This window comes from Cyclobacterium sp. 10D3-21 (genome assembly GCF_055809755.1).
In genome coordinates this window covers 1,268,774-1,326,444 of the sequence record NZ_CM147924.1, presented here as the reverse complement: position 1 = coordinate 1,326,444, position 57,671 = coordinate 1,268,774, and the positions used below count along the sequence as shown (strand labels likewise).

Genomic DNA, 57,671 nt, shown 5'->3' with positions numbered 1-57,671 from the left:
ACATGGACTTTCGTCCCAATTTTATGCACAGAATCGAGTATTACATGGCCTTTTAGTTGTTCAATTGACTCTTTCACCATGTAAAGTCCAAGACCAGACCCTACATTTCTTTGAGTGGCTCGGTGAAACAAATTAAAAACATCGTCTTTATGTTTGTCTTCAATACCTATCCCATTGTCAGAAACCTCAATCATTGCCCCTTTAGGATTAACTTCAATATTGATTTTAATCCATTTGCCAGGCTCATCCTTCTGAAATTTGAAGGCATTACTGAATAAATTATTAAGAATCACCCTGATCTTTGATTCATCAGAATGAAACATATCTTCCTGGTCAATTGACAAAAACACTTCTATCCCGTTCAGGTTCCATTTCAACTTGTATTCATCCAGCAATTGCTTAAGAATGTCTTTAAATTTTATGGTGACTACTTTATTTTCAATTTTTGTTGACCTATAAAAATCCAACATCTTATAAATAAAATCATCTAGCTTCAAAGTCGCAGAATCAATCATTTCAAAGTACTCAATTATACCTTGATCCTTCACTTCCATTTTTGCCAGTTTGGATATCCCTGATATACTCATCAGTGGACCGCGTAACTCATGTGACAAACTGTATACAAACTGGTTCATCTCAGTATGTAGCTTCTCCAGTCGATTGTTTTTTTCTTTTAGCTCTTTTCTTGCATCATAGATCTCTGATGCATTTAAAATGGCATTTTTGATTTGCTCAATGTTCCAGGGTTTATCAATAAATCGATAAACTTCCCCCCTATTGATTGCATCAATAACGCTTGTGATATCAGAGTATCCTGTTAAAAGAATCCGAATTGGATCAGGATTAATTTCAACCAGCTTCTCAAAAAATTCAACCCCAGTCATACCAGGCATCCTTTGATCCGCTATAACAACTTGAAATTCATAGTTCTTAGCAAGAATCAATCCATCTTCAGCATCTATTGCTGTTTGTACTTTAAACTCTTTCCTCAAGGCTGCCTTAAATGAATTTAGATTATTATCTTCATCATCAATGTACAGCACCTCAATCCGCTTCTTCATCTGTTATCCTTTTTGGTTAACCGGCAATTCGATATTAAATACCGTCCCTACATTCAGCTCAGAATCCACCGTTATGGAACCTTTATGATTCTCAATGATTGTATAAACTATAGAAAGGCCCAGACCAGTTCCTTGACCAACTGCTTTAGTTGTGAAAAATGGCTCAAATATCTTCTCCTTCACCTTATCAGGCATCCCGATTCCATTGTCCTTAATTTCAATTCTAACCATACCCTCTCTAAAGAAAGCATTGATCGTAAGTTCAGGCTCTCTTCCTTCAATAGGATGGTCAAGAAGAGCATGAATAGCATTGCTAATAATATTCATGAAAACTTGGTTGATCTTCCCCGCCAGACATTCTACCATTGGGATATCTTCATAATTCTTGGTTAACTTAATCACCCCAGTCATAGTACTATTAAGTAGAATCAATGTACTATCCAGCCCTTCACGAAGATCAACTTCCTTTACATCTTGTTCGTCCACTCTAGAGAATAGTTTCAGTCCACGCACTATCTCAACAGTCCTTTTAGCCCCATCTTCCATTCCATTAAGCAATTGCTCAACTTCCTCTAATAAGTAATCGAACTCAATATCTTCTTCCATCTCATCAATCTCCTCTTTACTTTCCGCAGTAAATTCCAATTTTCCTTTTTCCCTATAAACATCCATCAATTCTAAAATGTCTTTAAGGTCACGTTTTAAAGGCGAAATATTTGAGCTTACAAAATTTATTGGATTATTGATTTCATGTGCGATTCCTGCAGTCAATTGTCCCAAAGAAGCCATTTTTTCTTGATTGACAAGTTGTGTTTGGGTGTTTTGAAGATTCTTCAAGGTCAACTCCAATTCCTCGGTCCTGGACTTTACCATGTCCTCCAAGTAAATGTTTTGCTCCTTTATTAGCCTTTCATTTTCTTTGACAGCTTCAAGTTTATCTAATTGCTCTTCCTCTTTTTCCTTTTTCAAGATATTGATTTTATCAGCCAGTGCAAAAGAAAGCAATAATGCTTCAATGGCCGTACCCGCAAGTAATGGTGCATTGGCATAAGAACCTAAATTTATAATCATTAGGTTATGGAGTATTAGCACAACCAGCCCAATCAAAAGAAAGCTCCAAGCCAATAAAAAGAAATAAGCAGACCTGAAACCACCCCGTGCGGCTATTATTCCAATAGTGAAAAAACAGACAACAAAAATAAGCCCGTTTAAATCCATCATGGAATAACTTATTTCGATAAAGCCCATTAGCCAAAGGACCAATGAAATCACATAGGACAATGGGATTAGGTAAAGATATTTTTCAAATCTTGGGACATATTCATCTGTTTTTAAGAACAGCTGAATAAAAGGAATCACAAAAATACTGGACAATGTAGTAAACCCTATGATACTTACCTCATACAGGAATACGTTCTTTTGAAGCAAAAAGTAAGAATGTCCAGATATGGAGAGCTGTGCCAGCGCTATAAATAATATATAGAAACAATAAAACAAATAGACCCTATCCTTAACTGCGAAATAAAGTATTAGGTTATAAAGAAAAAGTGCAATCATTATCCCAAAGTAGAAACTTATGATAATGAGGCGTAAACTATAATTCTCATAAAAAGAGGAGTAGGGATAAATAAATGCCTCAAACTTTAAGGGCACTTTAGATTTCACCCTTACAATAACTAATGAACTTAAATCATTCCCTAGCTCAATATTGAAATATGGATTTGGGTTCTTCAAGGAGTTTTGGCTTTTCACAACAGTGCCTGCCATTTCTTTATAAGCCAATTTTCCGTTTGCCTTAAAGCGGTACATTTCAACCACTCTAAAAGATGGATTACTGATTTCAAGAAAGTAAATGCTGTCTTGATTTAACCAGCCAAAATCTTTTAGATCAAGTTTTACGAATAAATTCTTTTTAACTACCCCAAGGTCCACTCCTCCCTGGACTATGGAGTCGAAATCATCAATATCTAAATCCTCAACAATTGAATCTCGATCTCCTAGAAAATAGGCGTAATTGTTAAAACGTAAATCATCATCCTGTTTTACCATTCCTAAAAAATAAATGGTTGGCAAAATCACCACCAATAAAAGTAGCACTGTTAAAGCTGCATACTTAAAATAAGGACTAATGTTATTCATTTTCCGGCTTTGGGATTTGAAGTTCAAACTGTAATTCCATTTCCCCTTTAGGACCACTCTCTACAGTATTAAAATTTATTTTATTCCTTAACTCAAAAATATAGTTCCTTTCCGTTTCCTGGGCATGAGACAACTCCGCAATATCATTAATCTCTAATGCTGTAGCAATCAATCCTTCTTTTGGATAATAGAATGACCCTTTATCTCCAAGAACGGAAATAATTTCATATCCAACACTCTTGGAGATACTCAATGTCACAGGAGAACTTAAACCAAAAAGTTTTTTTAAATTCAACTGGGGTAGAATAGCTATTCCAACCCTCACTAAATAGATACTTCCAATCCCATATCCTGCAACCTCTCGGCTATTCCACAAACCACAATATTCGGCTACTTCCAGGTCTTTGAAATCTGCAAGATACGCCATTATATTTGGATCAATTTCTCTGATTGCCATTTCAAAGGGCAATGGAAAATTTTCAGTTCTAAGCTGAATCCTACCTCCACCTAATATCCTTTGATCATCCATAGATTCAAAAAGAATTAGGTACACATGAGGATTTAAAGCCCATGACCTATCGGCAGATGTTACTTTAGTAATTCCATAAGATTCTAGAACCTTATGGTGACCAAAAATATATTTTTCGGTAGCATCGACATCATCAATGGCCCTAACTATCCTAACTCTAACTTTCATTAAAATCGATTATCTTGTCCAGATCAACATAAAACCTTCCTGAATCTACTTTTTGATTCAGAAGCAACAGCCTTGCATAATGACAACAAGCTGCCCCACCTAAAAACACAGAGGATGCGAGCTGCGGCCATGATGTTATGGTTTTCCCTAGTTCAGAAAAACTAAATTGCACCCTTGGGGAAAGGTTATCAAATTGTAACAGAGACATCATAATCTCCTTGGCATGCTCTTGCAACTTATTCATTAACTCACTTTCGGAGCCATATTCGGTCAATAATCCATGAAAAATCAATCTTTCCGGTTCTAAATCAAACCTTTCGATATCTATCATTCCACGGTCACTTGTATCCATCATTACGGGTATATTAAGTGCCTTTGCTTTGATTCTACTCAAAATTTTAATTGGCAAACTATCACATTCTTCAATCAATAAATCCATTTTTCCGTTTAAGTTAAAAAAATCATTGATATTATCCTCAATAATCCCCTCATTATATAATGTAACTTTTAAATAAGGGTCTATTTCAGCAATTTCTCTTGCTACTATCCATGATTTTTTCAAACCGATATTATAAACACCAGTTCTTATTCGATTCATATTACTCAAATCCAAGGTGTCAAAATCAGCTATTCTTATCTCACCGAAACACCTTTCCATCGCCAGACTTATCGCTACACTCTGACCAACTGACAAGCCAATAATTCCAATAATTTTTTTCTGAAGTAACTCCTGTTCCTCATCTGTGATTTTATAGCGGTTACGTATGGTACGTAATTTTACAAAATCTTTTTCCTCCAAAATTCGAACAGCAGTATGGCGCCAAGGAAAATAAACCCAAACCCCATTTTCAGACTCAGGTACTCCAGAATTAGAATAAAACTCGACCTTTTTTTCTACCGCCTCCTCGTGAGACAACTTTCTCTTAGGGTTTTGCGTTTTTATAAGTTCCGAAAGCTGTAATTCAAAAGAATCGAAAAACATTACTTTACCTGTTTCTTTAAGCTTTTTGAGGTCATTTTTATCCTTCTTATTTCTAGGTGAGAACATAACAGGCTTATAGGCCTGATTAAACTCATTTGTCTTAATTGAGTTTTCCATAAATATTAATAACTAAAAAAGGAGATACTGTAAGTGAGATACTGTAAGTAAAGTTATATTTTTGTAATTACAAATAGTCAAGTGAGAAGAATTAATTTGATATTTTTTGATTTTCGAGTTTAAATTTATTAATTTAAAGAATAAACTTTTGAATAAAAATATATTAAGTTTAAACTAGTGAATTATATTTGAAAAAGAGCGGTATTTTGCTTAAAATTAAAAATTCAATTTTTTATTCTTTGCAAATTATTGTGGTATTTCGAAACTTAAGGTATGGAAAATAATAAGGTCAGAATCCTCTATGTGGATGATGAGGTCAATAACTTGAAAGCGTTTAAGGCCACTTTTAGAAGAGAGTATAAGATTTTTTTAGCAGATTCTGCTGATGAGGGTAGAGATATATTGCTTCAGGAGGACATTGATATCATCATTACTGATCAAAGGATGCCCAAGGAAAATGGGGTTGATTTTTTGGAGTCAATTATCCCTATGCATCCAGATCCTATGCGTATTCTTTTAACAGGATATACTGACATTCAGGCAGTTATAGACGCTATTAACAAGGGAAAAGTATACCATTACCTTACAAAACCTTGGGAAGAAGACTACCTTAGAACGGTAGTAAAAAATGCTTATGAGGTTTTTTCACTAAGAAAAGAAAATAAACAGTTAACGGATAGTTTGCTAAAGGCAAATGATCAATTGGAGTTTCTCCTAAGACAGAACCTCCTTTCCTAGGTTAACTGATCTGACAGCATTTTTTAATATCTTGCGGCCAATAGTAGTTGTAATTCTTTGTGGGACATTTGAAATTTTCGGCCTAAATGTGCACTTGTGAGACTGCCTCGGTAGGTATAGACTCCTTTCATAAACCATTTATAATTAAACACCATTTCCTCAGGGCCTCCTATATCCGCCATTTGCAGCAGTATAGGCGTAAAGATATTGCTTAGCGAATAGGAGGCTGTTCTAGACACCCTTGAGGCAATATTGGGTACACAGTAATGGATAACACCATGTTTTTTAAACACTGGCTCGTTATGGCTAGTCATTTCTGCTGTTTCAATACATCCACCTTGATCAATACTTACATCTATGATAACGCTTCCTTCCATCATTTGGGAGACCATCTCTTCAAACACTACTATTTTTGACCTCCCTTTCTCAGCCCTAAGTGCGCCAATGACTACATCGGATTCTTTTAATGCCTGACCCAAAACATAATTGTCAATGGTCGATGTAAATACTTGTTGCCCAAGAACCTGCTTGATCCTTCTTAATTTATAAATTTGATTGTCAAATATTTTAATATTAGCCCCAAGACCTAAGGCAGTTCTGGCGGCATATTCTGCTACAGTTCCAGCACCAATGATAACTACCTGGGTAGGGGGAACACCAGTAATGCCTCCTAGGATCAACCCTTTTCCATCATTAACACTATTGAGGTATTCAGCAGCTACCAGCATCGCCGTGCTACCAGCTATTTCACTCATAGCCCTTACCACAGGCATACCTCCTACCTTGTCTTCGAGGTTTTCAAAAGCTACAGCGGTAATCTTCTTTTTATTCAATTGCTGGATAAATGCGGCTTTTTGTTTGCCCAACTGCAATGCAGAAATCAAACATGAACCTTGTCGCATGTATCCAATTTCAACTTCGGAGGGCGGTTCAACTTTTAAAACCACTTCCGCATCAAAGGCCTCCTCACTGGTATATACAACCCTTGCTCCTGCATCCGAATAATCCTTGTCAGAAAATTTTGATAATTTACCAGCGTTGGCTTCCACAACTACCCGCTGCCCATTGTTTACTAGCAAAGTCACCGCTTCGGGCGTAAGTACCACGCGTTTCTCTTGATCTGCGGTTTCTTTAGGTATCCCAATCAAAATTGGAGGACCTTTTCTTTTTAACCGTTCCATAGACTCCTGCGTGTATACCAAAGGCTCTTCGGCAATTTCGGTAAAACCTGTTTTACCTATCATTGATTGATGGTTTTAATAGCAATATTTCTTTTTCCAACGTCATCACTGTCAATCGTAATTAATGCAAAATTATCTGGTAAAAACATGGGTATTTTTTCTGCCCATTCCACAAAACAATAGTTGCCACTAGAAAAATATTCTTCTATCCCGAGCTCCAGGGCTTCTTCTGGATTTTCAATTCTATAAAAGTCAAAATGATACACAGGAGCTCCATGTTCACCTGTGTATTCATTGACTATAGAAAATGTGGGGCTGCTTACAGGGTCTGTGATATTGAGCTTTTCACAGACAGCTTTTATCAAAGTGGTTTTACCCGCTCCCATTGCTCCTTGAAAAACCCAAATCTTCAAATCCCTGCATAAATCTACGATTACCTCAGCAGCAATAGAAATTTCACTAATATGATCGCAATGTATTCTTTTCAATTAAAATTATTTTGGCTGCAAATGTACGATAGGAATAATCATTTCTTCCAAAGAGACACCTCCATGTTGAAAAGTATCTTTATAATAATTTACGTAATAATTGTAGTTATTGGGATAGGCAAAGAAATAATCCTCTACTGCAAATACGTAACTGGAAGAAATATTCAAACGAGGAAGCCTTGCTTCATCCGGATTGCCCACCTCAAATACTTTTCCAGATTCAAAATTAAGGTTTTTTCCTTGTTTATACCTTAAATTAGTAGTAACGTTTCGATCTCCTATGATTTTATAAGGTTTATTTACACGTTTGGTACCATGATCGGTTGTTACAATCACTTCCGCTCCTGCTGCACTTATTTTCTTAAAAAGCTCAAATAAGGAGCTATGTAGAAACCAGCTTATTGTCAAAGAGCGATACGCAGATTCGTCCGGGGCCAACTCTCTGATCATTTTCATATCAGTCCTGGCATGCGACATCATGTCCACAAAATTATACACCAAGACATTCAACTCATTTTTCATGAGGTTAGGAAACTGATCCAATACTGCTTTACCTTGATTGGTTTGCAATATTTTATTGTAGCTAGAGCGAATGGAAAGACGGTTCTTTTTTAGATTTACCTTCAAAAACTCCGCCTCATTGTTATTCTTACCCTCATCGGTATCTTCACCCTCCCATAAATCGGGATGAGATTTCGACATTTCAAGAGGCATCATACCACTAAACAAAGCATTTCTTGAAAAGGCTGTAGTGGTAGGCAATATACTATAATAAGTGCCATTTTCCTTAACCAAAAAGTAATCCCTCAATTGGGTTTCTATCATCGCCCATTGATCCAATCTTAAATTGTCAATCACGATAAAAAACAAAGGCTTGTCCGCTTTAATTTTCGGAAAAACATGCTTTTTCATCACCTGATGGGACAATACAGGTTTACTAGCATTAGGTACATTTAACCAATCCAGATAATTTTCTTTGATAAAACGTGCAAAGTTTGCATTGGCTTCCACTTTTTGAGTTTCCAGCACTTCCTGCATACTTTTGTTTTCCGTTTCATCTATTTCAAGCTCCCAGTAGGTAAGTTTTTTGTAAATGTCCGCCCATTCTTCATGGTCAATGGCATCATTGTAAGCCATACTTATATTCCTAAAATCCTGCTGATAGGAAAGGTTGGTCTTTTCACTGATCAATTGCTTGTTTTGAAGAATTTTCTTTACTGAAAGTAAAATTTGATTCGGGTTGATTGGTTTAATGAGGTAATCTGCAATTTTACCGCCAATAGCGTCATCCATTATATGCTCTTCCTCACTCTTGGTGATCATCACCACAGGAATTTGTGGTTTTATGGTTTTTATTTGCTGTAGGGTTTCAAGACCTGTCATTCCAGGCATCATCTCATCCAAAAATATCACATCAAAATTATCTTCCTCTACTTTTTCAACAGCATCTAAGCCGCTATTGACCGTAACAATGTCATAGCCTTTTTGTTGTAAAAATAATATATGTGGTTTTAGGAGATCGATCTCATCATCTGCCCATAATATTTTGAAATTTTGCATATCAATTGGTTTAATTCTTTTTTAGTTTAATTACTTTTGGCAAGATACCTCTATGAACAGGACATTGAAAAGTTATAAAATCATAAATGACCCAGTATACGGGTTTATCAACATTCCAAGTGAGCTGATTTTTGCCGTCATTGACCATCCTTACTTTCAAAGGTTACGTAGAATCAAGCAGCTTGGTTTGACAGATATGGTTTACCCGGGTGCTTTGCATACGCGGTTCCACCATGCCATCGGAGCGATGCACCTTATGAGCATCACTTTAGACCAACTTCGCAATAAAGAAATAGAAATTTCTGACATTGAATATGAAGCAGCTTTACTTGCCATCTTGCTTCATGACATCGGTCACGGCCCCTTTTCCCATGCATTGGAATCGATATTACTAGAAGGCCAGCATCATGAAACTTTGTCACTGCTCTTTTTCGACGAATTAAATAAGCAATTTCATGGCCAGCTTTCACTGGCTAGAAAAATTTTTGATGGAAGTTACGAAAGAAAATTCTTTCACCAACTTGTCTCCAGTCAATTGGATATTGATCGGCTGGATTATTTGCAAAGAGATTGTTTTTTTACTGGGGTATCTGAAGGCACAATAGGAGCTGACAGAATTATCAAAATGATGACCATCGTAAATGATGAGGTGGTGATTGAAGAGAAGGGAATATATAGCATTGAAAATTTCTTGAACGCAAGGAGGCTCATGTACTGGCAAGTCTACTTACATAAAACGACTGTTTGTGCTGAAAAAATGCTGATCAACTTGATTTTAAGAGCAAAGCAGCTGGGGCGCTCAGGCTATCCACTTCCAGGTTCTATTGAATTTATCGGTTTTTTGAAAAAAGACTTGCCCAATATAGAAAATACAAGTGCTCCAGGTTGGCTGGATGATTTTGCACAGCTCGATGATTTGGATATTTGGGGAGCGATTAAGCTTTGGAAGGATCTTGATGACCTGGTTCTAAGCCAAATTTCAAAAATGTTTTTGACTAGAAATTTATATAAAATTCATCTCAGCAATCAGCCATTTAATGGCTACGACATCTCTGATATGAGATCAAAAGTTCAAAAAAAACTAATGGTTTCTGATGAGGAATTAAACTATTTTTTCTCAGAAGGAGAAATAAGCAATTACGGTTATCTGAAGGAAAATAAAATTTTAATTTTAACAAAAAAAGGCGAAGTATTGGACGTAGCGACGGCTGCAGATTTGCCAAATATTAAAGCTATGAGTAAAATTGTTAAAAAATACTATGCTTGTCATGCTAAAAACATAACTTTACGTTAAAAATTAATTCATACCTAATGGAATTTACCATCGATCAAATTGCTCAACTTTTGGATGGAACTGTAGAAGGTGATGGTTCGCAGGTGATCAATAACCTGGAAAAAATCCAGGAAGGAAAACCAGGTAGTATAGGTTTCCTTTCTAATTTAAAATACGAAAAACACCTTTATAGCACCAATTGCTCTGCAATTATCGTTTCAAAGGACTTCGTGCCTCAAAAATCTTTTACGACGACATTGGTCAGAGTAATGGACCCTTATACTGCTTTTTCAAAATTGCTGGAAAGCTATTCGGAGCTCACCAAACCGAATCCACTAGGCATAGAAGAGCCAAGTTTTTTTGATAATAGCAGCTCCATAGGAGATGGTTTTTACCGTGGAGCATTTTCCTACGTAGGTAAAAATTGCATAATTGGGGAAAATGTTAAAATTTATCCTCAAGTATATATTGGAGACAATGTCACCATAGGCAACAACTGTGTTTTTCATCCCGGGGTGAAAATTTACGCACAAACAAAAATTGGCAACTACTGCGAAATCCATGGTGGAACAATTATTGGCTCAGATGGCTTTGGATTTACTCCACAGCCTGACGGCACCTATAATAATGTGCCTCAGCTAGGAAATGTCATCTTAGAAGATCATATTAGCATTGGGGCAAATTCCACCATAGATTGTGCTACTTTGGGAGCAACCTTAATTAAAAAGGGAGCCAAAATAGACAACCATGTTCAGATTGCCCACAATGTTACCATAGGAGAAAATACAGTTATAGCCGCCCAAGCAGGTGTTGCTGGCTCCACAATTATTGGGAAAAACTGCATTTTAGCAGGGAAATCATCAATTGTTGGACATATTGAGCTGGCCGACAACACTACAATAGGTGGCAATACAGGTGTGATGAAATCTATTATTGAACCAGGAACAACTTTATTTGGTTTTATTGGTTTTGATGTAAAAGCTTTCTTAAAATCCTATTCCGTTTTCAAAAAACTACCTTTACTTCAGGACAAATTAAGAGAGCTGGAAAAAAAACAATAAATTCGCAAACTGATTTGGTCCACCTCTAGTAAATAGTTATTTATTTTAATGAAAGTAAAACAGCATACCATAAAAAAACAAGTTACCCTGAACGGTGTAGGTTTACACACGGGAATTGTAGCTAATATGACCTTTTTACCCGCCAGCCCTAATCATGGCTATAAATTCCAAAGAATGGATTTGGAAGGTCAGCCTATCATTGATGCAGATGTGGACAATGTGGTAGACGTTTCTCGGGGCACTACCTTAGAACAAGGTGGCGCAAGAGTATTCACTGTCGAGCATGTTCTTGCAGCACTTGTAGGGATGGAAATAGACAATGTTCTTATTCAGCTTAATGGTCCTGAGCCTCCAATTTTAGATGGCAGTAGCATACAATTTATAAACATTCTTGAAGATGCTGGTCTTGAAGAACAAAATGCGTTAAGGAGATTTTTTGAAGTCCCGGAGAGCATTCATTACAAAGACAGTGCGAGAGAAGTAGAGATGGCAGCATTGCCACTCGACGATTTTAGGGTTACTGTAATGGTAGATTATAATTCTCCAGTATTGGGGAGTCAGCATGCTTCTATAACTGACATCAGCCAGTTTCGTAGTGAAATCGCTTCATGTAGGACATTTTGTTTCTTACATGAATTAGAGATGTTATACAAAAACAACCTGATAAAAGGGGGAGACCTTAACAATGCTATAGTAGTAGTGGACAGGGTTGTGGAAGAAGCTGAACTTGCCAGTCTTGCCAAGATGTTTAACAAGCAAAAGGTGGAAGTGAAGAAGGAAGGCATCTTAAACAATGTAGAGTTAAGGTATAAAAACGAACCCGCCAGACATAAACTTTTGGATGTGATCGGTGATCTTGCTTTAGTTGGACGTCCATTAAAAGCACAAATCTTAGCGGCAAGGCCCGGACATGCTGCCAATGTAGCTTTTGCGAAAAAAATAAAACGGGCAATGGAAAAGGCAGGCCCTATGCATATCCCGTATTATGATCCAAAATCGCCACCGGTGTTGGATATTAATCAAATAAGTAATATTCTACCTCATAGGTATCCTTTCCAATTATTAGACAAGGTCATATATCTGGATGATAAGGTGGTGGCAGGAGTAAAAAACGTCACCATCAATGAACCTTTTTTTATGGGGCACTTCCCTAATAATCCTGTCATGCCTGGCGTTTTACAAGTTGAGGCCATGGCTCAAACAGGGGGTATTCTCGTTTTGAGTACTGTTGAGGATCCTGAGAATTATTGGACCTATTTCCTTAGCATTGAAAACTGCAAGTTTAGAAAAATGGTTATACCTGGTGACACATTGATTTTCAAGTGCGAATTATTGAATCCAATCCGAAGGGGTATAGCAAAAATGAAGGGGGAGGCATTTGTAGGTAATGCCTTGGTATGTGAAGCCATAATGACTGCCAGCATTGTAAGAAAAGACGCATGATCAGTAAACTATCCGAAGTAAGTGAAAAGGCCCGTTTGGGAGAAAATGTTTCAATAGAAGCTTTCTCGTCTATACATCCTGATGTTGAAATTGGAGATGGTACATGGGTAGGCTCTAATGTAACGATCTATCCTGGAGCCAGAATAGGTAAAAATTGTAGGATCTTCCCTGGTGCTGTGATCTCTGCTATTCCTCAAGATTTGAAATTCAGTGGTGAATCATCTCTTGTTGAAATTGGCGACAATACTACCATCCGTGAATTTGTAACAATTAACAGAGGAACGGCTGATAAACAAACCACCAAAATAGGGCATGATTGCCTATTGATGGCTTATGTCCATATCGCTCATGACTGCCTGATTCAAAATCGTGTGATTATTGCCAACTCAGTGCAGGTGGCAGGACATGTGACAATCGATGACTGGGCTTTCGTAGGAGGAAGTAGTGCCATCCATCAATTTGTAAAAATAGGGATGCATAGCATGATTTCTGGCGGATCTTTGGTAAGAAAAGATGTGCCTCCATTTACCAAAGCGGCAAGAGAGCCGTTGAGTTATGCGGGGGTGAATTCTTTGGGATTGAGAAGAAGAGGCTTTGAAAGCAAAACCATAAGTGAGATTCAAGAAGTTTATCGGTTCCTATTTTTAAACAATTGGAACAATAGCCGGGCATTGGAAGAAATCGAGATAAATCTTCCTGCGACAAAGGAACGTGATGAAATAGTTAACTTCATTCGGTCATCAGAAAGAGGTGTAATGAAAGGATATATTCAGTAGTATGTTATCTGTAAAGCTGGAAGGGGGAGGAAAGAAATTTCAGCGTGAGTGGATATTCAGAAACCTGGACCTTGAATTTACCGAAGGCACAAAATCTGCTATTATAGGGAGTAATGGTTCTGGTAAATCTACATTAATCAAATGCTTATCCTCACAAATGCCTCTTACTGAAGGCAAGTTGAGCTTTACACTGAATAAAAAGGAAATTTTAGAAGAGAATATTTACAAACACCTGTGCATTAGTGCACCCTATCTGGATTTTCCAGAAGAATTTTCTTTAAAGGAATTTTTAAACTTCCATTTCAAATTCAAAAAACTTATAAATGGGTTGGATATTCCTCAATTAATAGAATTAATGTACCTTGAGAATTCCATTAATAAGCCATTGAATTATTTTTCATCTGGTATGAAGCAACGGCTGAAATTGGGGATTTGTTTTTTTTCTGACGCACCATTTTTGCTTTTGGATGAGCCTACCTCTAACCTCGATGAGCGAGGAATTAGCTGGTACCGGGATTTGGTTGATAAATACGGAAGCGAAAAGTGCTTGCTTATCGCCTCAAATGATAAAAGGGAATTTGATTTTTGTGAAAAAATTGTTTCAATTGAGGATTATAAACTAAAGCGAATACTTTGATAAAATTCGGAAATGATTAATTTTACTTTTTAAGGAGATGAATATGAGAACGCTAGTAAACAATTATTTAATTTTTATTTTGTTTGTGTTTGCAGCTTGTACGAGTAGTGAGCCAGAAGATCCAAAAAAAACGCCAGAAGAAATCGCTACCGAGCTGTTGGCAGGTGCGAATGGTAGCCAAACATGGTCCTTAGAAAATGGCGGATCGGTATCTAAGGATGGAGCTACGGTTACCAATGATTTTATTGGCCTTGAAATTCGCTTTATTGCCAACAATGCAGGTAAAACATATACTTCTATAAACAGTAACTTGCTTTTCGACACAAGTGGTAACTGGGCATTTTCAGGTGCCAACTTTGATAAAATTATACTTTCAGGAATACAGCCTGCTTCGAACAAAGAGATCTCCTTTACAAAAAATCAAGATAAATTACGTTTGGAATTTGTGGTTCCTGCACCTCAAAATGCCCGAGTAAATGCATTGGCAGGTTTTTATGTTTTCGATTTGACAATTATTAATTAAACAAACCCGATTTAATATGTTTAAATACCTCTTTACCCTTTGTTTCCTTTGTTCTTCAGCACTAATGGCTCAGGAAAAACAAGTAGTGGCAGTAGAAAAGGCTGTCTCAGAATTGGTAGATGCCATGGTTGCAGGTGATGCTTCCCGTCTAGAAAAAATTACCGATTCTGATTTAACCTATGGACACTCCAATGGATTATTAGAAAACCAAAGTGAATTTATTGAGGCCCTAAGTTCAGGCAACTCCAATTTCACTGAAATAAATATTGAAAATCAAACTGTAAATATCACCGGTAAAATTGCCCTGGTAAGGCATTTCTTAATTGGAAAAACACTCAATAAAGGAAGTGGTCCAGAACCAGTAAACCTTGGTGTTTTAACTGTTTGGCATAAAAAAGGAAAGTCCTGGGTTTTACTTGCTCGTCAGGCCTACAAAAGATAATTAGATGGGGAGGGGTGACAATTACTAGTGCTATTTAATCTTTAAACTGCACCAATGTTACCCCTGAGCCTCCTCTATCTGCATGTTCATCAGAAAACCCTGCTACCGAAGGGGTACTTCTAAGAAGATTCCTTGTAAGCTCCCTCAGAATACCGTCCCCTTTTCCGTGGATTACTTTTACATCATTGATACCCAGCATAAAGGCATCATCAACGAAATTTTGAACCAAGGTAAAAACTTCCTCGCCTCTTTTCCCTCTAATATCAAGGTTCGGTGAGAAATTCGCCATTTTAGAAGAGGTGTCATAGCTAATTCTTTTTTCTATAGCTCTCTTCTCCTTTTTCAGTGAAGTGTTTGATATCTTCTCCAATCGATTTAGGTTTACCGTAGATTTAAGGTCTCCAATGGTTACAGAAACCTGCTTTCCTTTAATCCCCAGCACTTCTGCTAATGCTCCATTGTCTTTAATTCTTACTTGATCACCTATACCAATGGCACCACTTTCCACCTTGATGGTTTCCTTCTGTTCAACAGGCTTTTTCTCTGGCTTTATCGCCGCTTTATGTGCATCCAGTTCTTTCCTAATTTGCTTGGTTGTTTCCTTATTGGCTTGAGACTCTTTAATTGAGCGGATGGTGTTCTCTATTTTTCGATTGGTATCATCTAGTAATACTTTGGCTTGCGTTTTGGCTTCATTTAAAATTACTTTTTGTTGACCATCTAATGTTGCTTTTAAGGAATTGTATTCTCTTAGCTTAATGGCTAGTAATCTGTCTTTCCGCTCTACCTCAGCCATCAGGTTTTCATACTTACGTTTTTCGCTTTCAACCTTGAGCAGTAGCTTATCATACCGCACCCTGGTTTCTCCAATTTGCGCTTTCGCATGAAGAACAATTTCTTCAGGTATTCCTATTTTACCGGCAATTTCAAAGGCAAATGAGCTTCCTGGCTTACCAATCTCTAGCTCGTAGAGGGGCTCAAGCCTATCTACATCGAACCTCATCGCTCCATTTACCATTCCCTGACTTTTGGATGCCAGTTGTTTTAGGTTGCCGTAGTGGGTCGTCACCAGGCCAAAAGCGCCCGATTTATTCAAAGCCACCAATAAGGCTTCAGCAATCGCACCACCAAACTGAGGCTCTGTCCCTGTACCAAATTCGTCAATAAAAAATATGGTTTTCTTATTGGCATAAAAGGTGAAGTGCTTCATGTTCATCAAGTGTGAACTGTAAGTACTCAAATCGTTCTCTATATTTTGTTCATCTCCTATGTCAATAAAAAATTGATCGAAAATGGCGCATTTAGATTTCGGCTCCATTGGAACGAGTATCCCGCATTGGAACATGTACTGTACAAGGGCAACCGTTTTAAGTGTAACGGACTTACCGCCAGCATTAGGGCCTGAGATTACCAATAACCTATTGTTAGGATCCAGGTTGATGGTTACGGGTACAATTTCTTTCTTCTGTTGCTTGAGCGACATTTCCAGGAGTGGATGCCTGGCTTTAAGCCAAGACATTTCTCTTTCTTTAACCATCTCTGGGTTTATGCCATTAATCTTAACAGCAAATTTTGCCTTCGCTCTAATGAAGTCAATCATCCCAAGAAAATAAAAAGCCCTTCTTAAGGTTGGAATATATTCTCTGAGTTCGTCAGTAAGCCTCATAAGGATTTTCTGAACTTCCCTCCGCTCCATGTACAGGAGATCTTTGATATCATTGTTGATGTCCAAAACCTCTGCTGGCTCAAGGTACACCGTTTGTCCTGTGGCCGATTCATCATGAATAAACCCTTTGATACGTCTTTTGTATTCAGCTAATACAGGAATGACCATTCTACCTCCTCTGATAGTTATAGATGCATCTTCAGGAGTAAACCCTTGGGCTTTTGCTGTCCTATAAATACTATCCAATACTTTCCGTATTCTATTTTCCTCGTAAGAAAGCTGGGTTCGGACAAGGTTCAATTCCTTGGAAGCATTGTCCTTCATTCTACCCTTGTCATCAAGTACTTTGTCTATACTAAACTCCAAAGGTATATTGTCTTCTACCATACCCAGGAGTTGGTGCAACTGGGGATATTCTTCTGCATTTTTCTTAAAAAAAAGAACACATCCGGCAAGGGTTTTTAAACCAAGCCGAATTTCATGAAAGTCCTCTTCAAAAAGAAAAGTACCCTCAATCTTCGCCTTGTTCAAATAAGGATAGATATTAATATAGTTATTGCTAGGGAAAGGATCTCCGGATACCAATATCTGTCTAAACTCCTCCGTTTGCGACAAAAGCCTGGTAAGTAAGCGTCGGTCCTTAGAAAAAGCAATTTTTTTAACAAAATCAGCACCCAGAATACCTGTGCATTCTTGTCTAATTAAATCTTTGATCTTATCAAAGTCTATTTTCTCCTCTATATTATCAGGATATAATTTCATTTATGGCTGTTGGTTTTGCTGTGCTTCTTTCTCTTTGACTGACAATGAATCAATTGCCCGTTCATATAAATATTCCATTTTGGCGGCATCCCTCAGATAAAATTCTAAACTTTTAACATAAACTGAATCAGGGATGCCATACTTTTCAAAAATACGCCTTTCTAAAATCGGATAAAGGATCTTAGAGGAATCATAGGGAATGGAGAGAGACTGCACAAAGCCCTCTGTCATATGTATTTCCACAAGAATATTGACCATGGTATCTTCTGATAAAATATCATCTGAACCATTATTCTCACGACAAGAAATCGTCATGAATAGAAAAGCAAAAGCTATATATAGGTGTTTCACATTTCAAAATTACCTAATTCCTTTTAAAATTGACAATAAGTAAAGGCTAAGTCGTTTTATTATTCAAATGAGACTGCTAAATTAGGCCTCTGATTCAAAAATGAAAATGAACCAACTGATAAAAAAACTTAGAAAATATGAAATCCTTCTCAGAAAAGTGGCGAATAGCCATCTTCAAGGGGATCATCTATCTATTTTCAAGGGTGCCGGGCTGGAGTTTGACGATCTTCGTCCCTATCAGTATGGAGATGATGTGAGAACTATCGAATGGAAGGTATCCGCAAAAGGGCATGGCACCTTTGTCAAAACTTTTAAAGAGGACAAAGATCAAAGTGTCTATTTTCTTTTGGATGTTAGCGGATCTCAGGATATTGGTAGCAAAGTCCGTAAAAAAATTGATCTGGGGAAGGAAATCGCAGGCGTCTTGACCTTGGCTTCCATACACGATGGTTCACAGGTGGGACTTATAAGTTACTCTGATCAAAAAGAAAAAATCATACTCCCAGGAAAAGGAACGCGTCAAGCAGTTAAAATTATTAAAGGAATATTTAGTCAGGAAACCAAGTCGAAAAAAACAGACCTTAATGGGTTGTTTACATTTTGTCTCAACCTCATTAAGAAAAGATCTATTCTTTTCGTCATTTCAGACTTTATAGATCAAGAATATGAAAGACCTTTAAAAGCATTGGCCTTCAAACATGATTTAGTGGTATTACAAATGACTGACCCTATAGAATCGGCTTTGCCATCTTTAGGGATAATTCCTGTTTTTGACAAAGAAGAAGACAAAACCACCTGGGTAAATACTGCCTTCGGAGGGTTTTCGAAGAAAATCGCTACTTCATTTACTTCAGACAGGGCCCAGCTCAAAGATTTTTGTAAAAAAAATCAGATCAATTACCTCCAGATAGCCACAGATCAGGACATCGTCCTACCTTTGATGGAATTATTTAAGTTGAGAAATAAAACCATGAAACGTGGATAGAATAGTAAAGCTAAGTTGTTTTGTTATCTTTCTTATCTCATCTATTCCCTTTGCTCAAGGTCAAGATGTTGCTGTAGAGGGATATTTTTTGCAGGATTCTGCAAAATTAGGTGAAAGAGTTGGCTATGTTTTAAAATCTAGCTATCCAAGTGATGTGCCTATAATATTCCCAGACTCAACCTTTAATTTTGGGAACTTTGAATATTTAGACAAGCAGGTATTTTCTTCACTGTCTAAAGACAGTATTACTTTAGACAGTGCCGTTTACTGGATTTCAAACTTCTCATTGGATTCTGTGCAAGCTTTCCGCATGCCAGTGTTTGAAGTTTTGAAGTATGACAGTATCAGTCATTTTCCTCTACCTGCTTCTCTTGCACTTACACTTACCATTGATGAAATACCTGAGGAGTTGGCATTTGAAGAAAACAACAGCTACCTCAAAATTCCAATGGCTTTTAATTACCCTTATTTAATTATTGGTGTTTCCGTTGTGGTAATCTTATTAGTGCTCGGTTTCGTGATATTCGGAAAAGGGCTCTATAATCGTTGGAAGGCTTACAGGGAAAGAAAAAAATGGCGCGCTTTCATCTCCAATTGGGAGGGTTCGATGAGTACGCTGGTTCAACATCCAGGTATCCAGGAAGCTGATGAGTTATTGGGACTATGGAAAAACTATTTGGAGAATTTAACAGGACTACCCTATAAGGAATGGACAGCCACTGAAATTTCCATGCACTTAAATAAACCTGATATAATTAAAGATTTTAGAAAAATCGAACTCATTATATATGCCAATCGGGTAGATGATAATATTCGGGAAGCCTGTGATAATCTGTTAAAAATATCAGAAGGTCTATTGGAAGAAAAAATAGAAAAAATTTACAAACATGACTGATGTCTCTTCCTTTTTCTCTTGGAGCTGGTTTTCACCGGAAACCCTCCGCAGCTTTGAGTGGGAAAACTTTTCCTTTCTTCATCTAATTTGGATCATTCCGATAGTGCTTCTGATCAGGAAGTTTATCAAACTACTGCAAAAACCAGTATTAGAACTCTCTCTGCCAAAAATTGTTCCCTCCAAAAACCCTTGGACTTACCTCCGCCTTATTCCTTCGTTTTTCTTTTTACTCGCATTATGGATGATCGTAATTGCCCTCGCAAGACCGCAACGAACCAACGAAAAGGTAGAGCAATACACTGAAGGGATTGATATAATGCTGGTATTGGATATTTCTGAATCCATGGATTTGCAAGATTTCACCCCCAACAGGTTGGAGGCAGCAAAAGAGACTGCTATTGATTTTATCAATGGCCGGGTTGCCGACAGAATAGGCATGGTTATCTTCTCAGGTGAGGCTTTTTCCTTAGCTCCGCTAACTACAGATTACGAACTTTTAACAGATTTGGTCAATAGCATTACCTTCAATATGATGGATGCTAAAGGTACCGCCATTGGCAGTGCGGTATCTACAGGTATCAACCGCATGAGGGAATCTGAAGCCAAATCCAAGGTAATGGTCTTACTTAGTGACGGGGACAATAACGCGGGGAATGTAGATCCCGTTTTTGCCGCTCAGTTAGCTGAAGCAATGGATGTTAAAATTTATACCATTGCAGTAGGGAAAGATGGGATGGTTCCGTATGGCACTGATTTTTTTGGCAGGCCACAGATGATAGAGAGTTACCTCAATGAAGAAACATTAAGAAATATTGCAAGAATCACAAAAGCTGAATTCTTTAGGGCTTCAGATGACCAGGCATTGGAAAATATATTCACGAAAATTGATGAGTTAGAGAAGGCTGAAATTATAGAATCCAGGTATAAAGAAACAATGGACTATTACAGGCCTTACCTCATGTGGGGAATACTTTTTTTCTTTGTTTGGATGGCTTTAAAAAGCACATTCTTCAACAACTTTCTATTGGATTAGAAGTATTGGGTAGCCTATGGGTAAATATTTGCTTGGCATCCCCATAGATAAGTTTCATTTTCATATTTCGTCCTGTTTGTAATCAATAGGCTATAAAAAAACCGACTTAATGAATAAGTCGGTTTTTTTTTATTGGCAAGAAAAAGACAATTAGCTCATTTCCCAACCACTTCTTACAGGTTCTTTTATATATTGATCCGCTTCTTCCAAACCAGTGGCTTTAAGATTCTTAGCATCCCAATTGATTTTTTGCCCTTTCATTCTTAAGGAAAGCACTCCCAATAAAGTAATTTCTGTCAAGTGTGCACCATATTCGAAGTTTGCACTTGCAGCTGGGCCACCTTTTATCGCATTCACCCAATCTCTAAAATGACCTTTGGAACGTGGAATTACTTCTTTAGGCTTTTTCATATTTGCGGCCAGGCTCTCTGGGAAAACGTGAGGCACACGATCGCCTCCATTTACAATCACTCCTTTATCACCCACAAACAAGGTGCCTCTGGATGGCCATTGGTATCCTTGTGGTAAGGATGGGTGTAATGCTGGCTTAAGGCCCCCTGAATACCAAGTCAATTGAATAGGTTTTCCAGTATTGTTGTCCGGGAAATTATAGTATCCAATTTCTCCATAAGGTGCGATTTTATCATTGCTGTAGCCCGCAGGAAAAACCTCTATTGTATCTGGATGCCCCAATTCGAAGGCCCAGGTCGCCGCATCCATGTCATGACAGCCAAAATCCCCCAAAGCACCACATCCAAAATCCCAAAAGTCTCTCCAGGTAACAGGAGTGTACCATTTATGGAAAGGCCTATTGGCCGAAGGACCCAACCAAAGATCCCAGTCAAAGTCATGCGGTTTTTGTGTGTTTGTGGTAGGCACAGCCTGCATTTCATCTATCCATCTGGAAGCTGGCACCCAAGAGTGGGTTTCCTTTACATTCCCAATTACACCAGCCCGAAGGTATTCTACCGTCTGGCGAATACCATCCGTACTATGACCTACATTACCCATCTGAGTAGCCAAACCAGTTTCCTCAGTCAAGTCCTTAATCATTCTTGCTTCCCATAAATTATGGGTAAGCGGTTTTTCGCAATAGACATGCTTCCCAGACTTCATTGAAGCATAAGTGACAACGGCATGCGTATTGTCAGGAGTTGAACAACAAATCGCATCCAAGCCCTTCTCTTTCTCAAGCATCTCTCGAAAATCCAGGTATTCATTAACTTTGAAGTTTTCCGATTTATCCTCATAATGGTCTTCTACCATTCTTTTTCACAGGATTCCTTCCTGCAATAGACTTATAATAAAAATTGGCGAGGTCCCAGTATTCAGCTGGGTCAGCTATGGCTGTGATTTGCACATCATCAAGTTTCATCAAATCCTGGGCATTTTGTCGGCCTTTGCCTCCTACTCCTACCATTCCAACATTTACCTTGTCACTTGGCGCTACATGCCCTTTTCCTCCGAGGACAAATCTTGGTACAATAAAAAAACCTGCGGCACTTAATGAAGAGGTTTTAAGGAAATCCCTCCTGGAATCAGGTTTCTTATTTTTATTTGGTTTATCAAGCATTGTTAAATTTTTTGTTTAATTAAATATAAAAAAACTATCTATAATCTGCTTTAAAATTTGGCATTTCTATTCCAAACAAAGCTAAACTTTGCATTTTCATAACCTATAGATCAAAGTTGCATTGTGGTGATACAATTTTTGCTTTTCATCCAATGTTAAACCCTGAGTCATTGTATAGAAATCTTTTATCCAATCCTGGTAACTAGCGGCCTTTAACAATACCGGCCAATCCCCACCGAAAAGCACTCTATCAACCCCAAATACTTCTAAAACAGTCTTAAAATAGGGACTCATCTGGTCAATACTCCCAACGGTCAGATCTGTCTTGGTCAGCATTCCTGAAATTTTGCAGGATACATTTTGCAAGGAAGAAAAGGGGGAAAGGGCTTTTTTCCAAGACGCCCAATCATTACTTCCAATATCCGGATTGGCTATATGATCCAAAACGATCACCAAATCAGGATTTGCTTTGGCAAATTCAAAAGCAGCAGGAAGATCATTAGGTCGAATATTAAGATCATAAGACCATTTAAATTGAGCGAGTAATTTGATCCCAGCTAAAAAGCCTTGGTGACCAGGCATAAAAGCTTTACGAATACCTTTTACAATTTCCCTTTCTGCCATTGTCTCCATTTCCTTGGTTCCAGAAATACCTTTCTCTAATGGAAAATAGGCCACCATTCCGGAAATCCGCCTATCCTTTTCTTGAATTCCTCTCACCCAATCTACCTCCTGAAGGTACTGAGCAGGGTCCCGGGCACATTCTACGAAAACCATTTTCTCAATCGGCAACCCTGCAGTCGCTTTTTGATAGTCTGCCAATAAGAAATTTCGGGAAAGTGGGTTTTCAGGGTTTTTTAGCCATGGGTAATCCAAGTGATTTAAATCCCATAAATGAAGATGGGTATCAATCAAGGGGATTTCCTTGTCCCCATCTTCGTGCTCATTGAGAGAAAAAGGGGATCCATCCGGAAGTGCCAAGGCACCACAGGCTAACCCTCCTTTTTTTATAAAATTTCTTCTATCCATATATTAAATCAGCCCATCCCCTATGCAGGGATCGTAGGCGTATTTAATTTTGCAATAGATTTATCGATCTCTTCCTGGCTAAGTTCATGGCTTTTTATTTTTCCAGAAAAATAATCATCATAAGCCTTCATATCAAAATTACCATGTCCACACAGGTTAAATAAGATGGTCTTGGAAACGCCTTCCTCCTTGCATATTTTGGCTTCTTTGATTGCTGTGGCGATACCATGATTGGCTTCTGGAGCAGGTATAATACCCTCTGTTCTGGCAAAAAGCACCCCTGCCTCAAATATTTCAAGGTTATCGTGTGATTGAGCCTCAATCAGGTTATCCTTTAGCAATTGGCTGACGATCACGCCTGCACCATGATAACGAAGGCCTCCAGCATGGATGGGAGCAGGAATAAAATCATGTCCAAGGGTATACATCGGTAATAATGGTGTCATTCCTGCAGTGTCCCCAAAGTCGTACCTAAAAACGCCACGGGTAAGTTTTGGGCAAGAAGAAGGCTCACTGGCTATGCATCGAATTTTTTTACCACCTTCAAGGTTCAATCTCAAAAATGGAAAAGAAAGCCCGGCAAAATTTGATCCTCCACCAAATGGTGCAATTACAATATCCGGCATATCACTGCCCGCTTTTTCCATTTGCTTGATGGCCTCCAAACCGATAATAGTCTGGTGTAATTTAACGTGGTTGAGTACGCTTCCCAAGGCATACTTGGTATCCTCTCGGGTGGCTGCCATTTCTACTGCCTCAGAGATAGCGATACCAAGGCTTCCTGGAGAATCAGGATGTTCAGCAAGAATCTTTCTCCCTGCGGCCGTTCTGTCTGAAGGAGATGGGTACACATTGGCACCCCAGGTGTTCATCATCATTTTCCTGTACGGCTTGTCGTTATAGGAAAGCCTGACCATGTAAACATCACATTCAATACCAAAATGCTGACAGGCAAAGCTCAGCGCGCTTCCCCACTGACCAGCGCCAGTTTCTGTGGTTATCCTTTTTATGCCTTCCTGTTTGTTGTAATAAGCTTGTGGAATAGCCGTATTAGGCTTATGGGATCCGGAAGGACTTACTCCTTCATATTTATAATAAATTTTTGCTGGAGTGTCCAAAGCTTTTTCCAAGCCATAAGCCCTGTACATTGGGGTAGGTCTCCATATGGAGTACAAATTCCGAACTTCATCGGGAATGCTCACCCACTTATCGGTTGTCATCTCTTGTTTAATCAAAGCCTCAGGAAACAAAGGGGACAAAGCTTCAGGACCAATGGGCTCTAAAGTTCCTGGGTTAAGTGGTGGCAATGGCTTATTAGGCATATCTGCAACGATATTGTACCAGTTTTCTGGTATTTCCCTTTCTTCTAAGATTATTTTTCTCTTTTTCATTTATCGAATTAATAAAAGGTTTACTGATTTTTATTAGACAGGTTATTCAAAGGTTTTTTCGTCAAACTACTGTTAAGCACATAGGCCTCCACACCTTGGTTGTTTATTCCAACTAACAATACTTTAAGATACGATAAATCAATAATTTGCATGTTTTTTATATCCCCAATAAAGGTTAATCCAGCATCTGATGGAGGCACCATCGAGAACTGCCCCTTTCCATCTCCGAGAAAGATCTGACCGAAATTGGCATCTATCATTCCCAACCTGAGCCTGGCAGTATTCTGGTTTCCACCAAGGATAAAATCCAGGTTCCCATCCTCATCTATATCCATAATACTAATGGCAAAAACAGGGGCATATTGGGCTTCGACTGGCAGCTCATGTCTTTCGAATTTATTGCCTTTATTTTCCAAATAAATCGTTTTCAGTTCATTAATTTCCAACTTTTGAGCTTTACTCAAGGCTTCTTTACCAAATAAATCCTCAAGTTTGGCCTTTGAAAAGGAGGCATAATCTGTAAATTTACTTCGCATGCCATACATTTGATCCAACAACTCGTCCCTGCTCATAAATGGGACAAGTTCACCCTCAAAATAATAATTTAAAATTGGATCCACTGAACCGTTGCCATCAAAATCAGCATATACCAGCGTCAATGGTTCCTTCTCATTAACCTTCAACTGACTATTGGTGCCAAAATTACCCACTACAAAATCCAAATCTCCATCCCCATCAAAGTCGGCTGCTGCCAATTTTGACCAGTTTCCAACCAATGGGGTATCAAAATACTGGGAGGTTTGATTAATGAAAGACTTTCCTTCTTTGTTTAAAAACACAGCTATTGGCATCCAATCTCCTATAACTATCAAATCTTGCCATCCATCTTGGTCAATATCCAACCATAAAGCATCTGTAACCATGCCGAGGTCTGATAAATCAGAAAAAAAGACATTGGTATGGTCTTCAAACTTACCTTTCCCATCGTTGATAAAAATAAAAGACGCGGAAGGTTTTGGGTATTGACCGGGAATAGCTCTTCCTCCTATAAAAAGATCCAAATCTCCATCATTGTCAAGGTCTATTGGCTTCACCACACTGCCACTGCTCAAAACTTCTGGTAACGCATCTTCTTGGTTCTTAAAGTTTCCAGCACCTTGGTTGATGTATAATCGGTCCTTTAATTCTGGAGAATCTCTTTCGAAATCATGGTATCCCCCTTTTACAATGTACAAGTCCTGCAAACCATCACCGTTCGCATCAAAAAAAACAGCATCGGTAGTAGCACTTCCAATATCATCGGATAAATCCAAGCCTTGAGACGCCAGAAATTGTCCAGTAGAAACCTGGAAATATAATTTCCCTGGCATTTCGGTAGTCCCTCCTACAAATACATCTGAAAAACCATTTCTATTTACATCTCCCACGGCTATTACCGGCCCACTTGGAGACAACATATGTGATAAAAGAGGTTGCCGCTTAAAATCATTGAACCCCGCTTCGGTATGTGCAAAAGGAATGGGAGAAACAATTTTGGTAAAAATGGGTGATTTAATTTTAACAGCATCAGGCTGTTTGGTATTAGCATTGCGCTCTTCGATAACAAGTAATTGGTTACTTGAAACATTCCTTATCCATTGTTCTTTGCCTCTAGGCCATGAAATTTTCAAAGAGTCAACATTGACAGCTGTACCTAAACCTAAATGTAAAACATGGCTTACGGAGGATTGGAAGCCTCTGGTAGGTTGCAGTTCAAAATACTGCTGTTCACCACCTGCGTACACATTTACTTTGGCCCCTATACCACTTGTATTGAGACCTTCACCCTGCAACTTTATTTTAAGGAAGTTTCCTGCACTTTTTTCAGGCTTGAGCACATTGGCATAAATACCAGCAAAATCATTCAAATGGTTGACAACCAAATCCAGCGCCCCATCATTATTAAGGTCTGAATAAGCCGCCCCATTAGAGAAATTCGGTTCTGAAAAGCCCCAATTTTCGGAGACATCCTCAAAAATCACCCCATTCTTATTCCTATACATATAATCATGAATAGGGGTGGAACTCATACTTGTCACTAGATGAAGTGTATCGGCTTTTTCCTTTGCCCGCGCTTTGCTAAAATAATAGTCACCTTTGTACTTCAAAAAATCCCTATTGGTATAATCTCGAAAATAACCATTGCTCACAAATAGATCTTTCCAACCATCATTGTCAAAATCCGTAAAAAAGGCTGCCCAGCTCCAATCTGTATTTGATATTCCCGCAAGCTGTCCTAGTTCACTAAACAAACCTGTCCCTTGATTGATATGCAGCATGTTTCGCATATTTTGATGGTAAAATCCTTTCATTACCATCAAGGCATATTGCTCATAATTCTCCGGTCCATAAAGCAATTTTTGGCGCTTATTGTCCTCAGGAAGCATGTCTAATGTAAAAATATCTGCTAGACCGTCATTGTTCACATCACTAATATCCGATCCCATGGAGTAATAGGATATGTGTTGTAAATACTCCGTCAACTTTTCAGAAAAAGTACCATCACCGTTGTTTATATACAAATAATCAGGCTCTATATAATCATTTGAAATGTGCATGTCTGGAAAGCCATCCCCTGTGATATCTGCAATCGCTATTCCCAAGCCAAAGCCCATGGAATTCCCTATAATACCAGCCTCTTCACTAATATCAATATAGATACCATTGTCATTTCTAAAAAGTTTGTCTCCAGAAAGTGGGTTTCTGTCTTTCCTTTTAGCATCAAAATCTATTTCATTGATTACTTGCGTATTGTGATTGAGCAAATACATGTCAAGATCACCATCCAAATCAAAATCGAAAAAAGCAGCCTGTATGCTATTGGAAGGATCCGCCAATCCATACTTCTCGGCCTCATCTATAAAAGTATTGTCGTGTTGATTGATCAGCAATTCGTTTTTTCTGGAAGCAGCATCCCCTTTCCCTGAATAACAAACGTAAATATCAAGGTAACCATCCCCGTTAACATCAGCCACAGTAGCACCGGTTGTCCAAGCATTTTTCCCTTGCACTCCTGAAGCCTTACTGATATCCTTGAATTTAAATTCCCCTTGGTTTAGATAAAGGCCATTGGAAGTCATGTTTCCAGTAAAGAAAAGATCATCCAGACCGTCGTTGTTAATGTCTCCTATGGCTACACCTCCACCATTATAAAAATATTCATAAGTTAAAATATTGGTCTGTTGGCTCTCTACCAATTTGTTTTGAAACTTTACTCCGGTTTTCCGACTGGCGATTTTTTCAAACCCTTGTGCCATCACCCAGAAAGGAATGAAGTATAGGAACATTAGCAGAACGAAATATTTATTATAATTTTTCATAATTTAATCTTCTCCCCTGTTACCCACCCAGATTTGGCAAAGGGGTATCAGTAGTAAATCTACATTTTTTCAAGTGATCGCACAATAGCCAAACTTGTACTTTAGAATGTTACAAATAGACTTTTCGCAGTTTTATCCCCCTTCATTCAAATAATTTAAAAATACATTTGCCAGACAAGGCAAAGTAAAGAATGGGATAATGCTATTCTGCTGCAAAACCTTATTTTTACTTTGGCTATTTAAATTCCTGGTTTATAAAAAAATATCCATAGAAGGCTGATTTTATTCTTCTTAGAAAAGGATGCTTCCCCGAAAAACCCAAGGAAATGATCACATTAAACTAATTTTTCATTTGACAAGAGTCTTTATCTATTTGTTCAACATTTAAAATTTCATTATTATTAATCAACCTTAAGTAAACCTAATAAATGTCTCTCTATAAGTTACCTACTTGTGTTTTCCTGCTTGTCTTTGTTTTGTCTTGTAATAAAAAGGAGAAGAGTCTCTTAATATGGGAAGCAAGCTACCCCGTCCTTGGCTCTCAGTCTTCACCAAGGTCTGTCGACCTGAACAGTGATGGCATATTGGATTTTGTAATTGGGGCAGGAAAGAATGAATTTGAGTACACAGAAGCAGGTATTTTAGCCATTAACGGCTTGGATGGTGAGCTTTTGTGGACACAGGAAACGGAAGACCAGGTATTTGGATCAGCTACATTTATTGAAGTAAACAAAGATGGAATACCCGATGTATTTATCGGAGGTCGGGGACCTTACTTTAAGGCCATCGATGGTCAATCTGGAAACTTGATATGGGAATTTGACACACTGGCTCATTTAAAACATCCCGTACTGAAACATGCCAGGTTTAACTTCAACAACAGCGTCACCATACCTGATCAGAATGGAGATGGAATTGACGAGTTGCTTACGAGTAATGGTGGCAATGCTAGGATAGCGCCCAACGAAACCAAAGGTAGGTTTCCAGGGGTGTTGATGGTGATCAACCCTGTCAATGGTGAAGTTTTGGCTGCGGATACTATGCCAGATACTGGGGAAACCTATGTAGCTCCTTTGTATATCCACCAGGAAGAAACTGGTACTCATCATGTACTGTTTGGGACTGGAGGAGAAACCTTACCTGGAAACCTATATTTAGCAGAACTGAGTGACCTCATGGAGAATAACTTGTCCACAGCTAAGCCTTTGGTGAGTGAAAAGGGACATGGATTCATCGCTTCTCCAGTTATTGTAGACCTAAACGGAGATGGTCTTTTGGATTTTGTAGGCATTTCTCATGCAAGTACCATCACTGCAATCAATGGTCAAAGTCTCGAGAAAATGTGGCAACTTAATATACCAGAAACAGAATGTAGCAATAGCTTTGCTGTAGGACAATTTACTGAAGACGATATTCCAGATTTATTCACTTTCGTAAGTAAGGGAGTATGGCCGGAAAACACAGGTTTGGTTCAGGTAATGATTGATGGCAAAACTGGTCAACTTTTAAAACAAGAGGAATTGGGTTGTACTGGCTTTTCTTCCCCTGTTGCGTATGACCTTAACAATGATGGAATAGATGAGGTCATTTTTAGTATCAACGAATACGATTGCAGTAGGTCCATTGATGATAACTCTGCTTTTCTCATAGAGAACAAATTGATGTTAATGGATTTTAAAGCAGACACAACCTTCATTTTGGACCAAACAAAAGGTTTTAAAAATGTTTTCTCTACCCCATGGATTGGAGATCTGGACAGTGATGGTTATCTTGATTTGGTACACTGTCAGTACTTTAGTCACAGAGATATATTGTCTTTCCTCGGAATGAAGATTAAAAGAATCGATCTACCTATAAAGGTTAGAGAAAAACCACTATGGGGCGCTTTTATGGGATCAGATGGAGATGGGGTGTATAGATAATAAAAGGCTGCCCACAGGCAGCCTTTTACAAAACACTAAATTAACCAAGTAAAAACATTCTCTTCTTTATAAAAAAGTAGTCCTTCTAAAGCAAAATCTCATTTTAGTTTGCTACATCCCACCATACTCGGGTAGTGTTTATGTCTGGCAAAGTGGCACCAGCTTGAAAGTTCGCATTTGCTGCTACTTCAGATGCTGGATATTTTAGCTTTCTCATAATCTGTCCTTGTGTAATATTTCCAGGGTAGTTGGTAGGAGTTAACTGAGGATATCCGGTTCTTCTCCAATCAGACCAGGCTTCCCACCAGTTGAAAAACTTGCTTACCCACATTTGCTCTCCTATCATTTCCAATTCTGGTTTTTCTACACCATAAGGATGTCTTTGAAGGTAAGCAGCTACTTCATCATCAGAAACTGTCAATGAGGCATCGAAGGGAGTATACATTTGCATGGCACTTTTAACTCCGGCATCATAGTGTTCCTTAGCAGCATTTGGAATTCCAGAACCAATTCCTCTTTCCAAAGCTTCAGCCTGCAAAAAAGCAGATTCCGCATAGTTCATAATCATATAAGGAGCATCTCTTTGAAGCATTAGGTAATTGATTCTTGAATAAGTTGTTACCAAATCCACTGATTCTCCTTCCAAATCATCCAATCCTGCCCCATCATATCCATTAGGCATCCCTTTTTGTTCCAGGGGATTGGTGTTGGTTGGGGTCCATGCCACTGCAGACCAATCCGCAATTCCCCCACTTATGATCATTAACCTTGGGTCTACCTCATCAGCCGAAGTTGCATCAGCTTTTAGCCAGTCTACAAGAGTATTACTCAGGTACCCTGGCTGTCCACCATCTCCTGGGTAAAAAGCCCTGGAAATACCATTCTGATTGATCCACAAACTAGGCCCCTCAGACATTGGCACCCAGGCATTGTCATCATTACTTTCCATGACTCCGCCTGCAATGGCTTTGGTGACGTATTCATCCGCCAGTTGAGGAGCTACATTAGATACCCTCATTGCCAAGCGCAACATCAAGGAATAGCCAAATTTTTTCCATTTGGTAATGTCTCCCTCGTAAATTATGTCTGCTCCTGCAAAACCATCATCCGGATTAGAAGTGCTCATTGCGGCTGTCGCTTCATCCAGTTCCTTCAATAAATCAGGATAGATGGCAGATTGCTCATCATATTCTGGAAAGAAAACCCCTTCCATGCCTTGAAGGGCATCGAAATAAGGTACATTCCCGTAAAAATCTGTAAGGCGATGAAAATTCAAAACCCGCATAATTCGTGCAGCGTTTCTGGTGTTCACTTTGTTTCCCTCATCATATCCTCCAGCACCAGTTTGCTTGATTACTTCGGAAATATTTTTCAATGCATCACCATAGAAAAATTCAAAGGGAGCATTGTTAGACTCGAAGTTTTCAGTGTACTTATCCCCAGGAGCAATTCCTCCACCGGCATTGGCCAGATGCTGTATAAGGTAAGCGGTCATACCAATATTGGTTCGCCAATCAATGTACCTGTTGTCTCCTGCAGACCCTCCTGAAGCTGAGCCAAGTTGTGCGGCCGTAAAAATAAAATTCAAATCAATTTCATTTACTGCTTGCGGATTAATATTGAGATCTTGTAACTCTTCTGTATTGCAGGAGGCTAGGCATATACTAATTGCCAAACCAAATAGAAGAAATTTATTTATAATTTTCATAATTCTTTCTTTTTACGATTAAAACGAAGCCCTTAAGTTAAATCCGTAAGATCTTGATTGAGGCATCCCAAAATAATCAAGTCCTTGCCCATTGCCTGAAGAATACCCAGATTCCGGATCTATATTCTCCACGTTTTTCCAAAGTATGGATAGGTTTCTACCTACAAAGGATAAGCTCACATTGGTAAAAGGGGTTTTCTCCATTAACCTTCTCGGGAAATTATACCCAAAGGTTATTTGTCTCAACTTGGCAAAAGAGCCATCGTAAATAAAGTGATCCTGCACCCTGTTGCCCATTTGGTTCCAATAGTTATTGGCTTCACCAGGTGATAAGGTTTTAGAGAAAGCTTCATAAATTGGTGTACCATCCGTTGAAGTACCCGATTGGGTCACTCCTGTTACAGTAAGTGGTTCTTCACCTTCTCTTCCCTGAAGGGTTTGTTTGTGCAATCCCCATTGGGTTAAACGTACATTGGTTCCTGAATAGATCTCTCCTCCAACTCTGAAATCAATCAACGCAGAAAGGTTAAAACCCTTATAGGTAATGCTATTGTTAAGCCCTCCCGTAAAATCAGGGATACCGTTACCTATCACCTCCATTTGACTAGATTGCACAGGGGCTCCATTCTCTTCAAAAACTGGTTGCCCATCAGGTGAGGTTTTCTGTACCCATCCAGCCAGCACACCAAAAGGCTGCCCGGTCCTGTGTTGTACAAATACAGTCCTGGTTCTAGGCTCTTCTACGTTCAAGATGTCAGTTCCTTCAATTAAAGAAATCACTTTGTTTCTATTTCTGGCAATATTAAATGAAACATCCCAATTGAAATCCTTGTTTCTGACTGGCGTTCCAGTTAGCAAAATCTCCACCCCTTTGTTCTCCATTTCTCCCAAATTGACCAATGTTGACCCAAAACCCGAAGACCTTGAAATTTGCGCATTCAACTGGTCATTGGTACTTTTCTGATGATAATAGGTAAAATCCAAGCCCAGTCTGTTTTGCAATAGGCGAACATCTAGGCCGAATTCAAGTTCAGTAGACAATAAGGGTACTAAAAATGGATTTGGAATGGTGCCATTATTATTCCCTGCTGTTGCAAAAGAAGCCATTGGCACCGTATTGCCTTCAAAACCAACGGCTGGGGCGGCCAATAGTGTATAGGTATTCTGAATTTGATAGGGGCTTACTGTAGAACTACCAACCCTAGCCCATGAAGCCCTGATTTTCCCAAAACTAAGCCAAAATGGAAGATCCTCCAAGGCATCAGAAAACACAAAGCTACCGCCAATAGAGGGATAAGTTATATCATTTAATGAAGGATCCAATGTAGAAAACCAATCTGTCCTACCTGTACCAGTAAGGAATAGTACATTTTTATAATTAACTTCAGCAGATCCGTAAACGGAGTTAATTCCCCATCCTGAGTAACTATAGCCGAAATTTCTGGTCACAGTATTATTGATCGCATGGAAGAAGGGCACATTAAAGTCATTGCCATTGGCTGATATGGTTTCATCTTCACGGCGCATTCTATTGGCGCCTAAAAAGGCTACCACTCCAAAATCACCAAATTGTCTGTTGTATCCCAGCATGGCTTCAAGGTTAATTTCATTTACTCTTCGCTCTGCCTCCGACATGGATCCTCCTCTTGAGTACCCCGTTCCTTGTGGCGTCAAGGTAGTACCTCTTCTGGTGTACCAATCCATTCCTGCCCTTCCTGATAAATACAAATGATCAGTAATTTGATATTTTAAAGATCCTGAGGTAATTATCCGGTCCCGTGTATCACTGATTGACAATTGATGGGTAGAGAAATAGGGGTTTTGTCCCCAAGGATTATTGGTCATCAGGTATTCCTCCTGTTCAGCAAAACCCCAAGCACTTAATAGTGCGGGGTCAGTCCCAATTGGAATGGTTCCCAACCTGTCTGGATCACCTTGTCCCCAAAGTACATTGACATTTGGGGGTAAGGCAAAAATAGACTGAAAGGCATTTCCCGGTGAATCTGATAACCTTGGTCGATTTTGGGTACGTTCATTGGAATAGAGCACTTTGGCATCAAAGGTTAACTTTTTACCAAATTTACCACTAGTGGCCAGCGACATATTGATTCGGTCAAATCCTGCATTTGGAATAACTGAAGAACTCCTTAAATCAGTCACATTGAATCGAAAAGTTTGCGTATCGCTTCCTCCAGACAATGACAGACTATTGGTAAAAGCTTTCCCAGTTTCATAAAAGCGATTCCAATTGTCTCCGGCATATACGTAAGGTCTTTCCACTCCATCAAAGTGCATGGAAGTGCCGGAACCTAAACGTTCCCCCCAGGCTTGGGTTCCCCAATCGTAACCATCCCTTATAGTGGTTGGTCTTACAGCGCTTCCTGTTATCTGGTCTCCCTGAAATCTTCCAGATCCAAATTCGCTTTGCAGTTCGGTTTGATTGTTAATTCTTTCGAAAACCGCATTGGAATTGAATTCTACGCCAATGCCTTTTCTCGAAGTTCCTCTTTTAGTTGTAATAAGAATAACGCCGTTTGCTGCTCGTGAGCCATATAAGGCTGCTGCACTCGCTCCTTTTAATACCGACATGGATTCGATATCATCAGGATTGACACTGGTCATGCCATCTCCCTGATCTGCCCCTCCCCAAACTCCAGCTTGCCCAAAGTTGGTATTGTCCATTGGCACCCCATCGATTACATAAAGAGGTTGGTTTCCTCCTTGCAGAGAAGTGTTTCCTCGAATGATAACACGAGAAGAGCCCGCAGGACCTGAGGCAACATTGCTCACATTTACACCAGCTACCCTACCGGCTAGCTGATTGGCAATGTTGTTTTCCCTGGCTTGGGTAAATTCCTCCCCCCCCACTTCAGTCATCGAATATTGCAGGGCTTTGACATTTCTTTCAATGCCCAAGGCAGTTACCACTACTTCATTTAATTCTGAAGCATCTTCGGTTAGACTAACATTAATGGTACTTCGATTTCCAACCGTTTCTTCAACTGGCTCGAAACCCAAAAAGGAGAAGACCAAAACGGTCTGCGTACCTTGTACATTGAGACTGTATTTACCTTCCACATCTGTGGCAGTACCTGTGGAAGTACCCTTTATAAGAATCGACACCCCGGGTAAAGGTGTTCCGTCTGAACTGTCTGTGACTGTTCCCGTAATAGTCTGTCCTATAACACTACCTCCCATAGAAGTCAGCAGTGCCATAAAGACAATAAGTAATAGGTTTTTCATAAATGGTTATTTTGGTGTAAAACAAAACTTAAACATTCCCTCCCCTTTTAGCCTCTTTTTACACCAATGGAAAATATCTCTGAATACCATGTTTCAAATTAATGGACAGAAGCCACTTTTTCGGAAACAGAAATATTTACAACTGGTTTCAAATGATGATAAAAGGTTAAATAATCTTAAATTCCATAGAAATGTAGAATATTAAAAACACAATAAAAAATAGTATGTGCCATTTTTCAAATTTTAAACGGATTTTTTTTTACACAATCGGAAAACACAAATAAGACTTTTCAAAAACTTACTCGGATACCCAATGATTAAATGAATTAGGGATACATTGGTGCTTACTTTTTTAATTCTTCACACCTTAAAAGGAAACAATAAAAAACTACCAAGTGGAGATTTAAAAAAGCTAGAAACCATTCATTCAAATCGATTCTTCAAGTGTCATCTTTCGTTAATATTTAACGAAAAAGCCGATAATTAATAATAATTAAGTAAAAATAAATTTTAAGCTTGTTTAAGGGCTTCATATTTTAGTAATGTCTCTAATATACCAATATCTTTGTTCCCTTACTCAATCCTGATGTAATAACATTAGAAAATGCAAAACACAGAAATAAGCCAAAACCTAAAAGAAATAAAAGCCACGTTTCTAAATCCAGATTGCCTTCTTGTGGCTGTAAGCAAGACCAAACCGAATGCTGCTATTCAGCAAGCCTACGATGCAGGTATAAGGGATTTTGGAGAAAACAAAGTTCAGGAAATTACTCATAAAGCCGCCCAGTTACCCAAGGATATTAAGTGGCATATGATAGGGCATTTACAGCGCAATAAAGTGAAATTTATTGTCCCATTTGTTTACTTGATCCACAGTGTGGACTCCTTGCGATTGTTAAAACAAATTAATAAAGAAGCAGAGAAAGTAGACAAAACAATAAGCTGTCTATTGCAAGTCCATATAGCCAAAGAAGAAACTAAATTCGGTTGGAACAAGGAGGAAATAAATACCTTTCTTTTAGGAGAAGAAATAAACTCCATGAACAATATTAAAATCGTAGGGCTAATGGGTATGGCCACAAATACGCCTAATGAGGAGGTAATCAGGGAGGAATTTAAAACTTTAAAAAACCTATTTGAAACCATAAAAAAGCTAAACCTCCCCAAGAATGTTGAAATGAAAGAAATTTCAATGGGCATGAGTGGGGATTACCTCCTGGCACAACAGGAAGGAAGCACTATGGTAAGGATAGGAAGTGCCATTTTTGGTTCAAGAAATTACAATTAATCATTATGAAAGCTAGTCATATAATTCAAACTGCTGCTGTTTTTGGCACTCTTGCTGTTATTTTTGGTGCATTTGGGGCCCATGCATTAGAGGACCTTTTGGTGAGTACTGGAAGATTGGATACCTACGAAACGGCTGTCAACTACCATTTCTATCATACTTTGGCGCTTCTACTTGTCGGTATTTTATACCACTTATTCCCAGATAAAAAACGGCTTAATTACAGTGCCATTTTTTTCATAGTAGGAATATTAATTTTTTCAGGCAGCTTGTATATCCTTTGCTTGAGCCAAGTCACATGGTTAGGTGCCATCACACCCTTAGGAGGTCTTTCTTATATTTTAGGGTGGGTAATGTTACTATTTAGTTTCGGGAAATAAAATACAATACAATTCTATGAAGTTAAAGTTTTTACCAGCGATTTTAATATGGCTGTTTATTTTTCAAAACGCTCAGGCGCAAGACGTAAAGGATACATTTTTAGGTTTAGATAAGTTAATGGGGGAGAATTCCTTTTTTGACAACCACCTTACCGGCTTCATGCTCTATGATCTTGATAGCCAAATGGTCCGCTACGAGAAAAACAGCCACCTGTACTTCATTCCCGCATCCACCACTAAACTTTTCACCTTCTTTGGGGCCATGATGGTCCTTACGGATAGCACTACGTTTTTAAGGTTTGTACCCAATGGAAAAAACGTAACCATATGGGGAACAGGTGACCCATCATGGAAATACCCAGCATTGCCCAATCCAAATATAAAAGCATTCCTAGCTACTTATGATACAATAAGCTATTCAGAAAGCAATTGGAAAAACGACCCTTTTGGTTTCGGCTGGCAATGGGACGACTATTACTATTCTTATGCTGCAGAAAAATCACCTTTGCCATTGTTCGGTAATCTAGTAAGTTCAAAAAACGTAAATAATAAACCCATTTTAAGCCCTGGTATCTTCAGTGTTGAATATTCAGATAAGTCTGTAAAAAATGTAGAGAGAAATTGGCGGAACAATCAATTTTACTACAATCCAAGAACCTATAACGGAAGGGACAGTAAAGTGCCTTTTATGACCTCGCCAGAAATTTTTGCAAAATTAGCGACTATGGAATGGGGCGTTCCTGTGGTAGTTTCTGATTCAAAACTTCCTCCTGAACATTTCCTATTAAAAGGCATCCCTTCCAAAGCATTGTATAAAGAGATGCTATTGGAAAGTGATAATTTTATTGCAGAGCAGTTACTGCTACAAATATCCGATCAGGTCTTTTTTGAACTGGACAGTGAAAAAGCCATTGAATACATTAAAAAAACTTATCTTTATGACTTACCAGATGACCCTCAATGGGTAGATGGTTCTGGACTGTCAAGACACAATTTGATCACCCCTCGTACCATGGTGGCCCTAATAGAAAAAATATACAGATTATTCCCAGACAGAGAGCTATTCAGCTTATTACCAATGGGAGGAAGAACTGGCACGTTAAAATTTAACTATTCAGCTTCTACTCCATACGTGATGGCCAAAACGGGAACCGTTAGTAATAACCATAGCCTGGTTGGTTATTTAAAAACGAAAAAGAATAAAATCTACGCCTTTGCATTTATGAACAACAACTACCCCTATAAAGCAACAGTGGTAAGAACTGAAATGGAAAAGGTTTTGCTATATATCCGTGATAATTTCTAAATATCGTCATGAAAAAAAGAGCCTTTTTACAAACAGTGGGTATGGGACTTGGAGTTTTACCAATTTTGGGATTTACGCAACCACTTCAAAAGTCATATTTCCATAAAAAATTATTGCCCAATGCCTTACAGCCGGGGGATTTGGTGGGGCTTATAAGTCCCTCATCTGCTACGGCGGACATCATGCAATTCACCTTTGCCAAAGAGGCTATGGAAGGATTAGGGCTAAGGGTAATTGAAGGAAAGCACCTCCAAAACCGAAGGGGACATTTGGCGGGTTCAGATCAAGAAAGGGCAACGGATCTAAATGAAATGTTTGCCAATCAAGCTGTCAAGGCTATTATTTGCATAAGGGGTGGTTCTGGCGCCTCCAGAATACTTCCCCTGATCGATTACGAAAACATTAAAAACAATCCCAAGCCTATACTTGGCTATAGCGATATCACAGCACTACACAATGCCATTCATTCAAAAACCGGCCTCATAACTTTTCATGGACCAAATGGCTCGGGAAATTGGGGGGAGTTCAATGTGGATCAGTTCAAGAAAGTGTTTTTTGAACAAAACGACACGATTCTATACGAAAATGAGATAGAAGAAACTGAAGATTTGGTTGTGAAGGAGAACAGGGTAAGGACAATTTTCCCTGGAAAGGCTGTAGGAGACCTTGTAGGAGGAAACCTAACGGTGCTTACTTCCATTGCGGGATCCCCCTATTTACCTTCGTTTAAAGACAAAATTCTTTTCCTTGAGGACATCGGCGAAGAACCTTACAGGATAGACCGCATGATGAGCACCCTTATGTTAATGGGCGTTTTCGAAGAAATAAAAGGTTTTGTTTTTGGTCAATGTACAGACTGTGATCCAAGTGGAGGATATGGAAACCTTACCATAGATCAGATTTTTGACGATTATCTACTTCCTCATAAAATCCCTGCATATCGCGGAGCAATGATTGGTCACATCCCCAAACAATTTCTTTTACCATTCGGGGCTAGGGTGATACTGGATGCCGACAAAGGCACATTGACCACCACACAGCCTATTTTCGAATAATCTAAATAATTCAGAGAGGGTCCAATTGAATACCGTTCGAAACAGGAATGTGCTTGTAATTCCTATTTTGTTTGTATTGCTAATAACAGCATTTAAAAGCAATGAAAAAATGATCGGAAATAAAAACACTCCAAATACAGAAACGCAAACCGGCGGATTAAAATACCTGGCTTTGGGAGACAGTTATACTATTGGAGAAGGCGAAAAGACTGAGAACACTTATCCCTTTCAAGTGGAAGATGAGCTGGAAAAAGTAGGCATTGGATTTACTACTATTACAGTCATCGCAAAAACCGGTTGGACTAGTGGAGAATTACTTCAGGCAGTAAGGCAAGAAAACATTGGACAAGATTCTTTTGATATTGCCAGTCTCCTTATTGGGGTAAACAATCAATACAGGGGACAATCCTTAGATCAGTTCAGGCAGGAATTGATAGCGTTGATTGAGCTCACGCTTGGGTTTCTCGGAAAGGACAACCAACAAAACTTGGTGCTTATTTCAATTCCTGATTGGGGGGTAACCAGCTTTGGTCAATCAGCAAAAAAACCTCTCGATCAAATCACAAAAGAAATAGATGCCTTTAATGCTATAATAAAGCAAGAAGCTTCAAAATACGGCCTGCATTTTTTAAATATAACAGACAGTTACAGGGAGAGTGGGGGGCTTAAAGAAAATCTGGTAAGGGACGGATTGCACCCCAGCAAAAATATTTATAGCCGGTGGGCATTTCATATAAGTGAAATCTTTAAGAAAATGAACTGATTCCAACTTTATTGTTGTTTTTTTCTGGAGCAATGTTGATAAAATCACCACCCAAGTTTGCTACATAGTATTATTATCGATGTCTTATGATTCCATTTAACGCTTTCCTGGTATAAGAGGCATTAAATTCAATGCCATAAGTCAATAGTGATTTCATTTTTAGAGGCCCATTTGTGGCTCCCTATGTTTTGATCGGCCACCAAATTGAGCAAGAATTTGTTTTTAGTAGCAGATTAATCCCTTCTATTACAGCTCATTTTCACCAAAATTAACAATTAATTATAGCAAGTTAAAATATAATTTTTTAGGGTCAATGGATTAAATTCTTAGTGTTTATTTTTATCAACTATTCTACTAAACCAATAAAAATAAACAACCATGAAAACCTTAAAAGACCTTTTTGAACACCAATTAAAAGACATCTACAGTGCCGAAAGTCAATTGATTAAAGCCCTGCCGAAAATGGTTAAAAATTCCGAAGACAGCGCATTAAAAGAAGCATTTTCAGCGCATTTGGAAGAGACGAAAAATCATAAAAAAAGATTAGAGGAAGTAGGTAAAGAACTTGGCATAAAACCCGGAGGTGAAACATGCAAAGCTATGAAAGGACTTATTGAAGAAGCAGAAAGCTTCTTGAAAGAAAGTTTATCAGATGAAGTTAAAAATGCGGGATTGATAGCCAATGCCCAAAGAGTGGAACACTATGAAATTGCAGGGTACGGTACATTATGTACTTATGCTGAAGAATTAGGTTATAATGAAATTGCAAAAAAATTAAAACTAACCTTGGAGGAAGAGTTAAATGCTGACAAAAAGCTAAGTAAACTAGCTAAAAGCCGAATAAATAAAAAAGCCAAAAACTAGAATCAGTTTCAATATTCACTGTCCTGACCTTTTATTTAGCAGAATCAGTTATTAAATGCATTGGAATACTGACTATAATTGTCAGTATTCTTTTTTTTAAAATTTTTCTATTTGAATCTAGTAAAGGCCAAGGGTGCATGCCTATGGTAAACAGAGGTGAAGAAAATCATGGTAATCCTCTGAAAACCGAAATTACCATGCCCTTTCACTCCTAAGAAGCTGTCCTAAAAGTGTTTAAAGTGATTATACAATTCGTTTTTTACGATTTAACTCAACATCAGATTAAAGGAAGAAAATTATAATACCGTTCCATCAACCACCAATCAGTTCCCCTCCGTTTACGTGGATAAATTGTCCCGTCACATAACTGCTATCTTCACTCGCTAGATATACGTAGGCCGGCGCAACCTCGCTTGGCTGCCCTGCACGCCCAAGAGGAGTATCTTGACCGAAATCTGACACATCATCAAAAGTAGCAGGAATCAGAGGGGTCCAAATAGGTCCTGGCGCTACGCCATTAACCCTGATTTTATTTTTTGCTAAATTTTGAGAAAGAGAACGTGTAAAACTCACAATAGCACCTTTAGTACTGGAATAGTCAATTAAATGTTCACTGCCCCTGTAAGCGGTAACTGAAGCCGTGTTGATTATTGTATCTCCTGCCTTTAAGTGTGACAAAGCTGCTCTGGTTATATGGAAAAATGAATATATATTGGTTTCAAAAGTTTTACGCAGTTGATCACTGTTAATTTCACTCAAAGAATTTTTCGGGAACTGCATAGCGGCATTACAAACTAAAATATTTAACCCACCCAATGAATCCACACATTTTTCAACAAGCCCTTTACAAAAACTTTCCTGCTTGACATCCCCCTCTATTAAAACACATTTTCTTCCTTCTTTTTGCACCAACTCTTGGGTTTCTTTTGCATCGGTAGATTCATTTAAATAAACAATAGCCACATCTGCACCCTCTCTAGCAAAATGTACGGCCACACTTCTCCCTATACCACTATCTCCCCCAGTTATAAGCGCCACTTTATTTTTCAATTTATCGCTTCCCTTATAATTTCCCCTGATTATTTCAGGAGCCGGTTTCATCTTATGTTCCTCACCTGGTTGTTGCTGTGATTGATTCGGAAACTCCTTTGGCTTATTCATACTCCTATTCCAATGTTAGTTGAAAAGACAAATTAAATCAGGAAAACATTTTTCCTGCACCCTATTAAAAAATTCTTTGACTCATTTGAGAGGGGAATAAAATATGAAGCCAAACTCTTAAAGACCTGCGATTGACCTAAATAAGAAAAATGTTAATCAAAGTATAAAAGAGGCATTTGATTGTAGAAAGTAGTGAAAATTCTCAGAAAAGCGATTCTTCCACTCCCTTTAGATTTAGCACCATGGTAACTTATCCCTATTGCATTAAAAATTAGCTCTAAAACATCCGTAGCAGGAAAAGGCCTAAAAGTTGTACTTAGGTTACAAGATTGAATCACTACCAACTTAAATTTAATTATCATGGAACCCACTAATAACACTTCAAAAGGTGGTGCTAAACCACATCAGATAAAACAAGAATTAAAAGAATTTATTATTGACAATAAACACCCATGTATAATGGCTAATTCAGTGTTCACTTTAAATAATTTCGAACTCAAGCTGTATGACAAACTGGCCACTAAAAATACGGCTGTAAGAATGTTGAGTGCACTTGAAGCTTATTTGGCTAATTACGACTTTAACAATAATAAATTTAAATCCTTTATAGCTGTTTTCCCTGAAACACAGGTACATTCAGAAAAAGAATTTGAACAGTTATTGTGGAAACAACTGCAATATATTCATGAAAAAGACGAGCAGCCATGGGATCCAAATGTAAGTAGTGATCCTGAAAATGTTAATTTTAGCTTCAGTATAGCAGGTCATGCTTTCTATGTTGTCGGTATGCATCCATATAGTTCAAGATTGGCCAGAAGGGCCCCCTACCCCACGCTGGTATTTAATTTGCATAGTCAATTTGAGAAATTGCGGGAAATGAAATCCTATCATAAGGTCCGAGACAAAATAAGAGTGCGTGACCTTGCTTTTCAGGGAAGCATAAACCCTGTATTAAAGGATTATGGGGATAGCAGTGAAGCCATTCAATACAGTGGCCGAAACATAGACGAGAATTGGAAATGCCCCTTTCACTCAAAAAGTAAAGTGTAGTTTTAAAATCGATTTAAATCAAATAGTACAATGCTATCCGTATTATTTAAAAAATATTGAAACACCTTAAAAGCATAAAATGAATATAATTAAAAAACAGTCAGGAACTGCCTTTAAGTTATTCAAAGGTCAAAAGTTAAAAGTCATCGATCCACAGGGGATGCAAGTAAGTGACATGGTGCTTTTTAATGCAAATGATATTGGTGAGAAGTTGTCTTCAGGAAAGACTTTGGATTTTGAAGAAACAATTCTCATTACCACCAACCATCATCTTTGGAGTAACAGAGGTTGCAAAATGATGAGGATAATTAGGGACACCAATGGGAGAAACGACTTTCTACTTGCCCCATGTAGCCCAGAGACATTTAAAATCATGTATAACATTCAGGATTATCATCCCAGTTGCTTTGAGAATCTATATACTAGTTTAGCACCTTATGGAATTAAACCAGATGATATTCCCACAGCTTTCAATATTTTTATGAATGTGCAATTTGGGCAAGATGGAAAATTATCAGTCCTTCCACCACTGAGCAAGGCCGGAGATCACCTCCTCTTTGAGGCTCAAATGGACCTTATCGTTGCCCTAACAGCATGTTCAGCAGAAGACAGCAATGGCGGGACCTTTAAACCTATTCATTTTGAGGTTTTGGATGAAATGGAATAGATGCACTCCTCATTAAGGTTTACTACAAGAAGAAATAAAAAAACCTGCCCAATTTAAGTGGGCAGGTTTTTTTCAATTGCAAGAAAGCAAAAGATGAGTTTTATTTAGGCAGCACATTTGAAATGAGTGATACCTTTTCGATAGGTTCACTGGCATTAGAATATATCCTGACAACGCTATTTTGTTTGCCCATTTTCCCTGCGGAATTAAAGGACACCTTGATCTCAGCTTTTTTACCTGGTGCTATTGGCTCCTTAGGCCAGCTAGGCACTGTGCAGCCACAAGTTGCTGCTACGTTTGAAATAATCAACGGCTCTTTGCCAGTATTTTCAAATTTAAAAACATTTTCTACTTTGTCTCCTTGCGTGATATCTCCAAAATCTTTTGAATCAGATTCGAAGGTAATTACCGGACCATTTACTGCTTTTTCTTGGGCGATCGCAAATGCTGTACTTAAAACAACCGCCAATACTACTGTTAATAACCTTTTCATATTCATCAAATTTTAATTCATTCAAACTTATGCAGTTCATTACTATTTAATAAAAAAATTGTTGTGAAAGTTCACCATAAACAATTCTTTTTTTGCTCTTGTCATGGCAGTATACAACCATCTGACATAATTTTTATCAATTTGTTCCTCATTTAGAAACCCCTGATCAACAAAAACAGCGTCCCATTGTCCTCCTTGTGATTTATGACATGTCAGGGTATAGGCATATTTAACTTGCAAAGCATTCAAATAAGGATCTTTGCTCATCGCCTCTCTTATTTTGCTCTTCTGTTCCAAATCCTGGTAATCCTCAGCTACTTGCTGATAAAGCTCCTTCCATTCATCAAATGACAAAGCAGGTTTAAATGAATGCAAGGTATCCAATATTACTCGGGCTTCAAATGGTACCTCATCGGGGTAATCTATTAATCTCAATTCAAGTGTAGCAAACCTTAGGCCATATAATTCTTCAAATGAACGAATTTTAAGTATTTCTACAAAATCTCCGTTGGCCAAAAAACTAACCTTCTCAGAAGCGTCCATATAAGTATAATTGTTTTTAACAATCATAAGCCGCTCTCCGGCACTTAATTCATCTTCATAATAAAAGATAGAATTCCTAATGTATTTATTGTATTGAACTGCCGATTTATTGGATCTTGTAATGATCATTGTATTGTCCAATCCAAATTTATCGTAAGCATACCTCAAGCCATCTTCTAGTCTTTCTCCAGTCATTCGGTAGAAATCCTTAAATCCTTTGGTAATAAATGATATATTAGGTTTCACTTTGAGCACCTCATTCCTTAATGAGGTAGCATTGGCCAAAATCCCTGAATCCAGCTCTTGCCTGGTTACGATGGTAAGCAAGGCTTCATTTACGTCTAGTTTATAATTCCTTATTAGATAATTCTTATCTAAGCCCGGACTATCCTCACTCCCCACAGGTGGCAATTGGGCAATATCCCCAATTAAAAGCAGTCGATTTTCTGGATTTTGATAGACAAACCCTATAAGATCTGCCAATAGGGACTTCCCTCCGTTTCTATCATCCGAAAGCATTGATGCTTCATCAATTATAAATACAGACTTTTGATAGTAATTCTTTTGCACGGTGAAACTTTCCGCCCCTTCAGCAGCTCCCTGCTTTGCACGGTAGATGATCTTATGAATGGTATAGCCTGTCTTTTCAGCATACGTGCTCATTACTTTAGCGGCACGTCCCGTCGGAGCCAACATTACAGCCCGTAGCCCCAAAGATGGTAAAGCCTTGACCAAAGCAGCCAAAACCGTTGTTTTTCCTGTTCCTGCATACCCCTTTAGAATAAATGCAGCGCCAGGAGGAACTGATTTGTCTAAAAATTTATCCATCGACCCAAAGAAATTTTCCTGATCAGTGGTTGGCTGATGAGGGAAAAATTTTCTGATTCTTTCTGATGGCTTTGGACTTGCTTGCTTATCTTTATGCATCTATTGCGAAACTAAGATGAAAAAGCCGAACATAAAAAAGGACATTATTGATAATTTCGGAAACCGGCTCAGAACGAGGGTAAACGGCCTACTCATCCAAGATAATAAATTATTGATGGTAAAACATAGGATGGGCACAAACCATTGGTTTTGGAATGTTCCTGGAGGTGGAATGAAATTCGGTCAGGATGCCAAAGAAAATTTACAAAGGGAGTTTATGGAAGAAACTGGCTTAGGAATTGACGTTGGAAATTACCTATTTGTTCATGAATTTTTAGAGCCACCCTTACACGCAATTGAATTGTTCTTTGAAGTTAGCCAAACAAATGGTAAATTAGAGGTTGGAATTGATCCTGAGCTAGATACCAACAAACAGGTTATAGAAGAGGTTAAATTTCTTAGCATTGAGGAAATAAAAAATATACCCTCTGATAAAAAACATGCCTTATTTGGAAGAATAAATTCCTTGAAAGATGTAAGAATATGGAAAGGATATTTTAATTTTGGAAATAAATGCATAAAATAGCATTCTAATTACGAACCATCAATTCTTTATAATAATTTAATTACGCTTTAAAGATATTCAAAATGACATTGAGTAAAATCTTATCGATTGTTTTTCTATTAGGAGCCCTAGGTCTCGGATACAAGCTTTATCTGGGTGTGGATGAAGTAGTGGAAGAAGAAAAAATCCTAAAAAGGACTGAAGAAAGAATTATTGAAAAGCTGGAAATGCTTAGAGATGCCCAAATTGCCTATCAGGCTTCCAATGGTGAATATGCAAACAACTGGGAAGAACTTAAAAAATTCATTTCAGAGGGTAGCATTTATTTGGTTCAAAGGACTGAGACCACCAAGTTGCTTGACTATGGTAAAGAAGAAACAACTGTAACTTTGGATACACTAGGTTCCGTTAACGTTCAGGATTCTTTGTTTAACGAAGCCAAATATCCTGATTTTGATCTGGATTTATTAAATGTGGTACCTGGATCAGGTGGCAAAACTTTTGAATTCTTTGCTGACAAAATTGAACGTAGCAACAGAGAAATTGCAGTGTTTGAAATCAGAGACCCTGCACCACGTAATCCAGAGAGAAGAAGAAACAATAACGAGAAGGCTTTAAGGGTTGGTTCTAGAACCGATTCTTCTACTTCAGGAAATTGGGAATAAATTTGGATACGGTAGGTTCCCATATCCAAAGCAAATTCATTAGCGATAAATTTGATATGCAAGCCATATCAAATTTATCGCTTTTCTTATATGAAAAATTATTAGTTGTCATCGCACATGAAGGCGAGAGTAAGGACATAACAGCTACTTATACTTATTCTTTCCAGGACCCCGAAACCATACAGCATCTCATAGAAACTGAAGCAATTTTTAATGCTCCTAATACTGTGGGAAAGCTCTATATCCATCACCAAAAGTTCACTTTGGTTCCTACGGCTTTATTCAATCCTGCTCAAGGGGCGAGGTATCTAAGTTTTGCCACCGAAGTCAATGAATTAGAGGAAAATGTCACTTATACGGGGATTTCCAACAATACCATTCAAATACTGGGTACGGCTAACAGAAGTCTTTTAGACAGTCTTGATAAAAAGTTACCTGAACTAGAAATTGCCCATGGAGCGGCACATGTATTGGGCTTTTTTCTGACCCAAACGCAAGATTTACTTAATCAAGAATTATTTATACACGCTTCTCCTGACTGCATGTATTTGGCGGCTTTTGATGATGGGCAACTAAATCTTTTCAACAGATTTATTATTACAGATGAAGCTGCGTTTTTACGCTATTTATTTACCTTCATCCAGCAGATGGCCTTTGACAGAACGCATTGCAAGATTCGTCTCTTTGGCAATCCTGAATGGCTTCATACCAATATGGAAAGCATGGAGCTCTATTTCAAAAACATACATTTAATCACCCCCATTCAAAATGTATCCTACCTTAAAGGGGCAGAATCCTTTATGAACACGCAACTTTTAGAGGCTTTCTGGCAACAAAAAAATGTTTCATGAAGAAAACAGCGCTTTTTCCAGGCTCTTTTGACCCTTTCACAAATGGTCATCATGACATTGTCATGAGAGGATTAAATATTTTCGATGAGATAATTATCAGTGTTGGCCACAATACAAGTAAGAAAAACAGGTATTTCGACATTGATTTTATGGTAGAAAAAATCAAAAATACCTACAAAAAAACCCCATCCGTAAAAGTCATAGTTTACGATGAGCTTACCTCTTCCCTTGCAAAGAAACACGAAGCCCGGTACTTACTTCGTGGATTAAGAAACACTACTGATTTTGAATACGAAAACACTATCAGTCAAATGAACAGGTACCTGAATGAATCATTGGAAACGGTATTTCTGATCACCACACCCAAATATGCAGCCATCAGCTCTACAATTATCAGGGAAGTTCATAAATATGGAGGCAATGTAAACAAGTTTCTACCTTATAAGGTCTGATAAACCTCTGGTTTTGTTTTTAAAAACTGTTTGTATAGATACCGCATTGAGGGATAAGAGTTGATTAACGCTGTTTTAGCATCGTAATGCTTCATCCACTTGATGTCCATAATTCCTTCCTCAACCTGAGGTTTCATTTTTGAATCATTAAGAGACTTCATGTTGTACCAATAAGTCTTCTTAAGTATGCTCTTCCTGTTTTGCGTATAGGTATGCCACGTAACACAGATGAGCTCATCGAGCTTCACTTTAATATTACATTCTTCCTCTACCTCCCTTGCTGCACAGCCTTCAGGTGTCTCTTTCTTTTCGAATTTCCCTTTCGGAAGGTCCCATTTACCCAATCGGTAAATAAACAACACTTTATCTTCCTTGGTCACTACACCTCCTGCTGCTTTAATGATTAAAAACCTGCTTTTAATAAACTTTTTAAGTGCAGCTTTTTCCTCAGTCACAAGGGTTATACTATCCAGGTTTTTAAGTTTCCTCGTTCGCAATAAGAAAAGCAATTGAACGATAATGTCTTTGGAAGGATTTTTTATCAGGACGTCATCATAAAAATCTGCTGACGCTGGTAATTCTACAGGGTTATCATAAACACACTCGAAAGATTTTTTTGGTAAAAAATCCTTGGTTGCCACAAGATCTAGTGGTTTATCGTTGATGAAGATTTTCATAAACAAATCTAATTTTTTCAAAATTGCAATTTTTTTCCAGCGTGCACAACCCTGAGTAAATTTTAAATGGTTAAATTTATCGCATGGAAATTTATGATCAAAGCACCGCTTCTCAAATCGCAAAAAAGCTTCTTGAAATAAAAGCCATCAAACTGTCACCAAAGGATCCTTTTACATGGGCATCCGGATGGAAATCCCCTATTTATTGTGACAATCGGCTATCACTATCCTTTCCTGAGGTTAGGAAATTTATTCAGGAAAAATTAACAAGTGTTGTTCGTACCCACTTTCTTAATATTGAAGCTGTAGCAGGAGTAGCTACTGCAGGTATCCCTCAAGGTGTGTTAATTGCTGATAAACTTGATCTTCCTTTTATCTATGTACGTTCCAAAGCCAAAGGCCACGGGATGGAGAATATGATTGAAGGAAAAATCACTCCCGGTCAAAAGGTTGTGGTCGTAGAAGATCTTGTTTCCACAGGAGGAAGTTCACTCAAAGCAGTAAAGGATCTGCGAGCAGCAGGTTTTGAGGTTTTGGGTATGGTTGCTATTTTCACTTACGGGTTTGAGGTATCCGACATAAACTTCGAGAAGGAAAACGTCAAACTCTATTGCCTGAGCGACTACAGTTCTTTACTTCCTCAAGCACTTGAACAAGGGTACGTATCCGAAGAGGACATGAATACCTTGGCAGAATGGCGAAAAGGGCCAGACGTTTGGCAACCATAATTCTAATGGAGTATACTCTTAGGGATAAACCAAAAGCAAAGAAAAGTACTATAGTTAGGTGATTAAAATGATAAGGTCATTCACTTTAAGCCTGTCTTTTCCTCATTTTGCAACACCCCTAAGCCAAATAAAGCAAAATCATATTTGACAGGATCGGCCGCATCAAAAGCGCGCAGATTCCTTGTCAATTCCATCGCTGTCAGCCAATCTGTTTGTTTTCTTTGGATCAACCCTAGCGATCTACCTATTCGATCTACATGAAGGTCACAGGGGCATATTAATTGAGAAGGAGCTATTTTGTCCCAAAGGCCAAAGTCAACTCACTTGTCATCCTTTCTCACCATCCACCTCAAAAACATATTGATCCTTTTGCAAGCTGACTTCTTCTTGGGGGTTGCAATGTGCTTACTTGTGCGCTGTGGTGCGTTCGGGGATTGGAAAAAACTATCGTGGAAATTAGAAAGGAGAATTTCCATGGCATCGATATCGGAGGTATATCCGATGGAAAAAGCATGCTCTAGGCTTTGATTTTCCTTATAATACCTGGAAAAAAAATCGATAAAATAAAGCGTATCTAAGTCATTAAAAGTACGGTGCTTAAACCGCATCAATTGCTTTAAATCATTTTCAGAATGATTTAACACAAAATCATGAGGACTATTGCCCATCATGGCCATTAACTCCAGGCTCTTATTGATAATGGTTTTACGCTGTCCCCAAGCAAGAACTGCTGCAAAAAATCCTGAAATTTCAATGTCCTGTAATTTTGAAAATTTATGTGGAATAGAGATAGGATCATTCTCAATGAATGACGGCTGGTTAAAAAGCATTACCTTTTCATCCAGAAACCCCTTTAGATCATCCATCTGTCAGTGTAACTTTTACTTCACCACCCTTGGTACCATCAAACCACTTGAGCAATAAAGATTCCCCATCCTGCTCTGCTACACGCCAGTCAAAGCACTTAATATTTGCGAGTTTTGTAAGTTTATCTTCTTCAGGATCATACAGGCAAATGTCAAAATCCGGAATATTTGCCAATTCCGTTGTGTTCCACCTTTCAAGCAACCACCCTTCTTTCAGAATGATGACTCGTTTTCCAAAAACATCGTCTTCAATAACGGAAGGTATTCCGTCGGTTCGACGAATCTGGTAACACTCTGGACCAAAAATTATCTGTTTATGAAGCTTCCCTTCGATTAAATTTGATTCATCAGTCAATAAAATCCATTCTGATTTACTCAGTATTTTCGGTACAGGACCGCTAAATTTGGTCAAAAACGATGAAACCCAGGAAAAAAAGTAGGTTATACCAATGAATATTAGCCCAAAAGTTGCCAGAATGGGATAAGTCAGCACGAAAATAGCATTCCAAATAAATTTGAAAAACCTATCGAAGAAAAGTTCAATTGAATTCATTCATTATCTAATACAATTTCAAAATTAAGGCAAATAAATCAAACAAGCAAAATTCAACTTTTCAATAACAATACTTACACCTATAAGGATAATGCCTGACATTGTCATCTGATTTACCTACCTTTGCAGGCTGAAAACACCTAAGCACCATGACCCTAACTCAAGAGATAGCGAAAAGAAAAACTTTTGGAATTATAGCTCACCCTGATGCAGGAAAGACCACATTAACAGAGAAGATGCTGCTTTTTGGAGGTGCAATCAAAACAGCAGGGGCGGTAAAATCAAATAAAATTGACACTGCCACCAAATCCGATTGGATGGAGATTGAAAAACAGAGAGGAATATCTGTGGCCACCTCTGTTATGGGATTTGAATACAAGGGGCAGAAAATAAACCTCCTTGATACTCCTGGACACCAGGATTTTGCAGAAGACACCTACCGCACACTCACCGCTGTTGATTCAGTTATTATGGTTATTGACTGCGTAAAAGGGGTGGAAATTCAAACAGAAAAATTAATGGAAGTATGCAGGATGAGAAAAACACCTGTTATTTGCTTTATCAATAAGTTGGATCGAGAGGGCCGTGATCCTTACGACTTGTTGGATGAAGTAGAATCCAAATTAAATATAAAGGTAAGACCACTCTCATGGCCCATTTCAATGGGGAAATCATTTAAAGGTGTTTACAACCTTTATGACAAACAATTGAACTTGTTCACCCCTAGTCAGCGAAAAATTAATGATGACAGGGTTGTTATCGAAGATTTAAGTTCCGAAAAACTAGATGAAAGAATCGGAACCAGTCTGGCAGATCAGCTTAGAGAAGATGTAGAATTAATCGAAGGCGTTTACCCTGATTTTGATCCTAAAGAATACCTGGAGGGGACCGTTGCTCCTGTGTTTTTTGGTTCTGCCGTCAACAATTTTGGTATCAAAGAAATGTTGGATACATTTATTCAAATAGCTCCGGGACCAAAAAGCCGACAGACCGAAGAACGTGAGGTAAAACCTGATGAAGACAATTTCAGCGGATTTATCTTCAAGATTCACGCCAACATGGATCCTAAACATAGAAACCGTATCGCCTTTTTACGTATATGTTCAGGGACGTTCCAAAGGAACAAACCATATAACCATGTAAGAGGCACCAAACCGCTTCGCTTTTCTAATGTCACCTCCTTTATGGCTCAGGACAAAGAAATAATTGAAGAAGCTTTCCCTGGTGATATCGTAGGTCTTTACGATACGGGAAATTTAAAAATTGGAGACAGTTTAACTGATGGTGAGAACCTAACATTCAAAGGCATCCCAAGCTTTTCCCCAGAGATTTTCAGGGAGGTCGTAAACAAGGACGCCATGAAAACCAAGCAACTAGAGAAAGGCTTGCAACAATTAATGGAAGAAGGGGTCGCACAACTCTTCACCTTTGAAATTGGATCTAGGAAAGTAGTAGGTACGGTAGGGCAACTCCAATTTGAAGTAATTAAGTTCAGGTTGAAAAATGAATACAATGCCACAGCGGATTTCGTCCCAATGAACCTATATAAGGCTTGTTGGATTACAAGTACAGACAAAAAGAAATTGGATGAATTCATCCGCTCCAAACAAAGACATATCGCAAGAGATAGAAATGGGAAATTAGTATTCATGGCCGAGACCAAGGCCTGGTTACAAATGGTTCAGGATAATTTTCCTGAAATTGAATTCCATAATACATCTGAATATTAACCTATTTATCAAACCTGAGGAAACATGAAAAAACCATTTAATGTAATATTTGAGGACAATCACTTACTGATAGTCAACAAATCTGCTGGGATATTGGTACAGGGAGATAAAACAGGCGACAAAACGCTTACAGATCTTTGTAAAACCTATATAGCAAATAAATACAACAAACCGGGTGCGGTTTTCTTGCATCCAGTCCATAGACTAGACCGACCAGTTAGTGGGGTGGTCGTTTTTGCAAGAACCTCCAAGGCACTGGAAAGGATGACTGCCTTGTTCAGGAAAAGAGAAGTTCACAAAGTTTACTGGGCATTGGTAAAAAGAAAGCCAAGAGAGGAAACAGGTAAATTAACACATTGGCTGGTAAAAAATTCTGATAAAAACATTTCTACTGCTTACGATAAGGAAGTTCCAGAGTCCAAAAAATCTGAAATGACCTATAAAAGGTTAGGGAAATTAAACGATCATTGGTTACTAGAACTACGCCCTGTTACAGGCAGGCCACACCAGTTGCGTGTGCAATTGGCCTCCATGGATTGCCCAATCCGTGGAGATGTCAAATACGGATTTCCAAAACCGAACCCTGATGCAAGCATTAACCTACATGCCTTTCATTTGGTATTTATTCACCCAATCAAAAAGGAAAAATTAATCCTTAGGGCTGCTTTGCCTGAAGAACCATTTTGGGAGCAATTTTTGGAATTTGAAAACATAAAATCAAGTGACCGCCATTTGGACAAGACTTTTAGCGGTTAAAAATTCAAAGTAAAATGTTAAAGGGAACTTACTTTATTTGGCTGTTTTTCCTGGGATCTTTAACTGCATTTGGACAAGAAGAAGAAAAAGAGGGTGTGTTTTGGGAAATATCAAGTCAAAATAACCCTAACCCCTCCTATCTTTTTGGTACTATTCATCTTATTTGTGAAGGGGACTTTTTGATAAATGCCAAAATATCTAACAAGGTATCGGAATCAGATGTTCTCGTGCTCGAAATAGATATGGATGACCCTCGTCTACAAGCAGCAATGAGGGATAACCTCTACAATAAAGATGGACAAAAGATCAATGATTTTCTTACCAAAGAAGAGTACCAAAACGTACACACTTTCCTAAAAGAAAGAACAGGTATGGACATGGACATGCTACAGGAAATGCACCCAATGGTATTAATGTCACTGATTTACAATAACTTACTTGAGTGTGAAACAAAGTCTTTTGAAAATGAATTAATGATTCTTGCAAAAGCCTCCAAAATGGAGGTAATGGGACTAGAAACAATTGAAGACCAAATCTCACTTTTTGATCTTATTCCCTTAAAGGACCAATACAAAAGCTTTTACAGTTATATAAACAACTTGGAAAAAGGACAGAAAGAGTTTAAAAAACTAATCAAGGCCTATAAGGAAGAAGATATTCTTGACTTATTTGAGATGGTTTCCGAAAGTCCTGAATACAAGGATTATCAAGACGACTTCATCTCTGATAGGAATAAGAATTGGGTGGCACCTATGACTCAAATTATGAATGAAAGCAGTGCTTTCTTTGCTGTTGGAGCTGGACATCTGGGAGGGCCTAATGGCTTAATTAACCTCTTAAAGAACAATGGATTTGAAGTAAATAGAATTCACCTTTGAATTAGCTTTTGTTACTCGGTTTGGTGAAAAAACTATAGATTCCCCACACGCTCAATACCAAAAGCCCACCTATAAATAAATATTGCCACAATGAGGCATTAGAGGAGAGAGCGTCTTGTATAGTCCCCGCAAATACACCTGAAGAAAAGGCAAGGATAGTTCTGGGCAACATCCCTAAAAACCCAAACCACAATACTTTCTTCAAACCTGTGTCTAAAAGTGCGAAAACTAAATTAGAAATTGCGAAGGGAATTACCGGACTAATCCTGATATAAAAGACCAGTTTCCCCATTTGATCCTTTTTTTCATGGATTAACTGACTGGCTTTTGGATAAGGCTCCAAGATCCAGTCGAGGCTATCTTTCTCCAGCACTCTTCCCAACAAGTACCCTACAGCACTTGCTAAGGTATAGGACAAAACCAAATAGGGAAATGCCTGCCAACCAAATAGATAACCTGTGACTACCGCAAAAAAAGTGGTGGGAACCAATGCCAACCCCATAAGAACTGTACCTGTAAGACAGTATATCAAGGCTATGTTTGGCTGTTCAATTGGCAATAATTCTAAGGCAGCCCAATTCTTGTAAACCCAGTTACCTAGGGTAATGGCACCTACAGTTGGTAGAATACTTACCCAAAGGATAGATACTAATACCCATGGGTTTTTGCTATAGATATTTCTTAAATGCTTGAAAATAGGCGGTTTTTTGTTCATCTTTGAACAAAACTAAAATAAATTTGACTAAAAGTTAATCAAATTAAGGCTTTAATAGGAAAAGGCCTTATTTGATAAACAAACCCTATATATTAAGCTTATGAAATTTGCTACAAAAGCCATACATGCAGGGGTCAGACCAGATCCAAGTACAGGGGCAATTATGACCCCAATTTTTCAAACTTCAACTTACGTTCAGAAATCGCCAGGTGACCACAAAGGCTTCGAATATTCAAGAACGCAAAATCCTACCAGACAAGCCTTGGAAAATAACCTGGCAGCTTTGGAAAACGGCGAACATGGGTTGTGTTTCTCCTCGGGAATGGCCGCAATTGATTGCGTTCTAAAATTATTGGAACCAGGAGATGAAGTCATTAGCACTAATGATCTTTATGGAGGTACCTACAGGATTTTTACTAAAGTTTTTTCAAAATACGGAATAAAATTTCATTTCGTAAATATGGAAAAACCGGAGGCCATCCTTCCTCTTATCAACAAGAACACCAAGTTGATATGGGCAGAAACACCCACTAATCCTATGATGAAAATCATTGACATCAAGGCGCTAGCTGATATAGCAAAAAACAACAATGTGCTTTTTGGCGTGGACAATACTTTCGCCACTCCTTTTCTTCAAACCCCTTTGGACTTAGGTGCTGATCTGGTAATGCATTCGGTAACCAAATACCTTGCAGGCCATTCAGATGTAGTCATGGGAGCTTTAGTCGTCAAAGACAAGAAACTTGCAGATGACCTGGCATTTATTCAAAATTCCTGCGGTGCTGTTCCTGGCCCTCAAGATTGCTTCCTGGTTCTCAGAGGAATTAAAACTTTGCATCTTAGGATGGAAAGACATTGCCAGAATGGAAAAACTATTGCTGCCTACCTAATTAACCATCCTAAGATAGACAAGGTATTTTGGCCAGGTTTTGAAGACCATCCCAACCACTTGGTGGCAAAAAAACAAATGAAATATTTTGGTGGTATGATTTCCTTCACTTTGATCGACAACAAAATTGAAGATGCCGTTAAAGTGTTGGAAAGTTTTAAGATTTTTGTTTTGGCCGAGTCTTTAGGAGGAGTAGAATCCCTGTGTGGTCATCCCGCTACCATGACTCACGCCAGTATCCCTAAATCCGAAAGAGAAAAAGTAGGCTTATCGGATTCGTTGATTCGGTTAAGTGTAGGAATTGAGGATGCCGAAGATTTGAAGAATGACCTTGCCCAGGCTTTGGATTAATCTAATGTAGCATTTTCGTGAACAGATATTGGCATCTATTGTCAATATCTGTTGTTAATTCTTTGTGATTTTTCTTTAAAAGGGTAAGGACTGTTTGATACTTCTTACTTATATCTTCTTTTTCACCTAAATGACTACCAAGATGTTGAAGCAGCAATTGATTTTTATGCCAATTCACCATCACCGTAGTTAGGACTTCAATTTCCTCGTGAACCTTATGGGTAAAAATGGAATTTAGGCCTATTGATAATCTTATTTTTTCTAAAGCGGTAACTTTCTTAAGGCCTTTGTAAATTTCACTTATTGTTTGAGCATCAAGTCTTGTTTTGGTGCCAAATTGAAAATATTCCACTTCCTCATTTATGATTTGATTAATAGCAGTGTTAATAGTTAATATCGACATCCCTTTGGAGTATTGCAAAATGTTTTTGTAAAGATCTTCCCATTTTTGCAATGGTATAGAGAGGATCAATTCATAAACATCTGAATACAACCTGTGTTTATCTGAAGATATGAGTTTTTCATAATCCGGATAATGCCGTTTATTGGCATGCATATACGTTAAAAAACCATCTTGTATAAACCGAATATGCTTGACCTTCCGAAGATTTTTATGCAACTCTTTAAATGGAGAGAATATTTGCCTAATTTCACGCTTTTTATTAAAATGCGCCCTTTCCAACAGTTGAATATAAACACTAAAAAAATCTAAATGAGATTCAAGCTCAATTGATTTTTTTGATTTTAACTTTTTTGAGAGCTCCTCAAACAATGCCTTACCGGCATCATAGTGCTTATCAAAAACATGTAAAATCAGCGGTAAGGTAGATGCTTCCATCGCTATTCGTTTATTTTTACAGTTGTAGATCCGTATCCAAAATTAGTCTTTTGACTATCTTTAAAATATTTTATGCCTTTTAATTGACTCAAATACTTATGAATGGTTTTTCTTAAAACTCCATTTCCTATGCCATGAATAAAAACAATCTCATCCATCCCTGAAACAATTGCATCATTTAGATTCGTTTCAAATGTTTTCATCTGCAATTGCAACATTTCACTGTTGCTCATCAAATCAAACTCATCCGTTAACTTCTCAATATGAAGGTCCACCGATGCGGGAGGCCTTTTTACTTTGGCTGCAGGATAAATATCTTGGGGCGTAGGGTTGAGATCTTGGTTCAATTTACTGACATTCAATGCCTTTAAAGTGTCATCAATCCTAAAGAAATAGGCATCTTTATTCAGCAATGGTGCTTTCCCCATACTTTTAAAAAATGATGAGGCTTTTAATTTTATATTCCTTACTTGAACAGGCTGCTGTTTTTCAAACTGCTTGTTCAATAAAACCATCATCACACTGAAAGGTGGCCATTGCTCAAATTCCTCAAGCATCTTTTCTCCTAACTTGGTAAATGACTTGGCTTTAACCAGTCCTGCGCCTATGTTTTTAGTCTTATCATTTTGACTCTCATCGAATGAATACAAGCAATCTTTTGGCGAATTATTTACAAGTACCACAT

54 protein-coding genes and 1 pseudogene (2 of these 55 running past the window's edge) are annotated in these 57,671 nt (G+C 38.2%); 29 read left to right on the top strand and 26 right to left on the bottom strand.

What is annotated here, in order from left to right:
• The 4 genes in view from AC0L7T_RS05610 to AC0L7T_RS05595 are tightly spaced (at most 3 nt apart) and all read right to left on the bottom strand, a layout consistent with a single transcriptional unit that may run on beyond the window.
• Nucleotides 1–1,061, bottom strand: the 5' portion of a protein-coding gene (locus tag AC0L7T_RS05610) for a hybrid sensor histidine kinase/response regulator (protein WP_473341505.1). Its footprint begins 28 nt before the window's first position; only the first 1,061 of its 1,089 coding nucleotides appear in the window; its start codon is at nt 1,059–1,061; its stop codon lies beyond the left edge, outside the window.
• Nucleotides 1,062–1,064: 3 nt separating this feature from the next.
• Nucleotides 1,065–3,200, bottom strand: a complete 2,136-nt coding sequence (locus AC0L7T_RS05605) for a 7TM diverse intracellular signaling domain-containing protein (protein WP_473341504.1) — start codon at nt 3,198–3,200, stop codon at nt 1,065–1,067.
• On the bottom strand, nt 3,193–3,897 hold the full coding sequence (locus AC0L7T_RS05600) for a hypothetical protein (RefSeq protein WP_473341502.1): 705 nt from the start codon (nt 3,895–3,897) through the stop codon (nt 3,193–3,195). Before AC0L7T_RS05600 ends, AC0L7T_RS05605 begins: the two co-directional genes overlap by 8 nt.
• Nucleotides 3,887–4,996 (bottom strand): ThiF family adenylyltransferase, encoded by a 1,110-nt coding sequence (locus AC0L7T_RS05595; RefSeq protein ID WP_473341501.1) that lies wholly within the window; start codon nt 4,994–4,996, stop codon nt 3,887–3,889. Before AC0L7T_RS05595 ends, AC0L7T_RS05600 begins: the two co-directional genes overlap by 11 nt.
• Nucleotides 4,997–5,269: 273 nt before the next feature.
• On the opposite strand from AC0L7T_RS05595, the gene AC0L7T_RS05590 reads away from it, so the two are divergent.
• Nucleotides 5,270–5,734: a response regulator gene (locus AC0L7T_RS05590; RefSeq protein WP_473341500.1), complete on the top strand. Its 465-nt coding sequence runs from the start codon at nt 5,270–5,272 to the stop codon at nt 5,732–5,734.
• Nucleotides 5,735–5,757: 23 nt separating this feature from the next.
• On the opposite strand, the gene AC0L7T_RS05585 is transcribed toward AC0L7T_RS05590, so the two are convergent.
• From AC0L7T_RS05585 to porX, 3 genes are read right to left on the bottom strand one after another with little or no spacing between them, the layout of a single operon-like run.
• A complete protein-coding gene (locus tag AC0L7T_RS05585) occupies nt 5,758–6,915 on the bottom strand; it encodes an alanine dehydrogenase (RefSeq protein WP_473343354.1) in 1,158 nt (385 codons plus the stop codon).
• Between the two features lie 59 nt (nt 6,916–6,974).
• Entirely contained in the window at nt 6,975–7,403 is a 429-nt protein-coding gene (tsaE, locus tag AC0L7T_RS05580) for a tRNA (adenosine(37)-N6)-threonylcarbamoyltransferase complex ATPase subunit type 1 TsaE (protein ID WP_473341499.1), read from the bottom strand.
• A 6-nt stretch (nt 7,404–7,409) separates the two neighbouring features.
• A complete protein-coding gene (gene porX / locus AC0L7T_RS05575) occupies nt 7,410–8,963 on the bottom strand; it encodes a T9SS response regulator signal transducer PorX (protein ID WP_473341498.1) in 1,554 nt (517 codons plus the stop codon).
• A gap of 64 nt (nt 8,964–9,027) precedes the next feature.
• Here porX and AC0L7T_RS05570 point away from each other — a divergent pair, with 64 nt between their 5' ends.
• Genes AC0L7T_RS05570 through AC0L7T_RS05540 form a run of 7 tightly spaced genes read left to right on the top strand, consistent with a single transcriptional unit; the run spans nt 9,028 to nt 15,118 of the window.
• On the top strand, nt 9,028–10,257 hold the full coding sequence (locus AC0L7T_RS05570; protein WP_473341497.1) for an HD domain-containing protein: 1,230 nt from the start codon (nt 9,028–9,030) through the stop codon (nt 10,255–10,257).
• Nucleotides 10,258–10,274: 17 nt separating this feature from the next.
• Entirely contained in the window at nt 10,275–11,297 is a 1,023-nt protein-coding gene (gene lpxD, locus AC0L7T_RS05565; protein WP_473341496.1) for a UDP-3-O-(3-hydroxymyristoyl)glucosamine N-acyltransferase, read from the top strand.
• Between the two features lie 48 nt (nt 11,298–11,345).
• Nucleotides 11,346–12,740, top strand: a complete 1,395-nt coding sequence (locus AC0L7T_RS05560) for a bifunctional UDP-3-O-[3-hydroxymyristoyl] N-acetylglucosamine deacetylase/3-hydroxyacyl-ACP dehydratase (RefSeq protein ID WP_473341495.1) — start codon at nt 11,346–11,348, stop codon at nt 12,738–12,740.
• Entirely contained in the window at nt 12,737–13,516 is a 780-nt protein-coding gene (gene lpxA / locus AC0L7T_RS05555) for an acyl-ACP--UDP-N-acetylglucosamine O-acyltransferase (RefSeq protein WP_020893755.1), read from the top strand. The genes AC0L7T_RS05560 and lpxA overlap by 4 nt, the downstream gene beginning before the upstream one ends.
• A 1-nt stretch (nt 13,517) precedes the next feature.
• Nucleotides 13,518–14,153, top strand: a complete 636-nt coding sequence (locus AC0L7T_RS05550) for an ABC transporter ATP-binding protein (protein ID WP_473341493.1) — start codon at nt 13,518–13,520, stop codon at nt 14,151–14,153.
• A 43-nt stretch (nt 14,154–14,196) separates the two neighbouring features.
• Entirely contained in the window at nt 14,197–14,676 is a 480-nt protein-coding gene (locus tag AC0L7T_RS05545; protein WP_473341492.1) for a hypothetical protein, read from the top strand.
• Nucleotides 14,677–14,692: 16 nt separating this feature from the next.
• Nucleotides 14,693–15,118 (top strand): nuclear transport factor 2 family protein, encoded by a 426-nt coding sequence (locus AC0L7T_RS05540; protein WP_473341491.1) that lies wholly within the window; start codon nt 14,693–14,695, stop codon nt 15,116–15,118.
• A 34-nt stretch (nt 15,119–15,152) separates the two neighbouring features.
• Here AC0L7T_RS05540 and AC0L7T_RS05535 read toward each other — a convergent pair whose 3' ends face one another.
• Together AC0L7T_RS05535 and AC0L7T_RS05530 are read right to left on the bottom strand one after the other, a co-directional pair.
• A complete protein-coding gene (locus AC0L7T_RS05535) occupies nt 15,153–17,546 on the bottom strand; it encodes an endonuclease MutS2 (RefSeq protein WP_473341490.1) in 2,394 nt (797 codons plus the stop codon).
• Nucleotides 17,547–17,897 carry a DUF4296 domain-containing protein gene (locus AC0L7T_RS05530; protein WP_473341489.1) on the bottom strand — a complete coding sequence of 117 codons (351 nt, stop codon included), beginning with the start codon at nt 17,895–17,897 and terminating at the stop codon, nt 17,547–17,549.
• 106 nt (nt 17,898–18,003) lie between these two features.
• Here AC0L7T_RS05530 and AC0L7T_RS05525 point away from each other — a divergent pair, with 106 nt between their 5' ends.
• From AC0L7T_RS05525 to AC0L7T_RS05515, 3 genes are read left to right on the top strand one after another with little or no spacing between them, the layout of a single operon-like run.
• Nucleotides 18,004–18,882 carry a DUF58 domain-containing protein gene (locus AC0L7T_RS05525; RefSeq protein WP_473341488.1) on the top strand — a complete coding sequence of 293 codons (879 nt, stop codon included), beginning with the start codon at nt 18,004–18,006 and terminating at the stop codon, nt 18,880–18,882.
• Complete coding sequence (locus tag AC0L7T_RS05520) at nt 18,875–19,777, top strand: hypothetical protein (protein WP_473341487.1); 903 nt, start codon at nt 18,875–18,877, stop codon at nt 19,775–19,777. The genes AC0L7T_RS05525 and AC0L7T_RS05520 overlap by 8 nt, the downstream gene beginning before the upstream one ends.
• Complete coding sequence (locus AC0L7T_RS05515) at nt 19,770–20,810, top strand: vWA domain-containing protein (protein WP_473341486.1); 1,041 nt, start codon at nt 19,770–19,772, stop codon at nt 20,808–20,810. Before AC0L7T_RS05520 ends, AC0L7T_RS05515 begins: the two co-directional genes overlap by 8 nt.
• A 150-nt stretch (nt 20,811–20,960) precedes the next feature.
• Here the strand turns inward: AC0L7T_RS05515 and AC0L7T_RS05510 are convergent, their stop codons facing one another.
• From AC0L7T_RS05510 to AC0L7T_RS05490, 5 genes are all read right to left on the bottom strand, one after another.
• Nucleotides 20,961–22,076 (bottom strand): Gfo/Idh/MocA family protein, encoded by a 1,116-nt coding sequence (locus AC0L7T_RS05510; protein WP_473341485.1) that lies wholly within the window; start codon nt 22,074–22,076, stop codon nt 20,961–20,963.
• Nucleotides 22,057–22,383 carry a twin-arginine translocation signal domain-containing protein gene (locus AC0L7T_RS05505; protein ID WP_473341484.1) on the bottom strand — a complete coding sequence of 109 codons (327 nt, stop codon included), beginning with the start codon at nt 22,381–22,383 and terminating at the stop codon, nt 22,057–22,059. The genes AC0L7T_RS05510 and AC0L7T_RS05505 overlap by 20 nt, the downstream gene beginning before the upstream one ends.
• Before the next feature lie 96 nt (nt 22,384–22,479).
• Nucleotides 22,480–23,412 (bottom strand): amidohydrolase family protein, encoded by a 933-nt coding sequence (locus AC0L7T_RS05500; protein WP_473341483.1) that lies wholly within the window; start codon nt 23,410–23,412, stop codon nt 22,480–22,482.
• 20 nt (nt 23,413–23,432) lie between these two features.
• The gene (locus AC0L7T_RS05495; RefSeq protein WP_473341482.1) at nt 23,433–24,803 is read right to left on the bottom strand and encodes a TrpB-like pyridoxal phosphate-dependent enzyme; all 1,371 of its coding nucleotides are present in this window, start codon (nt 24,801–24,803) and stop codon (nt 23,433–23,435) included.
• A 20-nt stretch (nt 24,804–24,823) separates the two neighbouring features.
• Nucleotides 24,824–28,162: a VCBS repeat-containing protein gene (locus AC0L7T_RS05490; RefSeq protein WP_473341481.1), complete on the bottom strand. Its 3,339-nt coding sequence runs from the start codon at nt 28,160–28,162 to the stop codon at nt 24,824–24,826.
• Nucleotides 28,163–28,590: 428 nt separating this feature from the next.
• On the opposite strand from AC0L7T_RS05490, the gene AC0L7T_RS05485 reads away from it, so the two are divergent.
• Nucleotides 28,591–30,084, top strand: a complete 1,494-nt coding sequence (locus tag AC0L7T_RS05485) for a hypothetical protein (RefSeq protein WP_473341480.1) — start codon at nt 28,591–28,593, stop codon at nt 30,082–30,084.
• A 103-nt stretch (nt 30,085–30,187) separates the two neighbouring features.
• On the opposite strand, the gene AC0L7T_RS05480 is transcribed toward AC0L7T_RS05485, so the two are convergent.
• Entirely contained in the window at nt 30,188–31,792 is a 1,605-nt protein-coding gene (locus AC0L7T_RS05480; protein ID WP_473341479.1) for a SusD/RagB family nutrient-binding outer membrane lipoprotein, read from the bottom strand.
• Between the two features lie 18 nt (nt 31,793–31,810).
• A complete protein-coding gene (locus AC0L7T_RS05475; protein ID WP_473341478.1) occupies nt 31,811–35,035 on the bottom strand; it encodes a SusC/RagA family TonB-linked outer membrane protein in 3,225 nt (1,074 codons plus the stop codon).
• 604 nt (nt 35,036–35,639) lie between these two features.
• On the opposite strand from AC0L7T_RS05475, the gene AC0L7T_RS05470 reads away from it, so the two are divergent.
• The 6 genes from AC0L7T_RS05470 to AC0L7T_RS05445 all read left to right on the top strand — a co-directional run bounded on the left by AC0L7T_RS05470 (nt 35,640) and on the right by AC0L7T_RS05445 (nt 40,691).
• Nucleotides 35,640–36,323: a YggS family pyridoxal phosphate-dependent enzyme gene (locus AC0L7T_RS05470; RefSeq protein ID WP_473341477.1), complete on the top strand. Its 684-nt coding sequence runs from the start codon at nt 35,640–35,642 to the stop codon at nt 36,321–36,323.
• 5 nt (nt 36,324–36,328) lie between these two features.
• A complete protein-coding gene (locus AC0L7T_RS05465; RefSeq protein WP_473341476.1) occupies nt 36,329–36,703 on the top strand; it encodes a DUF423 domain-containing protein in 375 nt (124 codons plus the stop codon).
• A gap of 16 nt (nt 36,704–36,719) precedes the next feature.
• On the top strand, nt 36,720–38,009 hold the full coding sequence (locus AC0L7T_RS05460; RefSeq protein WP_473341475.1) for a D-alanyl-D-alanine carboxypeptidase: 1,290 nt from the start codon (nt 36,720–36,722) through the stop codon (nt 38,007–38,009).
• An 8-nt stretch (nt 38,010–38,017) separates the two neighbouring features.
• Complete coding sequence (locus tag AC0L7T_RS05455; RefSeq protein ID WP_473341474.1) at nt 38,018–39,064, top strand: S66 peptidase family protein; 1,047 nt, start codon at nt 38,018–38,020, stop codon at nt 39,062–39,064.
• 109 nt (nt 39,065–39,173) lie between these two features.
• A complete protein-coding gene (locus AC0L7T_RS05450) occupies nt 39,174–39,827 on the top strand; it encodes an SGNH/GDSL hydrolase family protein (RefSeq protein WP_473341473.1) in 654 nt (217 codons plus the stop codon).
• Nucleotides 39,828–40,205: 378 nt separating this feature from the next.
• The gene (locus AC0L7T_RS05445) at nt 40,206–40,691 is read left to right on the top strand and encodes a YciE/YciF ferroxidase family protein (protein ID WP_473341472.1); all 486 of its coding nucleotides are present in this window, start codon (nt 40,206–40,208) and stop codon (nt 40,689–40,691) included.
• 312 nt (nt 40,692–41,003) lie between these two features.
• On the opposite strand, the gene AC0L7T_RS05440 is transcribed toward AC0L7T_RS05445, so the two are convergent.
• Both AC0L7T_RS05440 and AC0L7T_RS05435 read right to left on the bottom strand, forming a co-directional pair.
• The gene (locus AC0L7T_RS05440; RefSeq protein ID WP_473341471.1) at nt 41,004–41,852 is read right to left on the bottom strand and encodes an SDR family oxidoreductase; all 849 of its coding nucleotides are present in this window, start codon (nt 41,850–41,852) and stop codon (nt 41,004–41,006) included.
• Nucleotides 41,853–42,004: 152 nt separating this feature from the next.
• Nucleotides 42,005–42,214: a hypothetical protein gene (locus AC0L7T_RS05435; protein ID WP_473341470.1), complete on the bottom strand. Its 210-nt coding sequence runs from the start codon at nt 42,212–42,214 to the stop codon at nt 42,005–42,007.
• Here AC0L7T_RS05435 and gntA point away from each other — a divergent pair.
• Both gntA and AC0L7T_RS05425 read left to right on the top strand, forming a co-directional pair.
• Nucleotides 42,213–42,902, top strand: a complete 690-nt coding sequence (gene gntA, locus AC0L7T_RS05430) for a guanitoxin biosynthesis heme-dependent pre-guanitoxin N-hydroxylase GntA (protein WP_473341469.1) — start codon at nt 42,213–42,215, stop codon at nt 42,900–42,902. The two genes, AC0L7T_RS05435 and gntA, sit on opposite strands and share 2 nt — an antisense overlap.
• 79 nt (nt 42,903–42,981) lie before the next feature.
• Entirely contained in the window at nt 42,982–43,569 is a 588-nt protein-coding gene (locus AC0L7T_RS05425) for a DUF1989 domain-containing protein (RefSeq protein ID WP_473341468.1), read from the top strand.
• Nucleotides 43,570–43,669: 100 nt separating this feature from the next.
• Here the strand turns inward: AC0L7T_RS05425 and AC0L7T_RS05420 are convergent, their stop codons facing one another.
• Nucleotides 43,670–44,062, bottom strand: coding sequence for a DUF1573 domain-containing protein (locus AC0L7T_RS05420; RefSeq protein WP_473341467.1), 393 nt, complete (start codon nt 44,060–44,062; stop codon nt 43,670–43,672).
• A gap of 42 nt (nt 44,063–44,104) precedes the next feature.
• Nucleotides 44,105–45,532, bottom strand: a complete 1,428-nt coding sequence (locus tag AC0L7T_RS05415) for an ATP-dependent DNA helicase (protein ID WP_473341466.1) — start codon at nt 45,530–45,532, stop codon at nt 44,105–44,107.
• Between the two features lie 16 nt (nt 45,533–45,548).
• On the opposite strand from AC0L7T_RS05415, the gene AC0L7T_RS05410 reads away from it, so the two are divergent.
• The 4 genes from AC0L7T_RS05410 to coaD all read left to right on the top strand — a co-directional run bounded on the left by AC0L7T_RS05410 (nt 45,549) and on the right by coaD (nt 48,005).
• Nucleotides 45,549–46,058, top strand: a complete 510-nt coding sequence (locus AC0L7T_RS05410) for an NUDIX domain-containing protein (RefSeq protein WP_473341465.1) — start codon at nt 45,549–45,551, stop codon at nt 46,056–46,058.
• A 62-nt stretch (nt 46,059–46,120) separates the two neighbouring features.
• The gene (locus tag AC0L7T_RS05405) at nt 46,121–46,702 is read left to right on the top strand and encodes a hypothetical protein (RefSeq protein ID WP_473341464.1); all 582 of its coding nucleotides are present in this window, start codon (nt 46,121–46,123) and stop codon (nt 46,700–46,702) included.
• Between the two features lie 56 nt (nt 46,703–46,758).
• Nucleotides 46,759–47,553, top strand: a complete 795-nt coding sequence (locus tag AC0L7T_RS05400) for a DUF3822 family protein (RefSeq protein ID WP_473341463.1) — start codon at nt 46,759–46,761, stop codon at nt 47,551–47,553.
• On the top strand, nt 47,550–48,005 hold the full coding sequence (coaD, locus tag AC0L7T_RS05395; RefSeq protein WP_473341462.1) for a pantetheine-phosphate adenylyltransferase: 456 nt from the start codon (nt 47,550–47,552) through the stop codon (nt 48,003–48,005). The genes AC0L7T_RS05400 and coaD overlap by 4 nt, the downstream gene beginning before the upstream one ends.
• Here coaD and AC0L7T_RS05390 read toward each other — a convergent pair.
• Nucleotides 47,993–48,682: an NUDIX hydrolase gene (locus AC0L7T_RS05390; protein WP_473341461.1), complete on the bottom strand. Its 690-nt coding sequence runs from the start codon at nt 48,680–48,682 to the stop codon at nt 47,993–47,995. The genes coaD and AC0L7T_RS05390 overlap by 13 nt on opposite strands.
• A gap of 83 nt (nt 48,683–48,765) precedes the next feature.
• Between AC0L7T_RS05390 and pyrE the strand changes: the two genes are divergently transcribed.
• Nucleotides 48,766–49,410, top strand: a complete 645-nt coding sequence (gene pyrE / locus AC0L7T_RS05385; RefSeq protein WP_473341460.1) for an orotate phosphoribosyltransferase — start codon at nt 48,766–48,768, stop codon at nt 49,408–49,410.
• Between the two features lie 80 nt (nt 49,411–49,490).
• Here the strand turns inward: pyrE and AC0L7T_RS05380 are convergent.
• Together AC0L7T_RS05380 and AC0L7T_RS05375 are read right to left on the bottom strand one after the other, a co-directional pair.
• Nucleotides 49,491–50,276, bottom strand: a pseudogene (locus AC0L7T_RS05380) (TIGR02757 family protein).
• Nucleotides 50,269–50,829: a hypothetical protein gene (locus AC0L7T_RS05375; RefSeq protein WP_473341459.1), complete on the bottom strand. Its 561-nt coding sequence runs from the start codon at nt 50,827–50,829 to the stop codon at nt 50,269–50,271. Before AC0L7T_RS05375 ends, AC0L7T_RS05380 begins: the two are co-directional and overlap by 8 nt.
• Before the next feature lie 149 nt (nt 50,830–50,978).
• On the opposite strand from AC0L7T_RS05375, the gene AC0L7T_RS05370 reads away from it, so the two are divergent.
• Genes AC0L7T_RS05370 through AC0L7T_RS05360 form a run of 3 tightly spaced genes read left to right on the top strand, consistent with a single transcriptional unit; the run spans nt 50,979 to nt 54,193 of the window.
• Nucleotides 50,979–52,559 carry a peptide chain release factor 3 gene (locus AC0L7T_RS05370; RefSeq protein ID WP_473341458.1) on the top strand — a complete coding sequence of 527 codons (1,581 nt, stop codon included), beginning with the start codon at nt 50,979–50,981 and terminating at the stop codon, nt 52,557–52,559.
• A 24-nt stretch (nt 52,560–52,583) separates the two neighbouring features.
• The gene (locus AC0L7T_RS05365) at nt 52,584–53,315 is read left to right on the top strand and encodes an RluA family pseudouridine synthase (protein WP_473341456.1); all 732 of its coding nucleotides are present in this window, start codon (nt 52,584–52,586) and stop codon (nt 53,313–53,315) included.
• A gap of 14 nt (nt 53,316–53,329) precedes the next feature.
• Nucleotides 53,330–54,193, top strand: coding sequence for a TraB/GumN family protein (locus AC0L7T_RS05360; protein WP_473341455.1), 864 nt, complete (start codon nt 53,330–53,332; stop codon nt 54,191–54,193).
• 1 nt (nt 54,194) lies between these two features.
• On the opposite strand, the gene AC0L7T_RS05355 is transcribed toward AC0L7T_RS05360, so the two are convergent.
• Nucleotides 54,195–54,908: a TVP38/TMEM64 family protein gene (locus AC0L7T_RS05355; RefSeq protein WP_473341454.1), complete on the bottom strand. Its 714-nt coding sequence runs from the start codon at nt 54,906–54,908 to the stop codon at nt 54,195–54,197.
• A 100-nt stretch (nt 54,909–55,008) separates the two neighbouring features.
• Between AC0L7T_RS05355 and AC0L7T_RS05350 the strand changes: the two genes are divergently transcribed.
• Nucleotides 55,009–56,148 (top strand): cystathionine gamma-synthase, encoded by a 1,140-nt coding sequence (locus tag AC0L7T_RS05350; RefSeq protein ID WP_473341453.1) that lies wholly within the window; start codon nt 55,009–55,011, stop codon nt 56,146–56,148.
• A 1-nt stretch (nt 56,149) separates the two neighbouring features.
• Here AC0L7T_RS05350 and AC0L7T_RS05345 read toward each other — a convergent pair whose 3' ends face one another.
• Together AC0L7T_RS05345 and AC0L7T_RS05340 are read right to left on the bottom strand one after the other, a co-directional pair.
• Complete coding sequence (locus AC0L7T_RS05345) at nt 56,150–56,986, bottom strand: hypothetical protein (RefSeq protein ID WP_473341452.1); 837 nt, start codon at nt 56,984–56,986, stop codon at nt 56,150–56,152.
• 2 nt (nt 56,987–56,988) lie between these two features.
• Nucleotides 56,989–57,671, bottom strand: partial view of a Smr/MutS family protein gene (locus tag AC0L7T_RS05340; protein ID WP_473341451.1) — the 3' portion only. The gene runs 280 nt beyond the window's last position; only the last 683 of its 963 coding nucleotides appear in the window; its start codon lies off the right edge, out of view; it ends in the stop codon at nt 56,989–56,991.

Excerpts from the sequence above, each read along its gene's own strand:
- AC0L7T_RS05605 (WP_473341504.1), bottom strand. The coding sequence starts at position 3,200 with ATGAATAACATTAGTCCTTATTTTAAGTATGCAGCTTTAACAGTGCTA.
- AC0L7T_RS05600 (WP_473341502.1), bottom strand. The coding sequence starts at position 3,897 with ATGAAAGTTAGAGTTAGGATAGTTAGGGCCATTGATGATGTCGATGCT.
- AC0L7T_RS05595 (WP_473341501.1), bottom strand. The coding sequence starts at position 4,996 with ATGGAAAACTCAATTAAGACAAATGAGTTTAATCAGGCCTATAAGCCT.
- AC0L7T_RS05590 (WP_473341500.1), top strand. The coding sequence starts at position 5,270 with ATGGAAAATAATAAGGTCAGAATCCTCTATGTGGATGATGAGGTCAAT.
- AC0L7T_RS05585 (WP_473343354.1), bottom strand. The coding sequence starts at position 6,915 with ATGGAACGGTTAAAAAGAAAAGGTCCTCCAATTTTGATTGGGATACCT.
- porX (WP_473341498.1), bottom strand. The coding sequence starts at position 8,963 with ATGCAAAATTTCAAAATATTATGGGCAGATGATGAGATCGATCTCCTA.
- lpxD (WP_473341496.1), top strand. The coding sequence starts at position 10,275 with ATGGAATTTACCATCGATCAAATTGCTCAACTTTTGGATGGAACTGTA.
- AC0L7T_RS05560 (WP_473341495.1), top strand. The coding sequence starts at position 11,346 with ATGAAAGTAAAACAGCATACCATAAAAAAACAAGTTACCCTGAACGGT.
- lpxA (WP_020893755.1), top strand. The coding sequence starts at position 12,737 with ATGATCAGTAAACTATCCGAAGTAAGTGAAAAGGCCCGTTTGGGAGAA.
- AC0L7T_RS05550 (WP_473341493.1), top strand. The coding sequence starts at position 13,518 with ATGTTATCTGTAAAGCTGGAAGGGGGAGGAAAGAAATTTCAGCGTGAG.
- AC0L7T_RS05545 (WP_473341492.1), top strand. The coding sequence starts at position 14,197 with ATGAGAACGCTAGTAAACAATTATTTAATTTTTATTTTGTTTGTGTTT.
- AC0L7T_RS05540 (WP_473341491.1), top strand. The coding sequence starts at position 14,693 with ATGTTTAAATACCTCTTTACCCTTTGTTTCCTTTGTTCTTCAGCACTA.
- AC0L7T_RS05535 (WP_473341490.1), bottom strand. The coding sequence starts at position 17,546 with ATGAAATTATATCCTGATAATATAGAGGAGAAAATAGACTTTGATAAG.
- AC0L7T_RS05525 (WP_473341488.1), top strand. The coding sequence starts at position 18,004 with ATGAACCAACTGATAAAAAAACTTAGAAAATATGAAATCCTTCTCAGA.
- AC0L7T_RS05515 (WP_473341486.1), top strand. The coding sequence starts at position 19,770 with ATGACTGATGTCTCTTCCTTTTTCTCTTGGAGCTGGTTTTCACCGGAA.
- AC0L7T_RS05510 (WP_473341485.1), bottom strand. The coding sequence starts at position 22,076 with ATGGTAGAAGACCATTATGAGGATAAATCGGAAAACTTCAAAGTTAAT.
- AC0L7T_RS05505 (WP_473341484.1), bottom strand. The coding sequence starts at position 22,383 with ATGCTTGATAAACCAAATAAAAATAAGAAACCTGATTCCAGGAGGGAT.
- AC0L7T_RS05500 (WP_473341483.1), bottom strand. The coding sequence starts at position 23,412 with ATGGATAGAAGAAATTTTATAAAAAAAGGAGGGTTAGCCTGTGGTGCC.
- AC0L7T_RS05495 (WP_473341482.1), bottom strand. The coding sequence starts at position 24,803 with ATGAAAAAGAGAAAAATAATCTTAGAAGAAAGGGAAATACCAGAAAAC.
- AC0L7T_RS05490 (WP_473341481.1), bottom strand. The coding sequence starts at position 28,162 with ATGAAAAATTATAATAAATATTTCGTTCTGCTAATGTTCCTATACTTC.
- AC0L7T_RS05485 (WP_473341480.1), top strand. The coding sequence starts at position 28,591 with ATGTCTCTCTATAAGTTACCTACTTGTGTTTTCCTGCTTGTCTTTGTT.
- AC0L7T_RS05480 (WP_473341479.1), bottom strand. The coding sequence starts at position 31,792 with ATGAAAATTATAAATAAATTTCTTCTATTTGGTTTGGCAATTAGTATA.
- AC0L7T_RS05475 (WP_473341478.1), bottom strand. The coding sequence starts at position 35,035 with ATGAAAAACCTATTACTTATTGTCTTTATGGCACTGCTGACTTCTATG.
- AC0L7T_RS05470 (WP_473341477.1), top strand. The coding sequence starts at position 35,640 with ATGCAAAACACAGAAATAAGCCAAAACCTAAAAGAAATAAAAGCCACG.
- AC0L7T_RS05465 (WP_473341476.1), top strand. The coding sequence starts at position 36,329 with ATGAAAGCTAGTCATATAATTCAAACTGCTGCTGTTTTTGGCACTCTT.
- AC0L7T_RS05460 (WP_473341475.1), top strand. The coding sequence starts at position 36,720 with ATGAAGTTAAAGTTTTTACCAGCGATTTTAATATGGCTGTTTATTTTT.
- AC0L7T_RS05455 (WP_473341474.1), top strand. The coding sequence starts at position 38,018 with ATGAAAAAAAGAGCCTTTTTACAAACAGTGGGTATGGGACTTGGAGTT.
- AC0L7T_RS05450 (WP_473341473.1), top strand. The coding sequence starts at position 39,174 with ATGATCGGAAATAAAAACACTCCAAATACAGAAACGCAAACCGGCGGA.
- AC0L7T_RS05445 (WP_473341472.1), top strand. The coding sequence starts at position 40,206 with ATGAAAACCTTAAAAGACCTTTTTGAACACCAATTAAAAGACATCTAC.
- AC0L7T_RS05440 (WP_473341471.1), bottom strand. The coding sequence starts at position 41,852 with ATGAATAAGCCAAAGGAGTTTCCGAATCAATCACAGCAACAACCAGGT.
- gntA (WP_473341469.1), top strand. The coding sequence starts at position 42,213 with ATGGAACCCACTAATAACACTTCAAAAGGTGGTGCTAAACCACATCAG.
- AC0L7T_RS05435 (WP_473341470.1), bottom strand. The coding sequence starts at position 42,214 with ATGATAATTAAATTTAAGTTGGTAGTGATTCAATCTTGTAACCTAAGT.
- AC0L7T_RS05425 (WP_473341468.1), top strand. The coding sequence starts at position 42,982 with ATGAATATAATTAAAAAACAGTCAGGAACTGCCTTTAAGTTATTCAAA.
- AC0L7T_RS05420 (WP_473341467.1), bottom strand. The coding sequence starts at position 44,062 with ATGAAAAGGTTATTAACAGTAGTATTGGCGGTTGTTTTAAGTACAGCA.
- AC0L7T_RS05415 (WP_473341466.1), bottom strand. The coding sequence starts at position 45,532 with ATGCATAAAGATAAGCAAGCAAGTCCAAAGCCATCAGAAAGAATCAGA.
- AC0L7T_RS05410 (WP_473341465.1), top strand. The coding sequence starts at position 45,549 with ATGAAAAAGCCGAACATAAAAAAGGACATTATTGATAATTTCGGAAAC.
- AC0L7T_RS05405 (WP_473341464.1), top strand. The coding sequence starts at position 46,121 with ATGACATTGAGTAAAATCTTATCGATTGTTTTTCTATTAGGAGCCCTA.
- AC0L7T_RS05400 (WP_473341463.1), top strand. The coding sequence starts at position 46,759 with ATGCAAGCCATATCAAATTTATCGCTTTTCTTATATGAAAAATTATTA.
- coaD (WP_473341462.1), top strand. The coding sequence starts at position 47,550 with ATGAAGAAAACAGCGCTTTTTCCAGGCTCTTTTGACCCTTTCACAAAT.
- AC0L7T_RS05390 (WP_473341461.1), bottom strand. The coding sequence starts at position 48,682 with ATGAAAATCTTCATCAACGATAAACCACTAGATCTTGTGGCAACCAAG.
- pyrE (WP_473341460.1), top strand. The coding sequence starts at position 48,766 with ATGGAAATTTATGATCAAAGCACCGCTTCTCAAATCGCAAAAAAGCTT.
- AC0L7T_RS05375 (WP_473341459.1), bottom strand. The coding sequence starts at position 50,829 with ATGAATTCAATTGAACTTTTCTTCGATAGGTTTTTCAAATTTATTTGG.
- AC0L7T_RS05370 (WP_473341458.1), top strand. The coding sequence starts at position 50,979 with ATGACCCTAACTCAAGAGATAGCGAAAAGAAAAACTTTTGGAATTATA.
- AC0L7T_RS05365 (WP_473341456.1), top strand. The coding sequence starts at position 52,584 with ATGAAAAAACCATTTAATGTAATATTTGAGGACAATCACTTACTGATA.
- AC0L7T_RS05360 (WP_473341455.1), top strand. The coding sequence starts at position 53,330 with ATGTTAAAGGGAACTTACTTTATTTGGCTGTTTTTCCTGGGATCTTTA.
- AC0L7T_RS05355 (WP_473341454.1), bottom strand. The coding sequence starts at position 54,908 with ATGAACAAAAAACCGCCTATTTTCAAGCATTTAAGAAATATCTATAGC.
- AC0L7T_RS05350 (WP_473341453.1), top strand. The coding sequence starts at position 55,009 with ATGAAATTTGCTACAAAAGCCATACATGCAGGGGTCAGACCAGATCCA.
- AC0L7T_RS05345 (WP_473341452.1), bottom strand. The coding sequence starts at position 56,986 with ATGGAAGCATCTACCTTACCGCTGATTTTACATGTTTTTGATAAGCAC.